55 protein-coding genes, 3 tRNA genes and 2 rRNA genes are annotated in these 46,886 nt (G+C 44.6%); 7 read left to right on the top strand and 53 right to left on the bottom strand.

Annotated features, from left to right (window positions below):
- From K0625_RS22865 to K0625_RS22845, 5 genes are all read right to left on the bottom strand, one after another.
- Positions 1-220, bottom strand: a 16S ribosomal RNA gene (locus K0625_RS22865); the annotation flags it as partial.
- A 671-nt stretch (positions 221-891) separates the two neighbouring features.
- Complete coding sequence (locus K0625_RS22860; protein WP_220111717.1) at positions 892-1,467, bottom strand: TlpA disulfide reductase family protein; 576 nt, start codon at positions 1,465-1,467, stop codon at positions 892-894.
- On the bottom strand, positions 1,464-1,934 hold the full coding sequence (gene nrfF, locus K0625_RS22855) for a heme lyase NrfEFG subunit NrfF (RefSeq protein ID WP_438944519.1): 471 nt from the start codon (positions 1,932-1,934) through the stop codon (positions 1,464-1,466). Before nrfF ends, K0625_RS22860 begins: the two co-directional genes overlap by 4 nt.
- Before the next feature lie 8 nt (positions 1,935-1,942).
- The gene (locus tag K0625_RS22850) at positions 1,943-2,500 is read right to left on the bottom strand and encodes a DsbE family thiol:disulfide interchange protein (RefSeq protein WP_220111715.1); all 558 of its coding nucleotides are present in this window, start codon (positions 2,498-2,500) and stop codon (positions 1,943-1,945) included.
- Positions 2,501-2,517: 17 nt separating this feature from the next.
- Entirely contained in the window at positions 2,518-4,497 is a 1,980-nt protein-coding gene (locus K0625_RS22845; protein ID WP_220111714.1) for a heme lyase CcmF/NrfE family subunit, read from the bottom strand.
- A gap of 407 nt (positions 4,498-4,904) precedes the next feature.
- Between K0625_RS22845 and ccmI the strand changes: the two genes are divergently transcribed.
- The gene (gene ccmI / locus K0625_RS22840) at positions 4,905-6,155 is read left to right on the top strand and encodes a c-type cytochrome biogenesis protein CcmI (protein WP_220111713.1); all 1,251 of its coding nucleotides are present in this window, start codon (positions 4,905-4,907) and stop codon (positions 6,153-6,155) included.
- Between the two features lie 153 nt (positions 6,156-6,308).
- On the opposite strand, the gene K0625_RS22835 is transcribed toward ccmI, so the two are convergent.
- Positions 6,309-6,602, bottom strand: a complete 294-nt coding sequence (locus tag K0625_RS22835) for a c-type cytochrome (protein WP_012327232.1) — start codon at positions 6,600-6,602, stop codon at positions 6,309-6,311.
- A 346-nt stretch (positions 6,603-6,948) separates the two neighbouring features.
- On the opposite strand from K0625_RS22835, the gene ccmA reads away from it, so the two are divergent.
- Genes ccmA through ccmE form a run of 5 tightly spaced genes read left to right on the top strand, consistent with a single transcriptional unit; the run spans position 6,949 to position 9,725 of the window.
- Positions 6,949-7,599 (top strand): cytochrome c biogenesis heme-transporting ATPase CcmA, encoded by a 651-nt coding sequence (gene ccmA, locus K0625_RS22830; RefSeq protein WP_012327233.1) that lies wholly within the window; start codon positions 6,949-6,951, stop codon positions 7,597-7,599.
- A 9-nt stretch (positions 7,600-7,608) separates the two neighbouring features.
- Positions 7,609-8,295, top strand: coding sequence for a heme exporter protein CcmB (ccmB, locus tag K0625_RS22825; protein ID WP_220111712.1), 687 nt, complete (start codon positions 7,609-7,611; stop codon positions 8,293-8,295).
- A gap of 1 nt (position 8,296) precedes the next feature.
- Positions 8,297-9,043, top strand: coding sequence for a heme ABC transporter permease (locus K0625_RS22820; RefSeq protein WP_012327235.1), 747 nt, complete (start codon positions 8,297-8,299; stop codon positions 9,041-9,043).
- Entirely contained in the window at positions 9,043-9,243 is a 201-nt protein-coding gene (gene ccmD, locus K0625_RS22815) for a heme exporter protein CcmD (protein WP_012327236.1), read from the top strand. Before K0625_RS22820 ends, ccmD begins: the two co-directional genes overlap by 1 nt.
- A complete protein-coding gene (gene ccmE / locus K0625_RS22810) occupies positions 9,240-9,725 on the top strand; it encodes a cytochrome c maturation protein CcmE (RefSeq protein WP_220111711.1) in 486 nt (161 codons plus the stop codon). Before ccmD ends, ccmE begins: the two co-directional genes overlap by 4 nt.
- Before the next feature lie 737 nt (positions 9,726-10,462).
- On the opposite strand, the gene rplQ is transcribed toward ccmE, so the two are convergent.
- The 44 genes from rplQ to K0625_RS22590 form a co-directional block, all read right to left on the bottom strand.
- The gene (rplQ, locus tag K0625_RS22805) at positions 10,463-10,861 is read right to left on the bottom strand and encodes a 50S ribosomal protein L17 (RefSeq protein ID WP_012327238.1); all 399 of its coding nucleotides are present in this window, start codon (positions 10,859-10,861) and stop codon (positions 10,463-10,465) included.
- Positions 10,862-10,899: 38 nt separating this feature from the next.
- Positions 10,900-11,889, bottom strand: coding sequence for a DNA-directed RNA polymerase subunit alpha (locus K0625_RS22800; RefSeq protein WP_012327239.1), 990 nt, complete (start codon positions 11,887-11,889; stop codon positions 10,900-10,902).
- Between the two features lie 24 nt (positions 11,890-11,913).
- Complete coding sequence (gene rpsD, locus K0625_RS22795; protein ID WP_012327240.1) at positions 11,914-12,534, bottom strand: 30S ribosomal protein S4; 621 nt, start codon at positions 12,532-12,534, stop codon at positions 11,914-11,916.
- 36 nt (positions 12,535-12,570) lie between these two features.
- Positions 12,571-12,963 carry a 30S ribosomal protein S11 gene (rpsK, locus tag K0625_RS22790; RefSeq protein ID WP_012327241.1) on the bottom strand — a complete coding sequence of 131 codons (393 nt, stop codon included), beginning with the start codon at positions 12,961-12,963 and terminating at the stop codon, positions 12,571-12,573.
- 14 nt (positions 12,964-12,977) lie between these two features.
- The gene (rpsM, locus tag K0625_RS22785) at positions 12,978-13,334 is read right to left on the bottom strand and encodes a 30S ribosomal protein S13 (protein WP_012327242.1); all 357 of its coding nucleotides are present in this window, start codon (positions 13,332-13,334) and stop codon (positions 12,978-12,980) included.
- A 114-nt stretch (positions 13,335-13,448) separates the two neighbouring features.
- Positions 13,449-13,562, bottom strand: coding sequence for a 50S ribosomal protein L36 (gene rpmJ / locus K0625_RS22780; RefSeq protein WP_011758355.1), 114 nt, complete (start codon positions 13,560-13,562; stop codon positions 13,449-13,451).
- A 23-nt stretch (positions 13,563-13,585) separates the two neighbouring features.
- Entirely contained in the window at positions 13,586-14,926 is a 1,341-nt protein-coding gene (gene secY, locus K0625_RS22775; RefSeq protein ID WP_012327243.1) for a preprotein translocase subunit SecY, read from the bottom strand.
- Between the two features lie 7 nt (positions 14,927-14,933).
- Positions 14,934-15,368 carry a 50S ribosomal protein L15 gene (gene rplO, locus K0625_RS22770; protein ID WP_220111710.1) on the bottom strand — a complete coding sequence of 145 codons (435 nt, stop codon included), beginning with the start codon at positions 15,366-15,368 and terminating at the stop codon, positions 14,934-14,936.
- A gap of 2 nt (positions 15,369-15,370) precedes the next feature.
- Positions 15,371-15,553, bottom strand: coding sequence for a 50S ribosomal protein L30 (rpmD, locus tag K0625_RS22765; protein ID WP_012327245.1), 183 nt, complete (start codon positions 15,551-15,553; stop codon positions 15,371-15,373).
- 6 nt (positions 15,554-15,559) lie between these two features.
- The gene (rpsE, locus tag K0625_RS22760) at positions 15,560-16,066 is read right to left on the bottom strand and encodes a 30S ribosomal protein S5 (RefSeq protein ID WP_012327246.1); all 507 of its coding nucleotides are present in this window, start codon (positions 16,064-16,066) and stop codon (positions 15,560-15,562) included.
- Between the two features lie 13 nt (positions 16,067-16,079).
- A complete protein-coding gene (gene rplR, locus K0625_RS22755; RefSeq protein WP_012327247.1) occupies positions 16,080-16,430 on the bottom strand; it encodes a 50S ribosomal protein L18 in 351 nt (116 codons plus the stop codon).
- A 10-nt stretch (positions 16,431-16,440) separates the two neighbouring features.
- Positions 16,441-16,971: a 50S ribosomal protein L6 gene (gene rplF / locus K0625_RS22750; RefSeq protein WP_012327248.1), complete on the bottom strand. Its 531-nt coding sequence runs from the start codon at positions 16,969-16,971 to the stop codon at positions 16,441-16,443.
- A 10-nt stretch (positions 16,972-16,981) separates the two neighbouring features.
- Positions 16,982-17,374, bottom strand: a complete 393-nt coding sequence (rpsH, locus tag K0625_RS22745) for a 30S ribosomal protein S8 (protein ID WP_012327249.1) — start codon at positions 17,372-17,374, stop codon at positions 16,982-16,984.
- A gap of 24 nt (positions 17,375-17,398) precedes the next feature.
- Positions 17,399-17,704: a 30S ribosomal protein S14 gene (gene rpsN, locus K0625_RS22740; protein ID WP_126508265.1), complete on the bottom strand. Its 306-nt coding sequence runs from the start codon at positions 17,702-17,704 to the stop codon at positions 17,399-17,401.
- A gap of 10 nt (positions 17,705-17,714) precedes the next feature.
- A complete protein-coding gene (gene rplE / locus K0625_RS22735) occupies positions 17,715-18,254 on the bottom strand; it encodes a 50S ribosomal protein L5 (RefSeq protein WP_220111709.1) in 540 nt (179 codons plus the stop codon).
- A 12-nt stretch (positions 18,255-18,266) separates the two neighbouring features.
- Entirely contained in the window at positions 18,267-18,581 is a 315-nt protein-coding gene (gene rplX, locus K0625_RS22730; protein WP_220111708.1) for a 50S ribosomal protein L24, read from the bottom strand.
- Positions 18,582-18,592: 11 nt separating this feature from the next.
- Positions 18,593-18,961, bottom strand: a complete 369-nt coding sequence (rplN, locus tag K0625_RS22725; protein ID WP_012327253.1) for a 50S ribosomal protein L14 — start codon at positions 18,959-18,961, stop codon at positions 18,593-18,595.
- Between the two features lie 179 nt (positions 18,962-19,140).
- The gene (rpsQ, locus tag K0625_RS22720) at positions 19,141-19,389 is read right to left on the bottom strand and encodes a 30S ribosomal protein S17 (RefSeq protein ID WP_012327254.1); all 249 of its coding nucleotides are present in this window, start codon (positions 19,387-19,389) and stop codon (positions 19,141-19,143) included.
- Entirely contained in the window at positions 19,389-19,580 is a 192-nt protein-coding gene (gene rpmC / locus K0625_RS22715) for a 50S ribosomal protein L29 (RefSeq protein WP_012144642.1), read from the bottom strand. The genes rpsQ and rpmC overlap by 1 nt, the downstream gene beginning before the upstream one ends.
- Positions 19,580-19,990, bottom strand: coding sequence for a 50S ribosomal protein L16 (rplP, locus tag K0625_RS22710; RefSeq protein WP_012327255.1), 411 nt, complete (start codon positions 19,988-19,990; stop codon positions 19,580-19,582). The genes rpmC and rplP overlap by 1 nt, the downstream gene beginning before the upstream one ends.
- An 11-nt stretch (positions 19,991-20,001) precedes the next feature.
- On the bottom strand, positions 20,002-20,691 hold the full coding sequence (rpsC, locus tag K0625_RS22705; RefSeq protein WP_012327256.1) for a 30S ribosomal protein S3: 690 nt from the start codon (positions 20,689-20,691) through the stop codon (positions 20,002-20,004).
- Between the two features lie 9 nt (positions 20,692-20,700).
- A complete protein-coding gene (gene rplV / locus K0625_RS22700) occupies positions 20,701-21,033 on the bottom strand; it encodes a 50S ribosomal protein L22 (protein ID WP_012144645.1) in 333 nt (110 codons plus the stop codon).
- Positions 21,034-21,048: 15 nt separating this feature from the next.
- Positions 21,049-21,327, bottom strand: a complete 279-nt coding sequence (gene rpsS / locus K0625_RS22695; RefSeq protein WP_006083596.1) for a 30S ribosomal protein S19 — start codon at positions 21,325-21,327, stop codon at positions 21,049-21,051.
- An 11-nt stretch (positions 21,328-21,338) separates the two neighbouring features.
- Positions 21,339-22,166 (bottom strand): 50S ribosomal protein L2, encoded by an 828-nt coding sequence (gene rplB / locus K0625_RS22690; protein ID WP_012327257.1) that lies wholly within the window; start codon positions 22,164-22,166, stop codon positions 21,339-21,341.
- A 16-nt stretch (positions 22,167-22,182) separates the two neighbouring features.
- The gene (gene rplW, locus K0625_RS22685; protein ID WP_012327258.1) at positions 22,183-22,482 is read right to left on the bottom strand and encodes a 50S ribosomal protein L23; all 300 of its coding nucleotides are present in this window, start codon (positions 22,480-22,482) and stop codon (positions 22,183-22,185) included.
- Entirely contained in the window at positions 22,479-23,084 is a 606-nt protein-coding gene (gene rplD, locus K0625_RS22680; protein ID WP_012327259.1) for a 50S ribosomal protein L4, read from the bottom strand. Before rplD ends, rplW begins: the two co-directional genes overlap by 4 nt.
- 16 nt (positions 23,085-23,100) lie before the next feature.
- Positions 23,101-23,739, bottom strand: a complete 639-nt coding sequence (gene rplC / locus K0625_RS22675) for a 50S ribosomal protein L3 (RefSeq protein WP_012327260.1) — start codon at positions 23,737-23,739, stop codon at positions 23,101-23,103.
- A gap of 24 nt (positions 23,740-23,763) precedes the next feature.
- On the bottom strand, positions 23,764-24,075 hold the full coding sequence (rpsJ, locus tag K0625_RS22670; protein WP_005503530.1) for a 30S ribosomal protein S10: 312 nt from the start codon (positions 24,073-24,075) through the stop codon (positions 23,764-23,766).
- A gap of 407 nt (positions 24,076-24,482) precedes the next feature.
- A complete protein-coding gene (tuf, locus tag K0625_RS22665; protein ID WP_220111707.1) occupies positions 24,483-25,667 on the bottom strand; it encodes an elongation factor Tu in 1,185 nt (394 codons plus the stop codon).
- An 84-nt stretch (positions 25,668-25,751) separates the two neighbouring features.
- Positions 25,752-27,848, bottom strand: a complete 2,097-nt coding sequence (gene fusA / locus K0625_RS22660; protein ID WP_220111706.1) for an elongation factor G — start codon at positions 27,846-27,848, stop codon at positions 25,752-25,754.
- A 75-nt stretch (positions 27,849-27,923) separates the two neighbouring features.
- Positions 27,924-28,394 (bottom strand): 30S ribosomal protein S7, encoded by a 471-nt coding sequence (rpsG, locus tag K0625_RS22655; protein ID WP_012327263.1) that lies wholly within the window; start codon positions 28,392-28,394, stop codon positions 27,924-27,926.
- Between the two features lie 80 nt (positions 28,395-28,474).
- Positions 28,475-28,849 carry a 30S ribosomal protein S12 gene (gene rpsL, locus K0625_RS22650; RefSeq protein ID WP_012327264.1) on the bottom strand — a complete coding sequence of 125 codons (375 nt, stop codon included), beginning with the start codon at positions 28,847-28,849 and terminating at the stop codon, positions 28,475-28,477.
- Positions 28,850-29,039: 190 nt separating this feature from the next.
- Positions 29,040-33,257, bottom strand: a complete 4,218-nt coding sequence (gene rpoC / locus K0625_RS22645; protein ID WP_220111705.1) for a DNA-directed RNA polymerase subunit beta' — start codon at positions 33,255-33,257, stop codon at positions 29,040-29,042.
- Between the two features lie 81 nt (positions 33,258-33,338).
- Positions 33,339-37,370, bottom strand: coding sequence for a DNA-directed RNA polymerase subunit beta (rpoB, locus tag K0625_RS22640; protein WP_012327266.1), 4,032 nt, complete (start codon positions 37,368-37,370; stop codon positions 33,339-33,341).
- A 237-nt stretch (positions 37,371-37,607) separates the two neighbouring features.
- A complete protein-coding gene (gene rplL / locus K0625_RS22635; RefSeq protein ID WP_012327267.1) occupies positions 37,608-37,976 on the bottom strand; it encodes a 50S ribosomal protein L7/L12 in 369 nt (122 codons plus the stop codon).
- Between the two features lie 45 nt (positions 37,977-38,021).
- A complete protein-coding gene (gene rplJ, locus K0625_RS22630) occupies positions 38,022-38,522 on the bottom strand; it encodes a 50S ribosomal protein L10 (RefSeq protein WP_012327268.1) in 501 nt (166 codons plus the stop codon).
- A 260-nt stretch (positions 38,523-38,782) separates the two neighbouring features.
- On the bottom strand, positions 38,783-39,484 hold the full coding sequence (gene rplA, locus K0625_RS22625; protein WP_012327269.1) for a 50S ribosomal protein L1: 702 nt from the start codon (positions 39,482-39,484) through the stop codon (positions 38,783-38,785).
- Between the two features lie 4 nt (positions 39,485-39,488).
- Positions 39,489-39,917 carry a 50S ribosomal protein L11 gene (gene rplK, locus K0625_RS22620; RefSeq protein ID WP_220111704.1) on the bottom strand — a complete coding sequence of 143 codons (429 nt, stop codon included), beginning with the start codon at positions 39,915-39,917 and terminating at the stop codon, positions 39,489-39,491.
- Between the two features lie 124 nt (positions 39,918-40,041).
- On the bottom strand, positions 40,042-40,593 hold the full coding sequence (nusG, locus tag K0625_RS22615; protein ID WP_220111703.1) for a transcription termination/antitermination protein NusG: 552 nt from the start codon (positions 40,591-40,593) through the stop codon (positions 40,042-40,044).
- Between the two features lie 9 nt (positions 40,594-40,602).
- A complete protein-coding gene (gene secE / locus K0625_RS22610; RefSeq protein ID WP_012327271.1) occupies positions 40,603-40,974 on the bottom strand; it encodes a preprotein translocase subunit SecE in 372 nt (123 codons plus the stop codon).
- Between the two features lie 260 nt (positions 40,975-41,234).
- Positions 41,235-42,419: an elongation factor Tu gene (gene tuf, locus K0625_RS22605; RefSeq protein ID WP_220111702.1), complete on the bottom strand. Its 1,185-nt coding sequence runs from the start codon at positions 42,417-42,419 to the stop codon at positions 41,235-41,237.
- 191 nt (positions 42,420-42,610) lie between these two features.
- Positions 42,611-42,684 (bottom strand) — tRNA-Gly (locus K0625_RS22600).
- A gap of 34 nt (positions 42,685-42,718) precedes the next feature.
- A tRNA-Tyr gene (locus K0625_RS22595) sits at positions 42,719-42,803 on the bottom strand.
- 7 nt (positions 42,804-42,810) lie between these two features.
- A tRNA-Thr gene (locus K0625_RS22590) sits at positions 42,811-42,886 on the bottom strand.
- 231 nt (positions 42,887-43,117) lie between these two features.
- Here K0625_RS22590 and coaA point away from each other — a divergent pair.
- The gene (gene coaA, locus K0625_RS22585; protein ID WP_065204683.1) at positions 43,118-44,068 is read left to right on the top strand and encodes a type I pantothenate kinase; all 951 of its coding nucleotides are present in this window, start codon (positions 43,118-43,120) and stop codon (positions 44,066-44,068) included.
- Between the two features lie 15 nt (positions 44,069-44,083).
- Here coaA and birA read toward each other — a convergent pair whose 3' ends face one another.
- From birA to rrf, 3 genes are all read right to left on the bottom strand, one after another.
- Positions 44,084-45,046, bottom strand: coding sequence for a bifunctional biotin--[acetyl-CoA-carboxylase] ligase/biotin operon repressor BirA (birA, locus tag K0625_RS22580; RefSeq protein ID WP_220111701.1), 963 nt, complete (start codon positions 45,044-45,046; stop codon positions 44,084-44,086).
- The gene (gene murB / locus K0625_RS22575; protein WP_220111700.1) at positions 45,039-46,070 is read right to left on the bottom strand and encodes a UDP-N-acetylmuramate dehydrogenase; all 1,032 of its coding nucleotides are present in this window, start codon (positions 46,068-46,070) and stop codon (positions 45,039-45,041) included. Before murB ends, birA begins: the two co-directional genes overlap by 8 nt.
- A 732-nt stretch (positions 46,071-46,802) precedes the next feature.
- Positions 46,803-46,886 (bottom strand): 5S ribosomal RNA (gene rrf / locus K0625_RS22570); the annotation flags it as partial.

The following is a 46,886-nucleotide window of genomic DNA, read 5'->3' as shown; positions in this document are numbered from 1 at the left end:
CGAAAGGCCCGAAGGTCCCCTCCTTTCCCCCGTAGGGCGTATGCGGTATTAGCAGTCGTTTCCAACTGTTATCCCCCACGACTAGGCAGATATCTAGGCATTACTCACCCGTCCGCCGCTCGACAGCAAAGTAGCAAGCTACTTTCTGTTTCCGCTCGACTTGCATGTGTTAGGCCTGCCGCCAGCGTTCAATCTGAGCCATGATCAAACTCTTCAATTAAAGTTTTTGTGTTCTCATCCAATTAAGAATGAAGAACGGCTCAATGAATTATACTGTTGCTTTGTTTCCACTTTTGAAAAAGTGAAATCAAAACTAAACATATTGACTCGAACTAAGTTCGAATCTATGAACACTCATTCATTGAGTAATATTTTGATTGCCGACATTCCGAAGAACAGAAGACAATTTCGAATAACTCAACACCTGTGAGTGTCCACACAGATTTCTTGTTTTGAATTGTTAAAGAGCGTTAGCATCAATCTTTCAGATGCTGCCGTTGACGCTAGGTCGTTGGCTTGAGGAGGCGTATTCTACACTCTCCATGGTTGGCGTCAAGCGCTTATTTAAAGAAGTTTTTCAAGCGATGATTCTTTGTTCACCCTCGTGTCAACAACCATCTAGTAAAGCTTCTAAAGCGTTTGTCACCTGAATCAAATCTCCGAGAAGTTTTGATTCTCTAACACTGCTGCAAGTCCCATTCTACTAGCGTTTGCTAAGAGCGATTGGCCTGCTGTGCCGTGTCAGTGGATGCGCATTATAGGGATTACTCGCAACTGTGCAAGGGCTTTTATTGAGAAAAATGAAATAATAGGATTGGATGCGTAGTTATCAAACGATACGTACAAAAAAGGGGCTGAAAGCCCCTTTTATCTATCCATATTCCTGCATCTTTACTGTTTATCAATAAAGCCCTGTATCAGGTCTGCCGCTTGCTTGTCGTCCCAATCAACAAAAGTACGAACAAATGCGATTAGCTCTCCTTTACTATTTAAAATAAACGTCGCTGGAATAGTATCAAGTGGAAATACCTCTCTCAGGTTTTGAGTCTCATCATAGAATGAGTTGAAAGACTCCATTCCTAACTCTTTAAGAAAAGGTTCAACCTTATCCTTTCCTTCAAGATCTATCGAGATAGGTAAAATTTCAAAATCCTGTTTATCGAACTTTTCGGACAAACGTGAAATAGCTGGAAGCTCGCGTACACATGGAGGACACCAAGTTGCCCACATGTTTACCATCAAGACTTTCCCTTTATACTGGCCAAAATCTACAGCTTTACCCTGCTCATCTTTAAATGGGACAGCAGTAATAGGAAAAGGCTGAGGTAAGATGCTAATAAGCCCGACATTAGTCTGACTTTCACCTTCTGCCTGTTTCTGCATACCTGGATATGCAGAAACCGTGCTAATAGAAAAACAACTAGCAACTAATAAAGAGACCTTAAGCAAATCAGCGATTAGCTTCATTTATCATCTCGCTTAAGTAACTTATCTAACTCTTTTTGCTCTTCTACGCTAATCTCTTGCTCGTCGACTTCTGTAATACGTTGTTTGCGTATAAACATAAAACCAATAAACAGACCAAACATTAACAGTGCAACAGGTCCTAACCATAATGCGTATGTCTTGGCTTCCATTCTTGGCTTATAAAGTACAAATTCGCCATAACGACTGGTCATGAACTCAATCACTTCGTCATCATCTTTACCAGCATCCACCATCTGATAAACTTCAAGACGTAGATCTTGAGCTACTGGAGAGTTTGAATCGATTAAGTTCTGATTCTGACATTGTGGACAGCGCAGAGAGTGCGCTAATTCCAATGCCCTCTTCTGGTTATCCATCGACTTAAATTCATAAGTGTCGACAGGAGTTGCGACAGCTCCAGAAATCAAGCTCAGCGATAATAGCAGTGCACTGCATATTTGAACCATATACTTAATCATGAAGCACCATCCAATTTAGCTGCAGCCTGAAGCTCTTTAATCATAGGAAGTAAGGTCTCACTCCACACCCTTTGATCAATCGGCCCCGCATAACGGTAACGAATAATGCCATTATGATCGATTAAGTAACTTTCCGGTGCACCATACACACCAAGATCCAAACCTAAGCGACCATCATGATCAAAGATATTCTTAGTATAAGGGTCACCTTCGCGGTTTAATTCGCGAATTGCCATCCCACGTTCATCACGGTAGTTAATACCATAAATAGGCAGAATACCTTGACGTGCGAAACGCATTAAGTAGGGATGTTCATATTTACATGATGGACACCATGTTGCCCACACATTCAATAGAGCGACTTCACCCTTTAAGCTTTCGTTAGTGATTATCTCATTTCGGTCCTCTAGACGCTCAAGTTGGAAAGCCGGAACCGGCTTCCCCTCAAGTGCAGAGTCTAGCTTTTGAGGATTAAGGAAGAGTCCCTTATAAAGGAACACTCCCATCACCAAAAATAGTACCAAAGGAATAAATAGTACTAGCCTCTTCTTCATACTTGCCCCAATTCAAGTTAAGCCGTAGCTAATTTTGCTTTCTCAGCATCAGACTTCGATGCTTGTGTTACTTTCTTTGCACGGTAGCGTTTATCTGATGCAGCAAAGAATCCGCCTACCATCATAAAGATGCTTCCGAACCATAACCAGCGAACGAACGGCTTGTAGTTCAGGCGCACTGCAAACTCAGTTCTACTGATAGGATCACCCATGGTGACATACAGATCACGGAACAAGCCCCAATCAATCCCCGCCTCAGTCATGTCCATAGTACGAACATTGTATTGGCGTCGATCAGGTCTTAATAAGGTGACTAGGTCACCATCTTTTGTGACTTCAATCTGTCCCTGTTGAGCCGTGTAATTAGGTCCTACAACGTTTTTCGTCTCGATGTAGTTAAAGGTATAACCAGCAAGCTCTTGTTGGATACCAGGTCCCATACGAACACTCTTTTCGATTGAGTAGTTCGATACCATGGTGCCACCAACGACTGATACTGCGATACCTAAGTGAGCGATAATCATACCTAGTTGACTGCGATTGATACGAGCTAGGCTCAATGAGCCATCTTTCGCCTTCATCATGTCATAACCGGCACGCAAGGTTGTTAAAGTTACCCACACAGCGGTAGCTATACCTAACATAACCCAAACGTTGAACTTACCGTCTGCCATAAATGGCGCTGCAATACCGACAAGCGTTGCAATAACAGCAGGAACAAGCAACTTAGCCTTTAAACTACCTGCCTTTGACTTTTTCCAGCGGATGTTAGGGCCTACGCCCATAAAGACAAATAGAACCAGAACAATGGGTACGAACACAGCATTAAAGTATGGAGGTCCTACAGAGATCTTACCCATATTAAGGGCGTCGATAAGTAGCGGATATAGAGTTCCAAGAAGAACGGTACCACAAGCTACAGTCAGTAGAATGTTACACACTAACAGCATGGTTTCGCGAGATTTAAGCTCAAAACGAGCAGGGCTCTTCATCTCACTGGCTCGGAATGCAAACAGGGTCAGTGAACCACCAACTGCCAGCCCCAAAAGTAGAAGAATAAACATACCTCGACTTGGATCCGCTGCGAATGAGTGAACTGAAGTTAACACACCAGAACGAACAATAAAGGTACCAAGCAAACTTAGTGAGAAGGCAAAGATTGACAGTAGTACAGTCCAGTTACGGAAAGCTGCACGCTTCTCTGTAACGATAACTGAATGCAATAGTGCGGTACCAATCAACCAAGGCATAAATGAAGCGTTTTCGACTGGATCCCAGAACCACCAACCACCCCAACCAAGCTCGTAGTATGCCCACCAAGAACCTAGAGAGATACCGCCAGTTAGGAATACCCAAGCAGCAAGTGTCCATGGACGACTCCATCTAGCCCAAGCTGAATCAAGGCGTCCGCCCATCAGTGCAGAGATAGCAAATGCGAAGCTAACAGCAAAACCAACATAGCCTAAATAAAGCATAGGTGGATGGAAGATTAGACCCACATCTTGCAACATAGGGTTAAGATCTCGTCCCTCCATTGGCGTCGGGAATAAGCGCTCAAATGGACTTGAGGTCAAGATCATAAAGAGGGTGAAACCTATTATGATAAAGGCCAATACTGACAATACTCTGGCAGTAAAGACCTCCTCTAATCCCTTACTGAAATAAGCTACCGCCGCAGTCCAACCAGATAGAGAGAATACCCAGAAAAGCAGAGATCCTTCATGTCCGCCCCATACTGCTGCAATCTTAAAGAAGATAGGTAATTGAGAGTTGGAGTGATGGGCAACATACGCGACCGAGAAATCATCGATAGCAAAACTGTAGCCTAAAACGATAACAGATAAGAAAATAAAGAAGAACATGCCATAACTTAATGGCCAGGCATAACGCACTAAGTATTGGTCTTTACGTGCAACACCAATTAAAGGAACGCTAGCCAATAGAAAGGCAAATGCCAAACCTATTATCAGCGACAGGTGTCCTAATTCAGGGATCATGGGGTTTCCTCAGTCCTATTGATGAATTAAATTAACAAATGCTAATTCAAAACATATGAGTTTGCAGCTTACACTACTCAAGGTACAAATTTTGAGTCATTTTAGTATTTGCTATTGTATCTGTCTGCCTCTTTCGAACAAATATGGGTGGCTAGTCTCATTCTTCGTTAACAAAAACCAAGCATATCGTTATAAAAAGCAGTCAATTTTAGGCTCTGACTCTTACTTGAAACTTAAGTTTCAACCAATTTTCAAAAATAGAAACGAACTGTGAACCAGTGCCCAACTATCACTTTTTACGCTAGATAAGTCCCTATATTACTGTTCAATGAATAATCTTTCCGTATAATCCTATCCCTACTCCTGCGGTATATCCGCTTTTTTCTAACTAATGTGAAAAAGAAATAATGACCACTCTTTGGATTTTTATTGCGCTTTTCTTATTAGTCAGCCTAGTGCTGATTTGGTTTCCTCACTTTCGACAGCAAAAGATGCTGCAGACGGAAGAAGCTGGGGTACGTAAACAAACAAACCTCGAACTATTTAACAATCGTCTTGCAACATTAGAGAAAGAACTCGAAGATGAACAGCTAGACCAAGTTGAGTTCGACGCCCTCAAAAAAGAGCTTGAGATCAGCTTACTTCAAGATATGAAGCAAGGCGGTAATGATGAGTCTCTTGTCACTAAGATGAAACCAAAAGGCTTATTATGGCCTGTGGTTATGTCTGTTGCCGTATTAGGTATCTCAGGATACTTTTATACTAATTTAGGCGCCTACGCTAACTTAGACAAAACAGAGCAAGCTAGCCCACATGCTGGCATGACTGCAGATCAAATTATGCAGCAACGTCTACAGATGATGGAAGCGCAAGCTAAAGCTGAGCCTGAGAACAGCCAGTTACTCTTTAGTCTTGGCCATAGTTACATATCTGCCAACCGTTATGACGATGCGATAAATACCTTTGATAAAGCAATGGTATTAGTAGGCACACATGCTGAGCTACTCGGACCCAAAGCGACAGCTATGTACTACAAGGCAAACCAGCAGATGACAGCTGCGGTACAAGCTATTGTTGATCAAGCTCTGTCTCTGGATCCTGAAGACCCATCTACACTACTGTTAGTTGGTATGGATTCATTCTTTACTGCTAATTATCAGAAAGCGATAGATTCATGGCAGATCATTCTCGATAGCGACCGTAAAGATGTCGATCGTAGTGCCATCATTAATGCTATCGACAGCGCCAAGATGAGAATGGGCTCTGAAACTGGTGAGATGCCAAATGACGCAGCCCATGCTGGTGTTCAAAGCACAGCTAAGACTGTTAATGTCGAAGTTTCAGTATCAGATGAACTAGCTCAGCAGGTGGGCAGCTCAGACATGCTATTCATCTTCGCTCGCAACACTGAAGGCCCGAAGGTGCCATTAGCTGCTGTTAAAGTCTCAGCAAAATCACTGCCAACCACAATCACATTAGATGACACCACCTCTATGGGCGGCGATGTGAAGTTAAGTGGAGCTAAGCAGGTTGAGATTATTGCGGTTTTGTCTAAACATGGAACGGTTAAACCACAATCAGGCGATCTTAAAGGTCACCTTGCAATGGTTAATGTGGGTGATACTGCTCAGCTAATTATTGACACACAAGTCAAATAATTGCTGAGATGATTAAATTAAAGGCCTGCATTGCAGGCCTTTTTTATTACCTATACATTCAGGAAAAGTATAGAAAGTATAAAGCTGAAGTTCAGGCATAAAAAAACCGGCTAATTGCCGGCTTTCTTACTCTTAATAAGAGCAGTAACAAGATTACTTTGACATGTAGTCAATAGCATTCTTGTAGTCTTCATCTGTACAGTCAGTACACATGCCACCTGGTGGCATAGCGCCTTTACCAGTTTTGATTGTAGAGACTAGAGTATCCATACCTTGAGCAAGACGAGGGGCCCAAGCCTCAGCATCGTGTGCTTTTGGAGCGCCAGCTACACCCATGCTGTGACATACTTGACATGCCTTATCATAGACAGCCTTACCTTCTTGTGCAGAAACGCTTGCAGACAAAGTCAGTGCTGCTACAGCAGTCATTGCTAACAGTTTTTTCATGTTCGATGTTCCTAATGCAAATTCGTACAAAGCTCAACGCTGCCTTTTTCCTCATCACTTCGAGTAAGGCAGACTATTATTCTAGCTATTCAAGAATACAACAAACTTGCATAAATCGCACCTTTTATGACTTTAATCAAAGCAAGAACGCTAAAAGCACAAAAGAGATGAGATATTCGGTACTATATTAGCAAAAGTTGAAAAAGTTCCACCTCTTTTGTTAAAAGGTTTCATTTTTTGGAAGCATATCAAATTGCTGACACTAAAAGTCAACCATTACTAAACCCATAAAAGGGATTGTGATAATATCATTTGTGTTAACTTTCGGCTTGATATAGAGGATTCAGTGGTAGAACAAAACAGCTCAAAAGCCCTGCTCTCGGCCAATCAATTGACCTGTATTCGTGAAGAACGAATTCTGTTTGATGAACTCAGTTTTGAGATCACAGCCGGTGAAATTGTCCAGATTGAAGGCCCAAATGGTTCAGGTAAGACTAGCCTACTTCGTATTTTAGCAGGTTTATCACGCCCCTATGCTGGTGACGTCCATTATCAAGGTGAGAATATTACTCGGGTAAGAGATGAATTTAACGACGACCTCCTCTATCTAGGCCATCTAGCAGGTGTAAAAAGCGAACTCACTGCCGAAGAGAACCTTAACTTCAATTTAAGGATAAGCGGTTATGATGAGTTCGAGACTGGAGATATCCTAGCCAAGGTTAACTTAGCCGGATTTGAAGAGGCATTAGCAGGCCACCTTTCAGCTGGACAGCACAGACGAACTGCACTAGCAAGGCTCTGGCATACTAACTGTAAAATATGGCTTCTGGATGAACCTTTTACTGCAATTGATAAAAAGGGTGTCGAAGAGTTAGAGCACTTATTTCTTGCCCATTCGAAGCGTGGTGGATGTGTCGTACTAACCACACACCAAGATATGGGCATTATCGGTGACGATATACTTCGTAAAATAAGTCTTGAATATCGATTTGTATAGGGTTGATAAATGAAAAAAGGCATCAGTTTCAGACAGGCATTTTTCACACTTTTAAAGCGTGATCTACAGATTGCTATTCGCCACAAAGGGGACATATTCAACCCTTTACTGTTTTTTATCTTAGTGGTGACATTGTTCCCGCTAGGTATTGGCCCAGAGCCTCAAGTACTCTCAAGAGTCGCGCCAGGGGTTATCTGGGTTGCAGCATTACTCGCTTCCATGTTGTCACTGGAGCGACTGTTCAAGGCTGACTATGCCGATGGCAGCTTAGAGCAGATGTTATTAAGCCCTCAACCACTCCCTTTAATGGTATTGGCAAAGGTCTTGGCTCACTGGCTTTTAACAGGAGTTCCACTTATCTTAGTGGCCCCATTATTAGCAGTGCTTTTACATTTAGACAATAACAGCTACGGAGCACTCATTGCGACCTTAGCGCTTGGCACACCGGTATTGAGCCTACTCGGCGCCATAGGTGTTGCACTTACGGTAGGGCTACATAAGGGCGGTGTATTACTAAGCCTGTTGATCTTACCTTTGTATATTCCAGTGCTCATATTTGCCACCACGGCGATTGATGCAGCTGGTCTTAATTTACCCTATAGCGGTCATCTCGCGATTATTGGTGCGATGCTGGTCGGTTCATTAATATTGGCACCCTTTGCAATCGGTGCTTCATTAAGAGTGAGTACTAACTAAGATGTGGAAATGGCTACATAGTTACGCGGATCCAGAGCGCGCTTATAATCTCTCAGGAAAACTTTTGCCATGGTTCTCCATGCTCGCGATCTCCTTGATTGGTATTGGCTCTGTGTGGGGGCTCGCCTTCGCTCCAGTTGATTATCAACAAGGTGACAGTTATCGAATCATCTTTATCCATGTCCCAGCCGCCTCCATGTCAATGTCAGCCTATATGGCAATGGCAACCTCAGCATTTATCGGCTTAGTATGGCAGATAAAATCAGCCGATTGGGCAGCAGCAGCCATCGCTCCAATAGGTGCCGTCGTCACCTTTATCGCCCTAATCACTGGCGCTACATGGGGTAAGCCTATGTGGGGAACCTGGTGGGTATGGGATGCACGCCTAACATCAGAACTTGTACTACTCTTCTTGTACTTAGGCGTGATTGCTCTCTATGCTTCGTTTGAAGACAAGGTATTGGCAGCACGTGCAGCAGGCATTCTTGCGATAGTCGGTGTAATTAATATCCCTATTATCAAATATTCTGTGGAGTGGTGGAACTCGCTACACCAGCCTGCCACCATTAAGATAACAGAGAAGTCTTCAATGGCAGCAGAGATGCTATACCCGTTACTAATTAATATTCTAGGCTTTGGTCTTATGATAGGCGCTATCACCTTGGTACGCTTCAGAGCAGAAATTCTCGCAAGAAATAGCATGCGCCCTTGGGTTAGGGAACTCGCTATGACCGAAGGAGTCAAATAATGCAGTTCGATTCATTAGCAGATTTTTTCAATATGGGTGGCTACGCCTTTTATGTTTGGCTAGCTTATGGTGTGACATTTTTTTCATTAGGTACTTTAGTTATTTCAAGTTTGCGTCAGAAAAGAAAGGTGTTAACTGAAATTGCGAAGAAGATACAGCGTGAAGATCGTTTAAAAGCAAACCGGAGTAATCAACAGTGAATGCCAGACGTAAAAAGAGACTCGCTCTCGCTACAGCTTTAATTGGTGGCGTTGCCGCTATCGCATCACTTCTACTGTATGCGTTAAATTCAAACTTAAACCTGTTTTACACACCTACAGAGATAGTACAAGGTAAGAAAGACACAGGCGTTAAGCCTGAGGTTGGCCAACGCATCCGTGTTGGTGGCATGGTCACTGTCGGCTCTATGGTTCGTGATCCTAATAGTTTACATGTGGAGTTTGCTGTACACGATGCTGCAGGTGGCGAAGTGATTGTGACTTATGATGATCTGCTACCGGATCTCTTCCGTGAGGGCCAAGGTATTGTCGCTCAAGGCGTGTTAATTGAAGGCGGTAAGCTTGAAGCAACCGAAGTTCTCGCAAAGCATGATGAAAATTACATGCCTCCTGAAGTCGCTGAAGCCATGGGTCAAAGCCATGAAAAGTTAGACTACAACGCAGAGCAAAAAGCGGGTTATTAAGCCCTGCTAACTTAAAAGGCCTCAATTGAGGCCTTTTTTATGCCTAGCTTTTGATACCATCTAGCCTAATCTAGGCCTATCAGAGAGCCTTTAGCAGAGCTAATCAATCTACGCTCTCCTAGTCATACTTTTTATTGTGCCGTTCAGCCTTCTTGCAGCTAATATCCTTATTTATGAGTTATCACCAAAAACACCAATAGGCAAAGCGACAGTTGGGATATGGTATCTAGACTAGGAGGTGAACATACATATTGCTATTTCTACTTAGAAACAGAGAGAGTCTTTGAAGATATCAATTCCTATCAAGCAAAAGAGCCTCAGAAGGCCAACAGCGCTATAAATCCAGTTCTAGGAGCATGTGAGTAAGAATACAATTGAGTTGCTTCACAAGCTGTATGAGTGAGCCTAAACAATCATAGTTTTCTTGGACGCATTGTTAGCCGAAAAATCACAAAAGTATCTAATGCCATTCGTCAATAGTGAAACACCTAGCGCGACATGAGCAAAGCAGCTTCTTTGGATAACATCACAATGGCAATCGTAAAATTAGGCTTAGTGATCTCTAATAACTTCAGAACATAGTTTATAAATACATTTTATGCTCAAAGAGATGATGCGCTGTTCGAAATGGAAATAGGTTGATTGATGGAGCTCATTAAATGAAGGAGGTTTATAGCTGTAATTTTAAGCATAAAAAAGCCGGGCTAATGCCCGGCTTTTTACAATGAAAACCTTAATTACTCAGCAGAGTCATCAGCTTCAACAGCTTCAGCATCTTCTGGGCGACCAACTAGTTCAATATACGCCATAGGCGCTTTATCACCAGTACGTAGACCGCACTTAAGGATACGGGTATATCCACCAGGACGTTCCTGGTAGCGTGGACCCAATTCATTGAATAACTTACCTACGACTTCAGCGTCGCGAGTACGAGCAAAGGCCAAACGGCGATTTGCAACGCTATCACTCTTAGCAAGTGTTATTAGAGGTTCAACTACGCGACGCAGTTCTTTCGCTTTAGCAACAGTAGTCTTGATCACTTCGTGACGGACTAATGAGCTAGCCATGTTACGGAACATAGCTTGGCGATGACTGCTGTTACGGTTCAGTTGACGACCACTCTTACGATGGCGCATGACTAATCCTTATTACCTAATTCTGTACAGATCTGGACTTAAAGGTCGTCTGCTAAACTAGCTGGAGGCCAGTTTTCAAGACGCATACCTAACGACAGTCCGCGAGACGCTAAAACATCCTTAATTTCAGTAAGAGACTTCTTACCTAGGTTAGGAGTCTTAAGCAACTCAACTTCAGTACGTTGTACCAGATCACCGATATAATGAATCGCTTCAGCCTTCAAACAGTTAGCTGAACGTACAGTTAGCTCTAAATCGTCGACAGGACGTAGCAAAATCGGATCGAACTCCGGCTTCTCTTCTTTCAACTCTGGCTCAGTGACATCACGAAGCTCAACAAACGCATCTAGCTGTTCAGCTAAAATTGTTGCAGAACGACGGATAGCTTCCTCAGGATCGATAGTACCGTTTGTGGTCATATCAATAACGAGTTTATCTAAGTCAGTACGCTGTTCAACACGTGCAGCTTCTACATTGTAGGCTATACGAGCTACTGGCGAGAATGAAGAATCCACCAACAAGCGACCGATAGGGCGTTCGTCGTCTTCAGTTTGTGCACGGGCTGATGCCGGTACATAACCACGACCACGCTCTACGCGGATACGCATGCTGACATCATTATTACCTGTCAAATGACAGATAACATGGTCAGGATTCATGATGGTAACATCACCATCATGCGTGATATCTGCTGCAGTAACAGGGCCTGCGCCTGACTTACTTAACGTAAGCATAGCTTCGTCTTTTCCTTCGACCACAACTGCTAAACCTTTAAGGTTTAGTAGGATCTCAAGAACATCCTCTTGAACGCCTTCCTTGCTACTGTATTCATGCAGTACACCATCGATCTCTACTTCGGTTACCGCGCAGCCTGGCATTGACGACAATAGGATACGACGCAACGCGTTACCTAAAGTGTGACCGAAACCACGTTCTAGCGGCTCAAGTGTAACTTTGGCACGTGTTGGATTAACCTGCTCGATATCAACGAGACGCGGTCTAAGAAATTCTGTAACAGAACCCTGCATTGTGTCCTCTCTTTTGTATTAACTTTACTTAGAGTAAAGTTCGACGATGAGCTGTTCGTTAATTTCCGCAGATAAATCACTACGCTCTGGTAGACGCTTGAAAGCACCTTCCATCTTAGTGTTATCAACTTCAACCCATGTTGGCTTTTCGCGTTGAGAAGAAACTTCCAAAGCAGCAATAATACGTGCTTGCTTCTTAGACTTCTCACGAATGCTAATTACATCATTCGCAGACACTTTGAATGATGGAATGTTAACAACGCTGCCGTTTACCATAATAGACTTATGGCTTACTAACTGACGTGCTTCTGCACGTGTAGCACCGAAGCCCATACGGTATACAACGTTATCAAGACGGGTTTCTAAAAGAGTAAGTAGGTTCTCACCAGTGTTACCTTTAGTACGTGCAGCGTCTTTGTAGTAGTTACGGAATTGCTTTTCTAGCACACCGTAAGTACGACGAACTTTTTGCTTCTCGCGTAGCTGAACACCATACTCAGACAGACGGGTCTTACGAGCGCCGTGTTGTCCAGGTGCAGTTTCAAGCTTACACTTCGAATCGATTGCTCTCACGCCGCTTTTTAGGAAAAGGTCTGTACCTTCTCTGCGGCTGAGCTTGAGCTTTGGACCCAAGTATCTTGCCATGTTCTTTCTCCAACTATCCTATTTAAAAACGACGAGTTATACGCGACGCTTCTTAGGAGGACGACAACCATTATGAGGGATAGGCGTCACATCGGTAATGTTAGTTATCTTATAACCAACCGAGTTTAGTGCACGAATCGCAGATTCGCGTCCTGGACCTGGACCCTTTACAAAAACTTCAAGGTTTTTAACACCGTAATCCTGAGCAGCAACACCTGCACGCTCAGCAGCAACCTGTGCAGCAAAAGGAGTAGATTTACGTGAACCACGGAAACCTGAACCACCAGAAGTTGCCCAAGATAGTGCATTACCTTGACGATCAGTAATGGTAATAATTGTGTTGTTGAAAGAAGCATGGATATGAGCCATGCCATCAGCAACCTGTTTACGTACACGCTTACGCGGAGAACGTGACGGACTTTTAGCCATATTGGATTACCCCGTTACTTTCTAATTGGTTTACGTGGACCTTTACGCGTACGCGCATTGGTCTTTGTACGTTGCCCACGAAGAGGCAGGCTACGACGGTGACGTATTCCACGGTAACAACCAAGGTCCATAAGACGTTTGATGTTCATGGAAACTTCACGACGCAAATCACCTTCTACAGTGTATTCGGCAACTGCTTCGCGTAGTGTATCAATTTGAGCTTCGCTCAATTCCTTGATCTTAGCGTCTTCAGCAACAGAAGTAGCCGCGCAGATTGCTCTAGCACGAGTACGGCCGATGCCGAAAATACCAGTCAATGCAATGACGGTATGCTTATGATCAGGAATGTTAATGCCAGCGATACGGGCCACTATGCACTCCTAAATAGTTAATGGTTATCTGTGAAAAGCCCGGTAGGATACTCGACAGATAACGGTTTTGCAAATAAAATTTTGTTCAGCCCGAACAGGGCTGAACAAATGTTGTTAGCCTTGACGCTGTTTGTGTTTAGGTTCAACACAAATCACGCGTACAACGCCACTACGTTTGATGATCTTGCAATTACGGCAGATCTTCTTCACGGAAGCTCGAACTTTCATTTCATCACTCCGAGAAAACTTTCTTAGCGACCAAAGCGATCTAAATTCGCTTTGTTAACTAAGTTAGCTTTCTTCATTACAGATTCATATTGATGAGACATCATATGGGTCTGAACTTGAGCCATGAAGTCCATGATTACGACTACCATAATAAGTAGTGAAGTACCGCCAAAATAGAACTGCACTTTCCACGTAATTAACATGAACTCCGGAATTAAACAGATAAAGGTAATGTACAATGCGCCTGCTAATGTCAAGCGTGTCATCACTTTATCAATGTAACGCGAAGTCTGTTCTCCAGGACGGATCCCGGGAATAAACGCACCACTCTTCTTCAAGTTGTCTGCTGTCTCACGTGGGTTAAACACCAACGCAGTATAGAAGAAACAGAAGAAGATGATTGCTGACGCATACAATAATGAGTAGAGCGGCTGTCCTGGTGACACAGCAAGTGAAAAATCACTTAACCATGATAAGGACTCATTTTGACCAAACCACTGAGCCAGTGTGCCTGGGAACAAAATGATGCTCGACGCAAAAATTGGTGGTATTACACCCGCCATATTTATCTTCAGAGGTAGATGTGTACTCTGCGCTGCAAACACCTTACGGCCCTGCTGACGCTTAGCATAGTTAACGACGATTCGACGTTGACCACGTTCCACAAATACAACGAAATAAGTTACAGCAAATACAATAACAGCAATCAACAACAATACGAGTACGTTCAAGTCACCTTGACGCGCCTGCTCAGCCGTTTGGCCGATAGCAGATGGTAGGCCAGCAACAATACCTGCGAAAATTAATATCGAGATACCATTTCCTATGCCTCGTTCGGTGATCTGCTCACCTAGCCACATAAGGAACATAGTTCCTGTCACTAGACTCACAACAGCAACAAAGTAAAAACCAAATCCAAGATTTACTACTAAACCTGGAACTAAGTTTGGTAAACCTGTTGCGATACCGACTGCCTGGAATGTACCCAGGACCAATGTGCCATATCGTGTATATTGACTGATCTTTTTACGACCAGATTCGCCTTCCTTTTTCAGTTCGGCTAATGCTGGATGTACCACAGTCAATAGTTGCATGATAATCGACGCCGAAATATACGGCATGATACCTAATGCAAAGATAGAAGCACGTTCAAGGGCACCACCAGAGAACATGTTAAACATGCCTAGGATGGTCCCCTTCTGCTGATTGAACAGCTCTGCTAATACAGCAGCGTCAATACCAGGAATTGGTACAAACGAACCGGCTCTAAAGACGATAATTGCACCAATCACGAACAGGAGGCGAGTCTTCAGTTCAGAAAATCCACCTTTCGCGCTTTTTAAATCAAGTCCTGGTTTTGCCATCGACGTATTATTCCTCGATCTTTCCGCCGGCAGCTTCAATAGCTGCACGTGCACCTTTGGTTACCTTCAGACCTTTTACGGTCACTGGGCGCTCAATGGTACCTGAAAGAACGATTTTAGCAAACTGTATGTTGCGAGTAACAAGATTCGCATCTTTCAGTGTACTCAAATCGACAACATCACCGTTAACTTTAGCTAGTTCACTAATACGAACTTCGGCTGAAACCATCGCTTTACGCGAGGTAAAACCAAACTTAGGCAAACGAATCTTAAGTGGCATTTGACCACCTTCGAAACCGATGCGAACACCGCCGCCTGAACGAGACTTCTGACCTTTGTGACCGCGGCCACAAGTTTTACCAGTGCCTGAACCGATACCGCGACCTACACGCTTAGCAGCTGACTTAGCGCCTGCTGCTGGAGATAGAGTATTTAAACGCATTATTAATCCTCCACCTTAACCATGTAGTAAACCTTGTTAATCATACCGCGAACAGAAGGAGTATCTTCAACTTCGACAGTGTGATTAATACGGCGTAGACCTAGACCTAATAGAGACGCACGGTGCTTTGGTAAGCGGCCGATAGAACTTTTAGTCTGAGTTACTTTAATTGTTTTAGTAGCCATGGTGCATTAACCTCGAATTTCATCAACATTCAGGCCACGCTTAGCTGCGATTTGTGATGGTGACTTCATGTGCACCAACGCATCGACAGTTGCGCGAACGATGTTGATCGGGTTAGTAGAACCGTATGCTTTCGACAGAACGTTATGAACGCCTGCTACTTCCAATACGGCACGCATTGCGCCACCGGCAATAATACCGGTACCGTCTGATGCTGGCTGCATGTATACACGCGAACCAGTGTGACGGCCCTTTACAGGGTGGTGCAGAGTACCATTGTTCAATTCAACAGAAACGATGTTACGGCGAGCCTTTTCCATCGCTTTCTGAATTGCTGCAGGTACTTCACGCGCTTTACCATAGCCAAAGCCAACTTTACCGTTACCATCACCGACTACAGTTAGTGCAGTGAAGCTAAAGATACGTCCGCCTTTAACTACTTTAGAAACACGATTTACTGCAACTAATTTCTCTTGCAGATCGTCTTTTTGCTGTTGAGCTTCAAATTTAGCCATTTTTCATCATTCCTTAGAACTTGAGGCCAGCTTCACGAGCGGCGTCTGCTAGAGCAGCAACACGGCCGTGATACTTGAAACCGGAACGATCGAATGCAACTACAGTTACGCCTTTTTCGATAGCACGCTCAGCAACGGTTTTACCCACTACTTTAGCTGCATCAACGTTACCTGTGTACTTTAGCTGCTCTGTTACCGCTTTCTCAGCAGTAGAAGCTGACGCCAAAACCTGTGAATCAGGGCTAATTACCTGAGCATAGGTGTGACGTGGTGTACGATGTACAACCAGACGGTTAACGCCCAGCTCTTGGATCTTCTTACGACCGCGTAGTGCGCGACGCAAGCGAGATGTTTTCTTATCCATATCGCGTTACCTACTTCTTCTTAGCCTCTTTACGACGTACTTGTTCGTCAGCGTAGCGAACACCTTTACCTTTGTAAGGCTCTGGTGGACGGTAGCCGCGAATCTCAGCTGCTACTTGACCTACAAGCTGCTTATCAGTACCAGTAAGTACGATTTCAGTTTGAGAAGGACAAACAGCTGATACGCCGTCTGGGAGTTCGTGTACTAGTGGGTGAGAGAAACCTAGAGTTAAATCAACGCCGTTACCAGCGATTTTCGCACGGTAACCAACACCAATTAACTGAAGTTTCTTTTCAAAACCTTCTGTAACACCAACAACCATGTTATTGATTAAAGCTCGAGCTGTACCTGCTTGAGCGTTAGTTTTAACGCCTTCAACAGAACTACACTTGATTTCGTTATCTTCAACAACAACGATAACATCAGTGTTAATAACTCGAGTCAAACTACCTTTAGTACCTTTTACGGTGATAGTTTGTTCGTTTAAAGTCACTTCTACGCCTGCAGGGATAGCGACTGGTGCTTTTGCGACACGAGACATTGCTAGCTCCTTATGCTACGTAGCAGATAACTTCCCCACCCATGCCATTTTGGCGGGCAGTACGATCAGTCATCAAACCTTTAGAAGTGGACACAATAGCGACACCCAGTCCGCCCATAACCTTTGGTAGTTCGTCTTTACCTTTGTAAATACGAAGACCAGGACGGCTAACGCGCTGGATAGTCTCAACGACTGGCTGACCTTGGAAATACTTTAAAGTGATTTCAAGAACAGGCTTGGCTTCATCTGCTACGGCGTAGTCAGTGATATAACCTTCTTCTTTAAGCGTTTTCGCGATGGCGATTTTTAGCTTAGCAGAAGGCATAGTTACTGAAACGTGTTTAGCAGCTTGGCCATTACGAATACGGGTTAACATATCCGCTATAGGATCTTGCATGCTCATATAAGCTTACTCCGTGACAAGTGGTTACCAGCTGGCCTTACGTAGACCAGGAACTTCACCGCGCATAGTAGCTTCACGTAACTTGATACGGCTAAGGCCGAACTTACGTAAGTAACCATGTGGGCGACCAGTTTGACTACAACGATTGCGCTGACGCGAACTGCTGGAATCACGTGGTAGACCTTGCAACTTAAGAACTGCATCCCAACGGTCATCATCAGATGTAGTTGGATTGTTAATGATAGCCTTAAGAGCTAGACGCTTTTCAGCGAACTTAGCCACGAGCTTGGCACGTTTTACTTCACGTGCTTTCATTGAACTTTTTGCCATTACGCTACCCTTATTTCTTGAATGGGAAGTTAAAGGCTTCAAGCAGAGCTCGGCCTTCTTCGTCATTCTTCGCAGAAGTAGTGATTACAATATCCATACCGCGGATCTTATCGATTTTATCGTATTGGATCTCTGGAAAGATGATTTGCTCACGTACACCCATTGCGTAGTTACCACGGCCATCGAACGACTTAGCGCTCATGCCACGGAAATCACGAATACGCGGGATTGCGATATCAACTAAACGCTCTAAGAATTCCCACATACGCTCACCGCGCAGTGTAACCTTACAGCCTATCGGGTAGCCTTCACGGATTTTAAAACCAGCCACTGACTTACGAGCTACAGTCACTACTGGCTTTTGACCTGCGATAGCAGTCATGTCACGAAGCGCATGCTCCATAACTTTCTTATCTGCTACTGCTTCGCCAACACCCATGTTAAGGGTGATTTTCTCAATCCGAGGGACTTGCATGACACTGGTAAAACCAAACTTCTTTTGAAGTTCAGGGCTAACAGTCTCTTGATATTTATCATGCAGTTTCGCCATCGTTTACTCCAATTACTTAACGAGTTCACTGTTCGACTTAAAGAAACGGACTTTTTTGCCGTCTTCAAATCGGAAACCAACGCGATCAGCTTTGCCAGTGGCAGAGTTGAAAATCGCTACGTTTGATGCTTGTATCGGTGCTTCTTGCTCAACAATACCGCCAGCTACGCCCAATTGTGGGTTTGGCTTCTGGTGTTTCTTAACAAGGTTAACGCCTTCAACAATTAATTTACCAGTAGGAAGAACCTGAGAAACTTTTGCACGTTTCCCTTTATCTTTACCTGCTAGTACTACTACTTCGTCTTCGCGACGGATTTTAGCTGCCATTTGAAGCTCCTTTACAGTACTTCAGGGGCCAGAGAAACAATTTTCATAAATTGTTCTGTACGCAATTCACGCGTCACTGGGCCAAAGATACGAGTACCAATCGGTGCATTGTTTGCGTTAAGCAAAACAGCTGCGTTCCGATCGAAGCGAATGACAGAACCGTCTGGACGACGAACGCCTTTCTTAGTACGAACTACAACCGCGCTATAAACATCACCTTTCTTCGCTTTACCGCGAGGAATAGCTTCTTTAACAGAAACCTTGATGATATCGCCGATACCGGCATAACGACGGTGAGATCCACCTAAGACCTTAATACACTGAACTCTACGAGCGCCACTGTTGCAGGCAACATCTAGAGTCGATTGCATTTGGATCATTGTAAATGCTCCGCTAACGTTACTTCACATCCCCACATTGGGGCTACTATTTGTCCAACTTTTGACGAATCTTTTGTCAAAATTGGCGCGCAAGTATAACACCCGATTTTAGGAATAGATAGTATTAAAATAAAAACGGCTCCATTGGAAGGAGCCGTTTCGGTAAAAGCTTAATAAAATTAAGCTTTAGTCACTACTTCAACCAGAGTCCAAGACTTAGTCTTAGACAGCGGACGGCATTCGCGAATAGTCACGACATCGCCAGCATTACACTGATTTTGTTCGTCATGTGCATGGATCTTAGTAGTACGCTTAAGGAACTTCCCGTATAAAGGATGCTTAACCTTACGCTCAATAGCTACAGTGATAGACTTGTCCATCTTGTTGCTAAGTACTCGACCCTGCAAAGTACGGATAGTATCAGACATTATGCACCCGCCTTAGAAGTAATAATGGTCTTAACGCGCGCAATGTTGCGACGCACGATTTTAAGCTGATGAGTCTGAGTCAACTGACCAGTGGCGTGTTGCATACGCAGATTAAACTGCTCACGCAGCAGACCAAGCAGTTCAGCGTTCAATTCTTCAACGCTCTTTTCTGTTAGTTCGCTCGCTTTCATTACATCACCGTCTTAGTTACAAAGGTAGTCTTAAGAGGTAGTTTGGCAGCAGCAAGAGCGAAAGCTTCACGAGCTAACTCCTCTGATACACCATCCATCTCATAAAGAACCTTACCTGGTTGAATCTGGCAAACCCAGTATTCAACGTTACCCTTACCTTTACCCATACGCACTTCAAGAGGCTTAGAGGTAATTGGCTTGTCAGGGAAAACGCGGATCCAGATTTGACCTTGACGTTTAATGTGACGTGTCATCGCACGACGTGCAGCTTCGATCTGACGCGCAGTCAAACGACCACGACCAACAGCCTTCAGACCGAAATCACCGAAGCTAACTTCAGTGCCGTTCGCAAGACCACGGTTGCGGCCTTTGAACATTTTACGAAACTTCATTCGTTTTGGTTGCAGCATTGCCAGCTCTCCTATTTACCGCGAGGCTTACGCTTCGGCTGCTGTTTCGGCTCTTCGTGTGCAGGTAGCACGCCGTCTAGAACTTCACCTTTGAAGACCCAAACTTTGACGCCTATCACACCGTATTGAGTGTGACTTTCTGCAGTCGAATAGTCGATATCAGCACGCAGTGTATGCAAAGGTACACGACCTTCACGATACCACTCAGAACGCGCAATCTCAGCACCGCCTAGACGGCCGCTAACTTCAACTTTGATACCTTTAGCACCAAGACGCATTGCATTTTGTACTGCGCGCTTCATAGCACGACGGAACATAACACGACGCTCTAGCTGCGAAGCGATGCCTTCGGCAACAAGCTTTGCATCTAGCTCAGGCTTACGGATCTCAGCGATGTTGATTTGAGCTGGAATACCAGTCAGCTTAGCAACTGCGTTGCGTAGCTTTTCAACGTCTTCACCTTTCTTACCAATCACAACACCTGGACGGGCAGTGTGAATAGTAACGCGAACACTCTTTGCTGGACGCTCGATAACAATCTTAGAGACTGAAGCTTGCTTAAGGTTCTTTTCAAGAAACTTACGCACTTCCCAGTCACTAGTTAAGTTATTGGCATAGTCTGACTTGTCAGCGTACCAGGTCGAGATCCAAGGCTTAGTGATACCCAGACGGATACCATTAGGATGTACTTTCTGTCCCATTGCTAACTCCTAGCGATCTGATACAACCACAGTAATGTGGCTGGTACGCTTGATTATGCGATCAGCACGGCCTTTGGCACGTGGCATGATACGCTTCATAGTTGGACCTTCATCGATCATAATGGCTCCAACTCTTAGCTCGTCAATGTCAGCACCTTCGTTGTGCTCAGCATTAGCGATTGCAGAGTCCAGTACTTTCTTAACAAGTACTGCAGCTTTTTTAGGGCTGAAAGTTAGTATTTCGAGAGCCTTAGCAACAGGCAGTCCACGGATTTGATCTGCAACCAAACGACACTTTTGAGGCGACGTACGGGCAAAACGATGTTTAGCTAAAACTTCCATCTTATTCCTCCCGTATTAACGCTTCTTCGCTTTCTTATCTGCAGCATGGCCGCGATAAGTGCGAGTTGGTGAAAATTCACCAAGCTTGTGGCCGATCATTTCGTCAGTTACGAACACAGGTACGTGCTGACGACCATTATGGACAGCGATGGTCAACCCAATCATATTAGGGATGATCATAGAGCGACGAGACCAAGTCTTAATAGGCTTCTTGTCTCCCGCTTCCATCGCTTTCTCTACCTTCTTCAGCAAGTGCAGGTCAATGAATGGACCTTTCTTGAGAGAACGTGGCATGGCGAATCCTCTTACTTTTTATTGCGACGACGTACGATGTACTTGTCGGTGCGTTTGTTACTACGAGTCTTATAACCCTTAGTTGGAACACCCCATGGAGAAACAGGATGACGGCCACCAGAAGTACGGCCTTCACCACCACCATGTGGATGGTCGATTGGGTTCATTGCAACACCACGAACTGTTGGGCGTACGCCTCTCCAGCGTTTAGCACCTGCTTTACCTAACTGGCGTAGCATGTGTTCGGCGTTACCAACTTCACCCATTGTCGCGCGGCAATCAACCGGTACTTTACGCATTTCGCCAGAGCGAAGACGTAGAGTAGCGTATTCGCCATCACGAGCAACAACTTGTACATAAGTACCTGCTGAACGAGCGATCTGAGCACCTTTACCAGGCTTCATTTCAACTGCGTGTACAACACTACCTACTGGGATGTTGCGTAATGGCAAAGCGTTACCCACTTTGATTTCAGCATCGATACCAGACTGGATCTTATCACCAGCTTGCATGCCTTTAGCAGCAAGGATATAACGACGCTCACCATCAGCATACAAAACAAGTGCGATGTTAGCTGTGCGGTTTGGATCATATTCCAAACGCTCAACCTTTGCAGGGATACCGTCTTTGATACGTTTAAAATCAATGATACGGTAATGCTGCTTGTGTCCACCACCTACGTGACGAACTGTGATACGGCCAGTATTATTACGGCCACCACTTTTTGACTTCTTAGCCAACAGGCCAGCAAAAGGTTTACCCTTATGCAGGTCAGTATTCACCACTTTAACTACGTGACGACGACCGGCAGAAGTTGGCTTACACTTAATAATTGCCATGATAATTCTCCTTTGCTTACTCAGCGCCGACGAAATCGATTTCAGCACCGGCAGCTAGAGTAACGTAGGCCTTTTTCCAATCTACACGACGACCCATACGGGCACCGGTACGCTTGGTCTTACCTTTGTTAACTAGAGTGCGAACTGAATCAACTTCAACTTCGAACAATTGAGCTACTGCAGCCTTAATTTCAGCTTTAGTTGCGTCGATAGCTACACGGAAAACTACCGTGTTGTCATTTTCTGCACAAACAGTACTCTTTTCAGAGATATGTGGTGCAAGAATAACTTTTAGCAAACGTTCTTGGCTTATCATCCCAGCATCTCCTCGATTTGCTTAACAGCATCGGCAGTTACTAGTACTTTATTGAACGCGATTAGACTTACTGGATCGATACCAGCTACGTCACGTACGTCAACTTTGTACAAGTTGCGAGCAGCCAAGAACAAGTTCTCGTCAATTTCTGGAGTAACAATCAACACGTCTTCCAGGTTCATTTCAGCCAGTTTAGCTTTAAGCTCTTTAGTTTTAGGAGCTTCAACACCAAACGACTCAACCACGATTAGACGGTCTTGACGTACCAACTCAGAGAAAATGCTTTTCAGCGCTCCGCGGTACATCTTCTTGTTTACTTTTTGGCTGTGATCTTGAGCTTTAGCAGCGAATGTTACGCCACCGCCACGCCAGATTGGGCCTTTAACAGTACCAGCACGTGCGCGGCCAGTACCTTTTTGGCGCCATGGCTTTTTGCCAGAACCAACAACTTCTGCGCGAGTCTTTTGAGCACGAGTGCCCTGACGCGCGTTTGCAGCGTATGCTACAACTACCTGATGAACCAGTGCTTCATTAAAGTCACGGCCGAAGGTAGTTTCGGAAACTTCAAGAGCACTTTGTGCGTCTTTCAATACCAATTCCATTACTATCTCCTCAGACCTAAGCTTTAACGGCAGGCTTGATGATCAGGTTGCCATTTGTGGCTCCCGGAACAGCACCCTTAACCAATAGCAAGTTACGCTCTGCATCTACACGAACAACGTCTAGATTTTGAGTGGTAACACGCTCTGCACCCATGTGGCCTGACATTTTCTTACCTTTAAAAACGCGACCAGGTGTTTGGTTTTGACCGATAGAACCGTTGGATCTATGTGCCAGTGAGTTACCGTGTGTCATATCTTGTGCATGGAAGTTCCAACGCTTAATACCGCCTTGGAAACCTTTACCTTTAGATTGACCTGTAACATCAACTTTCGCTACGTCAGCGAAGATATCAACATTTAGCTCAGCACCAACTTCAATGCCTTCGCCTTCATCATCTGCCAAACGAACTTCCCACAAACCACGACCGGCTTCAACGCCCGCCTTAGCAAAGTGACCAGCTTCTGGCTTAGTGATGCGATTAGCTTTTTTAGTACCAGTAGTTACTTGAAGTGCACGGTAACCGTCAGTCTCTAAGGTTCTCACCTGAGTTACGCGATTAGCTGCGATTTCAATTACTGTTACTGGGATAGAAGCACCATCTTCAGTGAAGATGCGTGTCATACCCACTTTACGACCGATAAGACCGATAGCCATCTCTCAAACCTCTTCTAAGCTCAATTAACCCAAGCTAATTTGAACGTCAACACCAGCAGCAAGATCAAGACGCATAAGTGCATCTACAGTCTTCTCAGTTGGCTCAACGATATCAACAAGACGCTTATGAGTACGAAGTTCGTACTGATCACGCGCATCTTTATTAACGTGTGGAGAAGTCAAAATGGTATAACGTTCTTTACGCGTTGGTAGTGGAATTGGACCACGAACCTGTGCGCCTGTACGCTTAGCAGTTTCAACGATTTCCGCAGTAGACTGATCGATCAAACGATGATCAAATCCTTTTAAGCGGATACGGATTCTTTGGTTCTGCATTGACCAGAGCTCCTAAAATGGACACATAAAAAATCACCCTCTAGCTTCTTCTATTTAGAAAAGCAGAGCGAGATGATTTAACCGTTCGACTCACAATCGGAGTCGCTGTATTTTTTAACGTCAAACCTTAAAGGTAGACAAAGTATTTCGCCTAATGGTTAAGGCGAGGGGCTATTATACTGATTTCTATTACCAGATCAACCCCGTTGTTTGAATTAACAACAAGTGTCATTAACTCACTATTTAGCTGGCGGCATTATACGAGTATTTACTGAATATACCAGCTTGTTTTTATTTATTTTTACGCATTAGTCTTCTCTACACATAAATAGTTCAGACATATAATTTAGGCATAAAAAAAGGAAGCCGAAGCTTCCTTTTTGGATGTTTAGTAAAGAGTATCGCGATTAAGCGATGATCTTAGCTACAACACCAGCACCAACTGTACGACCACCTTCACGGATTGCGAAGCGTAAACCTTCGTCCATCGCGATTGGGCAGATTAGCGTTACAGTCATCTGTACGTTATCACCAGGCATTACCATCTCTACGCCTTCTGGCAATTCGATAGTACCGGTTACGTCAGTTGTACGGAAGTAGAACTGTGGACGGTAGCCTTTGAAGAATGGAGTGTGACGTCCACCTTCTTCTTTAGACAGAACGTAGATTTCTGACTGGAAAGTTGTGTGTGGAGTGATTGAACCTGGCTGTGCAAGTACTTGACCACGCTCAACGTCTTCACGCTTAGTACCACGTAGAAGAACACCACAGTTCTCACCAGCACGACCTTCGTCAAGAAGCTTACGGAACATCTCAACACCAGTACAAGTAGTCTTAGTAGTATCTTTGATACCTACGATTTCTACTTCTTCACCAACTTTGATGATACCACGCTCAACACGACCAGTTACAACAGTACCACGGCCTGAGATTGAGAAAACATCTTCGATTGGAAGAATGAATGCACCATCAATTGCACGCTCTGGCTCTGGAATGTAAGTATCTAGTGCTTCTGCAAGCTCAAGAATCTTAGATTCCCACTCTGCTTCGCCTTCAAGAGCTTTAAGTGCAGAACCTTGGATAACTGGTAGGTCATCACCTGGGAATTCATACTCAGAAAGAAGTTCACGAACTTCCATCTCTACTAGCTCTAGAAGCTCTTCGTCATCAACCATGTCACACTTGTTCATGAATACGATGATGAAAGGTACACCAACCTGACGAGAAAGCAGGATGTGCTCACGAGTCTGTGGCATTGGACCATCTGTAGAAGCAACTACTAGGATCGCGCCGTCCATTTGAGCAGCACCAGTGATCATGTTTTTAACATAATCGGCGTGACCAGGACAATCTACGTGTGCGTAGTGACGTGATGGAGTGTCATATTCGATGTGAGAAGTATTAATTGTAATACCGCGCTCACGCTCTTCTGGAGCGTTATCGATCTGTGCGAAGTCACGAGCTTCACCACCGTAAGTCTTAGTCAATACAGCTGAGATAGCTGCTGTAAGAGTAGTTTTACCATGGTCAACGTGACCAATTGTGCCTACGTTTACGTGCGGTTTACTACGTTCAAATTTTTCTTTAGCCACGATATATTCCTTTCTTTTCAGAAATGCTCGGCTTATAACCGAGCAATAGCAATTAATTTATTTACAGTCATGAAGTCCGGGCTATTAGCCTCGTGCTTCCATAACCGCTTTTGCAATGTTCTGCGGTGCGTCAGAGTACTTCAAAAACTCCATTGAGTAAGAAGCACGTCCCTGAGTTGCACTGCGCAAATCAGTTGCATATCCAAACATTTCAGATAGAGGTACTGTAGCGTGAACAAGTTTGACGCCGGCAATGCCGTCATCCATACCTTCGATCAAACCACGACGACGGTTCAAGTCTCCGACCACATCACCCATATAATCTTCAGGTGTTGTGACTTCAACTTTCATGCAAGGTTCTAATAGTACAGGGTCAGCTTCTAAAGCGCCCTTCTTAAAGCCCATTGAACCTGCAACCTTGAAGGCCATCTCGTTCGAGTCCACATCATGATATGAACCATCAAACAAAGTGACTTTCACATCCAAAAGAGGGAAGCCAGCGATAACGCCACTCTTCATCTGCTCTTGAATACCTTTATCAACTGCTGGGATGTATTCTTTTGGAACAGCACCACCAACAATCTCGTTGGCAAATTCGTACCCAAAGCCCTCTTCTTGAGGCTCTAGTTTCAACCAAACATGACCGAATTGACCCCGACCACCTGATTGACGAACAAACTTACCTTCGACTTCTACACTTGAGCGAATAGTTTCACGATAAGCAACTTGTGGTTTACCTACGTTACATTCGACACTAAATTCACGACGCATACGGTCGACAATAATATCAAGGTGTAACTCACCCATGCCCGAAATCAGTGTTTGACCAGATTCTGGATCTGTTTCAACACGGAAAGAGGGATCTTCAGCTGCAAGTTTTTGCAACGCGATACCCATCTTCTGCTCATCGGCTTGAGATCTTGGTTCAACGGCTATCGTAATAACAGGCTCAGGGAAATCCATACGCTCTAAGATGACTTTACGACTCATGTCACAAAGCGTATCACCTGTAGTTACGTCCTTAAGACCAATAGCTGCCGCGATGTCACCAGCGCGAACCTCTTTAATCTCTTGGCGGTCATTAGCATGCATCTGCACCATACGACCTATGCGTTCCCGCTTTTCTTTAACTGAATTGTAAACAGCAGCACCAGTCTCCAATACACCCGAATAAACGCGCATAAAGGTTAACGTCCCGACAAATGGGTCTGTTGCAATTTTAAATGCCAACGCAGCAAAAGGAGCTTCATCGTCCGCTGGACACAAAACTTCTTCCTCTTTCTCATTGACGCCACGGATTGCGTGGACCTCAATAGGAGATGGCAAGTAATCAACAACAGCATCGAGTACCGCTTGCACACCTTTGTTCTTAAATGCAGAACCACAAGTAGCAAGGACGATCTCGTTAGCTAGAGTACGTTGACGCAATGCAAGCTTAATCTCTTCTTCTGATAGTTCACCTTCTTCAAGGTATTTATCCATCAGCTCTTCAGAGGCTTCTGCAGCTGCTTCAACGAGATATTCACGCATTTCAGCCGCTTTATCAGCAAGCTCAGCAGGAATATCTTCATAGACGAATGTCGCCCCTTGATCAGCTTCAGACCAGTTAATGGCCTTCATCTTGATAAGGTCGATAACGCCCTTGAAATTCTCTTCTGCACCAATATTCATTTGAATAGGTACACAAGTTGCTCCCAGACGGTTTCGGATCTGCGAAATCACACTGTCAAAATCAGCACCAGCACGATCCATCTTATTGACGAATACGATGCGAGGAACATGATACTTATCAGCCTGACGCCAAACAGTCTCAGATTGTGGTTCAACACCGGACGAACCACAGAAAACAACTACAGCACCATCGAGTACGCGCAGTGAACGTTCAACTTCAATCGTGAAGTCAACGTGACCTGGAGTATCAATGATGTTGATACGGTGCTCAGAATATTGAGCCTCCATACCACGCCAGAAAGTGGTTGTCGCAGCTGAGGTGATAGTAATACCACGCTCCTGCTCCTGTTCCATCCAATCCATGGTGGCAGCACCATCATGAACTTCACCGATCTTATGAGACATACCGGTATAGAACAGAACACGTTCTGTCGTTGTGGTTTTTCCTGCGTCAACATGAGCACAGATACCGATATTTCGGTAGCGCTCAATCGGAGTTGTACGAGCCACGTTTAAACCCTCTTAACTAAGGCAAATGCCTTAGAGATGTAGAATATGGAGCTAGCTATTGCTAGCTCCATCAGATTACCAGCGGTAATGAGCAAACGCTTTGTTTGCTTCTGCCATACGATGCACGTCTTCGCGCTTCTTAACAGCAGTACCTTTGTTTTCTGAAGCGTCTAGCAATTCACCGGCTAGACGTAGAGCCATAGATTTTTCACCACGCTTACGTGCAGCTTCAACCAACCAACGCATACCCAACGCGTTACGACGAACTGGGCGTACTTCACATGGTACCTGGTAAGTAGAACCACCAACACGACGAGATTTAACCTCGACTGATGGACGAACGTTTTCCAGGGCTGCTTCAAGGATCACTAGATGATCTTCGCTTTTCTTTTCAGCGACAGTATCAAGTGCCTTGTAAATAATCTTTTCTGCAGTCGACTTTTTGCCGTCCTGCATAATGACGTTGATGAACTTAGCCAACAACTCACTATTAAACTTTGGATCTGGTAGGATTTTACGTTGTCCTACAACGCGACGTCTTGGCATAACAATTTCTCCGTATGCTTCAGGGACCCCAAAACTGGAATCTCAATATTATCTAGCTTGGCCTTACTTAACGGAAAACGTTAAGACTTAGGACGCTTAGCACCGTACTTTGAACGACCTTGACGACGTTCGCTTACGCCAGCACAATCTAAAGCGCCACGTACAGTGTGGTAACGCACACCAGGTAAGTCTTTAACACGACCACCACGGATTAGGATTACACTGTGTTCCTGCAGGTTGTGGCCTTCACCGCCGATGTACGAAGTTACTTCGAAACCGTTAGTTAGACGCACACGAGCTACTTTACGTAGTGCAGAGTTAGGTTTTTTTGGTGTGGTTGTGTATACGCGAGTACAAACACCACGTTTTTGTGGACACGCATTCAACGCAGGCACATTAGTCTTGTCGACTTTTGGCGCGCGAGGCTTACGTACCAACTGGTTTACAGTTGCCATGTATAGCTCCGAATCAGTTGATAAACTCAACAGTAAGGTGTGAAAAATCTATATCCCACAGGTGTGGGACGCGAAATTTTAGAAGTGTATGGGGTTTCTGTCAAGAAATAGACAACTTTTAACCGATAATAAGTAAAAAAAAGGCGCCTGAGGCGCCTTTTTTACATTTTATTTACGTTTCAACACGAAATTAATCAGAGCTGCCTGCAAGATTCAGAAGATCTGCCAAGTTCTGCTCTGCTTCGCTCGCGCTAATAACTGGTGCAACTTCGGTATCTGTACCTGTTGCTGTTTCAGCATTACGCTTCTGGTGGTATGAGTAACCCGTACCAGCAGGGATCAAACGACCCACGCTCACGTTCTCTTTAAGACCGCGTAGCTTATCACTCTTACCGCCAACTGCCGCTTCTGTCAGTACGCGTGTGGTTTCCTGGAACGATGCTGCTGAGATAAATGACTCAGTAGCTAGAGACGCCTTGGTAATACCAAGAAGCTCACGCTCGAAGGTTGCTGGCTGCTTACCTTGTGCTTCAAGTTCGCGGTTAGCGATCTTCACACGTGATACTTCAGCTTGCTCACCTGCTAGGAACTCACTGTCACCTGCGTTGGTGATCTCACACTTACGCAGCATTTGACGAATGATAACTTCGATGTGCTTATCGTTAATCTTTACGCCCTGTAGACGGTATACGTCTTGAACTTCATTAACGATGTAGTTAGCAACTTTATGAATACCACGTAGACGTAGAATATCATGTGCAGCTTCAGCACCATCTGCAATAACCTCACCACGTTCGACTTTTTCACCTTCGAACACGTTTAGGTTACGCCACTTAGGGATCATCTCTTCATAGTGATCACCACCATCTGCGGGTGTGATAACTAGACGACGCTTACCCTTAGTCTCTTTACCGAACGAGATTGTACCTGAGTGCTCAGCAAGAATTGCAGGCTCTTTAGGCTTACGCGCTTCAAACAGGTCGGCTACGCGAGGTAGACCACCGGTAATATCACGAGTCTTAGACGATTCTTGTGGAATACGCGCTAGCGCGTCACCAACGTTAATTGGTGCGTTATCGTCTTGAGCAACAATCGCGTTACCAGGTAAGAAGTATTGCGCAGGAACTTCAGTTCCAGGGATCATCAGATCGTTGCCGTCGGCACCGATTAGACAGATCGCAGGACGCATCTCTTTACCCGCACTTGGACGTTGACCCACTTCCATTACCACGATAGAAGATAGACCAGTTAGCTCATCTGTTTGACGTGTCATAGTGACACCTTCAATCATATCAACGAACTTGATACTACCTGCTACTTCAGAAACGATTGGGTGAGTATGCGGATCCCAGTTAGCGATAATTTCGCCAGCTGCAACAGCATCGTCTTCCAACTTCTCAAGTACAGTACCGTAAGGAACCTTATAACGCTCTTTCTCACGACCAAGCTCATCGATAATCGCTAGCTCAGAAGAACGAGAAACGATAACCAACTTGCCTACGCTGTTTGTTACGTACTTAGCATTGTGCAGCTTAAGAGTACCAAGGTTCTTAACTTGAACATTGTTCTCAGCTGACGCTCGAGATGCAGCACCACCAATGTGGAAGGTACGCATCGTAAGCTGTGTTCCTGGCTCACCAATTGACTGAGCAGCAACAACACCAATCGCTTCACCTTGGTTGATGATATGGCCACGAGCCAAATCACGACCGTAACAGGCAGCACACACACCGAAGTCTGTGTCACAGCTAATTACTGAGCGAACGATCATCTCATCGATAGAGTTCTCTTCGACGATGTCACACCATGCTTCGTCAAGCAGTGTATTACGTGGTACAAGTACTTCTTCAGTACCTGGCTTGAATACATCTTGAGCAACAACACGACCCAGAACGCGCTCACGTAACGGCTCAACAACATCACCACCTTCAATAAGTGGTTTCATTGTCAGACCTTCGAACGTGCCACAATCTTCTTCGATGACAACTAGATCTTGTGCAACGTCTACTAGACGACGAGTTAGGTAACCAGAGTTAGCCGTCTTAAGTGCCGTATCCGCTAGACCCTTACGAGCACCGTGAGTAGAGATAAAGTATTGAGATACGTTTAGACCTTCACGGAAGTTAGCTGTGATCGGAGTCTCGATGATTGAGCCATCTGGCTTAGCCATCAGACCACGCATACCCGCCAACTGACGGATCTGTGCAGCACTACCACGAGCGCCCGAGTCAGCCATCATATAGATGCTGTTAAACGACTCTTGCTCTTCCTCTTCACCATCACGGTTAATCACTGTCTCTGAAGACAGGTTAGCCATCATCGCTTTAGAAACTTTCTCGTTCGCACTTGCCCAGATATCGATGACCTTGTTGTAACGCTCACCAGCAGTTACAAGACCTGACTGGAACTGCTCTTGAATTTCAAGAACTTCCGCTTCAGCGTCAGCAACTAGCGTGTACTTCTCATCTGGAATAACCATATCGTTAATACCTACAGAGGCACCCGATACAGTTGCATAGTGGAAACCGGCATACATCAATTGGTCAGCAAAGATAACCGTATCTTTAAGACCTAGTTGACGATAACAAGTGTTCAATAGCTTAGATATCTGCTTCTTACCCATGTTCTGGTTAACCAGATCATAAGATAGACCTTTCGGTAAGATGCGAGAAAGCAGTGCACGACCAACCGTAGTATCAACGATACGACGTGATTCAGTGCGCTCACCATTCTCACCAATTTGAGTCTCTGTTACACGTACTTTAATGCGAGCATGGATAGCAGCAACTTTAGTACGGTAAGCCTTTTCGACTTCGTCGATAGACTCAAACGCCATACCTTCACCTTTACCGTTTACACATTCACGGCTGGTGTAGTACAGACCCAATACAACGTCCTGTGACGGTGTGATAACCGGCTCACCGTTTGCTGGTGATAGGATGTTGTTGGTAGACATCATAAGCGAACGTGCTTCTAGCTGAGCTTCCAGCGTTAGCGGCACGTGAACAGCCATTTGGTCACCATCGAAGTCGGCGTTGTATGCCGCACAAACCAAAGGATGAAGCTGAATCGCTTTACCTTCAATCAATACTGGCTCAAAAGCCTGGATACCTAGTCTGTGCAGTGTTGGTGCACGGTTAAGCATCACAGGGTGTTCACGAATCACATCGTCTAGAACATCCCAAACTTCAGGAACTTCACGCTCTACCATCTTCTTAGCAGCTTTGATCGTAGTCGCAAGACCACGGCCTTCTAGCTTGCCATAGATGAAAGGCTTAAATAGCTCAAGTGCCATCTTCTTAGGAAGACCACACTGATGTAAGCGAAGTGTTGGACCTACGGTAATTACCGAACGACCAGAGTAATCCACACGCTTACCTAGTAGGTTCTGACGGAAACGACCTTGCTTACCTTTGATCATATCGGCCAAAGATTTAAGCGGACGCTTGTTAGAACCCGTAATAGCACGACCACGACGACCGTTATCTAGCAGGGCATCAACAGACTCTTGCAACATACGCTTTTCGTTACGTACGATGATGTCTGGAGCAGCTAGGTCTAACAGACGCTTTAGACGATTGTTACGGTTGATCACACGACGGTAAAGGTCGTTCAGATCAGAGGTAGCAAAACGTCCGCCGTCTAGTGGTACTAGAGGACGTAGATCTGGTGGCAGAACTGGTAGCACTTTAAGGATCATCCACTCAGGCTTGTTACCTGATTGGAAGAATGCCTCAATAAGCTTAAGACGCTTAGTGATCTTCTTACGACGAGTCTCAGAGTTAATTGATGGCAACTCTTCGCGCATCATATCAATCTCTTTTTCAAGATCGATAGCACGTAGCAATTCTAGAACTGCTTCTGCACCCATCTTAGCTTCGAACTCATCACCGTACTCTTCCAATGCATCCAGATAGTTTTCTTCTGTTAGCATTTGGCCACGTTCAAGACTGGTCATGCCAGGCTCGATTACAACGAAAGATTCGAAGTAAAGTACACGTTCAATATCACGAAGTGTCATGTCTAGCATCAAACCGATACGAGACGGAAGCGACTTCAAGAACCAAATGTGTGCAACTGGGCTAGCAAGATCGATGTGACCCATACGCTCACGACGTACTTTAGTCTGTGTAACTTCAACGCCACACTTTTCACAGATCACACCACGGTGCTTAAGACGTTTATACTTACCGCATAAACATTCGTAATCTTTTACTGGACCAAAAATACGCGCACAGAATAAGCCTTCACGCTCAGGCTTAAAGGTACGGTAGTTAATGGTTTCTGGCTTCTTAACTTCACCAAATGACCAAGAGCGGATTAGATCTGGCGACGCTAGTCCGATCTTGATGCCGTTAAACTCTTCGGTCTTGCTTTGCTGTTTCAGAAACTTTAATAAGTCTTTCACGTTTCTCTCCTGAAGGAGTTAAACCGGGTGCCCTGCTACTGCAAGGCACCAATTTATTGCCAAACTAGTGTGTCACTAGTTTTAGTCTTGATCCAACTCGATATTAATACCGAGTGAACGGATCTCCTTCAACAATACGTTGAAAGACTCTGGCATGCCTGGTTGCATCTGGTGGTTACCGTCGACAATATTCTTATACATATTGGTACGACCGTTAACATCATCAGACTTAACAGTTAGCATCTCTTGAAGCGTATAAGCGGCACCGTATGCTTCTAGTGCCCAAACTTCCATCTCACCGAAACGCTGACCACCAAACTGAGCTTTACCACCCAATGGCTGCTGAGTAACAAGACTGTAAGAACCCGTAGAACGAGCATGCATCTTATCATCAACCAAGTGGTTAAGTTTTAGCATATACATGTAACCAACAGTTACCTGACGCTCAAACTCATCACCGGTACGACCATCAAACAATTTGCGCTGACCAGTAGTAGGAAGACCAGCTAATGCTAGCATCTCCTTGATCTCTTTCTCTTTCGCGCCATCGAATGCTGGAGTCGCAGTCGGAATACCACCTTTAAGGTTCTTAGCAAGACGAACCACTTCATCATCGGTAAATGAATCGATATCGACGCGCTGCTGCACCTCTTCACCTAACTCATAAACTTCTTTGATGTAGCCACGAAGCTCAGCAAGTTCACGCTGCTCTTCAAGCATTGCAGCGATCTTATCACCGATACCTTTAGCTGCAGCGCCAAGATGCACCTCAAGAACCTGACCGATGTTCATACGCGATGGTACACCAAGTGGGTTCAGTACGATGTCGATTGGGTTACCATTCTCATCGTAAGGCATATCTTCAACAGGGTTAATCTTAGAGATAACACCCTTGTTACCATGACGACCCGCCATCTTATCACCAGGCTGGATAGTACGCTTAACTGCAAGGTAAACCTTAACAATCTTAAGTACGCCAGGTGCTAAGTCATCACCTTGAGTGATCTTGCGACGCTTAACTTCAAACTTCTTATCGAAGTCGGCTTTAAGCTCGTCATGCTGCTCAGCAAGCTGCTCTAGTTCAGTCTGCTTACCTTCGTCATCAATGCTTTGTGAAAGCAGTTGTGAACGTGGAATAGCATCCAATTGAGCTTCGTTGAAGCCTGCACTCAGTAGAAGGTTACGTGCACGTCCATAAACACCCTCTTCGAGGATCTGGAACTCTTCAGTCAAGTCTTTCTTAGCTTGACGAACATGCATCTCTTCAATTTCAACAGCACGCTTATCTTTCTCAACGCCGTCACGGGTAAATACCTGAACGTCGATGATAGTACCTTTAACAGAGTTAGGTACGCGTAGAGAGCTGTCTTTAACATCAGAGGCCTTCTCACCGAAGATAGCACGGAGAAGCTTCTCTTCTGGAGTCAGCTGAGTTTCACCCTTAGGTGTCACCTTACCAACCAGAATGTCGCCACCCTTAACTTCAGCACCGATATAAACGATACCTGATTCATCTAGCTTAGAAAGCGCAGACTCACCAACGTTTGGAATATCAGCTGTGATCTCTTCACTACCCAACTTAGTATCACGAGCGATACAAGACAGCTCCTGAATGTGGATAGTGGTGAAACGATCTTCTTGAGCAACACGCTCAGAGATAAGGATCGAATCCTCAAAGTTGTAACCGTTCCAAGGCATGAACGCGATACGCATGTTCTGACCAAGAGCCAAATCACCTAAATCGGTAGATGGACCATCAGCAAGAACGTCACCAGTCACAACTGGATCACCCATCGCACAACAAGGACGTTGGTTAATACAAGTGTTCTGGTTAGAACGCGTGTACTTAGTCAAGTTGTAGATATCGATACCAGCTTCGCCTGGACGTAGCTCAGACTCATTAACCTTAACAACGATACGGCTTGCATCAACATAGTCGATGTAACCGCCACGCTTAGCAACGACAACAACACCAGAGTCAACAGCAAGAGTACGCTCAATACCTGTACCTACTAGTGGCTTGTCAGCCTTTAGTGTTGGTACGGCTTGACGTTGCATGTTCGCACCCATCAATGCACGGTTAGCATCATCGTGTTCTAGGAACGGAATAAGTGACGCTGCAACTGAAATGATCTGCTGTGGCGATACATCCATATATTGGATATCTGCAGCACCCATAAATGTTGAATCACCTTTATGACGACAAGCGATAAGCTCATCCATCATGCGGCCATTCTCGTCTAAGTCGACGATAGCCTGTGCAATAACGTAACGGCCCTCTTCGATTGCTGATAGGTAATCGACCTGATCAGTAACCACACCATCAATAACCTTACGGTAAGGTGTTTCAAGGAAACCATAAGAGTTAGTACGCGCAAAACTTGCTAACGAGTTAATTAGACCAATGTTTGGACCTTCAGGGGTCTCAATTGGACATAAACGACCGTAGTGAGTTGGGTGTACATCTCGAACTTCAAAACCTGCACGTTCACGGGTCAAACCACCTGGACCAAGAGCCGAAATACGGCGCTTATGTGTCACTTCTGAAAGTGGGTTGTTCTGATCCATAAACTGAGACAGCTGAGAAGAACCGAAGAACTCTTTAACTGCTGCAGAGATTGGCTTAGCGTTGATAAGATCTTGTGGCATTAGCTCATTAAGATCACCAAGGCTTAAACGCTCACGTACGGCACGTTCTACACGAACTAGACCGACACGGAACTGGTTTTCAGCCATTTCGCCAACACTACGGATACGACGGTTACCCAAGTGATCGATATCATCAACTTCATCATTACCATTACGGATAGTGATGATGTTCTTCATTACAGCAACGATATCTTCTTTAGATAGAATGCCTGTACCTTCGTCATCATCGATACCGAGACGACGGTTGAACTTCATACGACCTACTTTAGATAGATCATAACGCTCTTCACTGAAGAACAAGTTCTGGAATAACGCTTCTGCTGCATCTTTGGTTGGTGGCTCGCCAGGACGCATCATACGGTAGATCTCTACAAGCGCTTCAAGGCGGTTAGTTGTAGAATCAATACGCAGTGTATCTGACATATAAGCACCATTATCAAGCTCGTTGATATACAGTGTGCTTATCTCTTTGATACCAGCCAAAGAAAGCTTAGCAAGATCTTCAAGTGTCATCTCTGCGTTAGCAGAAACCAATACTTCGCCAGTATCAGGATCAATATAGTCTTGACCTGAAATCTTACCAACGATGTAATCTACTGGCACTTCAAGCTCAGTGGTATTGCTCTTCTCAAGTTGACGAATATGACGTGCAGTAATACGACGTCCTTTCTCAACGATGATAGTACCTTCAACATCTTTAATGTCGTAGCTTGCAGTTTCACCACGTAGGCGCTCTGCAACAAGGTCCATCACTAATGAATCTTTCTTGATCTTAAAGTTAACGCGATCGAAGAATAGATCCAAAATATCCTGAGTAGAGTAGTCTAGTGCACGTAGAATGATAGAAGCCGCAAGTTTACGACGACGGTCAATACGTACAAATAGTGCATCTTTAGGATCGAATTCGAAATCTAACCAAGAACCACGGTAAGGAATAATACGTGCGTTATAAAGCACCTTACCTGAAGAGTGGGTCTTGCCGCGGTCATGATCAAAGAATACACCTGGTGAACGGTGTAGCTGAGAAACAATAACACGCTCAGTACCATTGATAACAAAGGTACCGTTTTCAGTCATTAATGGGATATCACCCATGTAGACTTCTTGCTCTTTAATGTCTTTGACTGTGCCAGGTGCTGCTTCACGGTCATACAGAACCATACGCAATTTAACGCGTAGTGGTGCAGAGTAAGTTACGCCGCGGATTTGACACTCTTTCACATCAAAAACAGGTTCGCCTAGCTTATAGCTAACGTACTGTAATTCTGAGTTACCAGAAAAACTTTTGATGGGAAAAACGCTACGGAAAGCGGCTTCAAAACCACGCTCACCTGTAGGATCTTGATCGGTGAACTTTTTAAATGAGTCCAACTGTATAGACAAAAGATAAGGAATATCCAAAACCTGTGGACGTTTACCAAAATCTTTGCGAATACGCTTCTTTTCAGAATAGGAGTAAACCATGGGTTTCCTCTGATTGCGAGATGTGACCAAGACTGAACCAACCTAAATGTTGAGACAGCACGTTTGCCCATCACCGTTGATGGCAAGAACCTAACCAGTAATCTCTGCTAGGAACTGCAAAATCTGGCGATAAACGGTGAATAAAAAATCGCCTGCGCATACAGCGCAAAAAAGGCCGACGGTTAAAAAACCGCCAGCCCTCGCCTGATTGCTCAGGCTAGTAAGTTAAAATTTAACTTACTTGATTTCTACTTCAGCACCAGCTGCTTCTAGCTCAGCTTTAAGAGCTTCAGCTTCAGCTTTCTCTAGGCCTTCTTTAACTGCTACTGGAGCAGATTCAGCCATAGCTTTAGCTTCTTTCAGGCCAAGACCTGTAGCGCCACGAAGTGCTTTAATTACTGCAACTTTGTTTGCACCAAATGAAGTCATCATAACGTCAAATTCAGTTTGCTCAGCAGCAGCAGCACCGCCTTCAGCACCGCCAGCAACAACAGCAGCTGCAGCAGATACGCCGAACTTCTCTTCCATTGCTTCGATTAGTTCAACAACTTCCATTACAGACATTTCTGCAAAGGCTTCTAAGATTTGGTCTTTAGTGATAGACATAACAAAAAATTCCTAATGTTCTGAATTTAGGCAGCAAGTTTAAACTTAAGCTGCTTCTTCTTTTTGATCGCGAAGTGCGGCCAGTAGACGTACAAATTTGCCAGCAGATGCTTCTTTCATAGTCATCATCAACTGAGCTAATGCTTCGTCGTACGTTGGCAATTTCGCTAAACGATCAATATCGGCTGCAGGGATTACTTCCCCTTCAAAGGCTGCTGCTTTAATTTCAAACTTCTCTTGTGCAGTTGCGAAATCTTTAAGAAGACGCGCTGCAGCACCTGGGTGCTCATTAGAGAATGCAATTAAAGTAGGACCAGTAAACGTATCGCTTAAGCACTCAAAATCAGTACCAGCTACAGCGCGTTTAACTAGAGTGTTACGAACAACTTTAACGTAAACTCCGGCTTCACGAGCTGCTCTACGCAGTCCGGTCATTTCACCTACAGTTACACCGCGTGAATCGGCTACAACTGCAGATAAAGCACCTTTGGCAGCTTCGTTGACTTCAGCAACAATCGCTTTTTTGTCTTCGAGTCCTAATGCCATTGGCTTTACTCCTGGATTCTATCTAGGGAATTCCCTAGCAATTACCATGCTAAACACCTAAATGTTTAGCGACTTACGGTGCTTATCCAGTAGAAAAAAATCTTTCTGGGGTCCGACACCGTCTACGTAGGAGATTAAGTTAACCTTTAGGCTAACACCTACGGTCTTGGACGGAAGCCTACTTTCATCACTCAATGACGAAATAGGCCCCAACCCACAAAGTGCGCGCATTATAATTTAATACGCCCGCTTTGTAAAATTTATAGCGCTTTAGCCAGAGTAGCCTGGTCAACCGCAACACCTGCACCCATAGTGGTAGAGATGCTTACTTTCTTAAGGAAAACACCTTTAGCTGAAGCTGGCTTAGCCTTCACAAGAGCACCGATTAGGGCTTCTAGGTTTTCTTTAAGTTGAACAGTTTCAAAATCCACTTTACCGATAGTAGTGTGGATAATACCGTTCTTGTCTGTACGGTAACGAACCTGACCAGCTTTAGCGTTCTTAACAGCTTCAGCAACGTTAGGTGTTACAGTGCCAGTCTTAGGGTTAGGCATTAGACCACGTGGGCCTAAGATCTGACCAAGTTGACCAACAACGCGCATTGCATCTGGAGATGCGATAACTACGTCGAAGTTCATCTCACCAGCTTTAACTTGTGCAGCAAGCTCGTCCATACCAACTAGCTCAGCGCCAGCAGCAGTTGCCGCTTCAGCGTTAGCACCTTGGGTGAATACAGCAACACGAACTTCACGACCAGTACCGTGTGGTAGTACAGTAGCACCACGAACGTTTTGGTCAGATTTACGTGGGTCAACACCAAGATTAACAGCAACGTCAACACTTTCTACGAACTTAGCAGTAGCTAGTTCTTTTAGAAGTGCAACAGCTTCATTGATATCGTAGTTTTTAGTTACTTCTACTTTTTCGCGGATCAAACGAGCGCGTTTAGTTAGCTTTGCCATTATATTAGTCCTCTACTACCAAACCCATTGAGCGCGCAGTACCTTCAATTGAGCGAGTCATCGCTTCAATATCAGCACCAGTCATATCAGCCGCTTTAGTTTCAGCAATTTCCTGAACAGCGCTACGCTTGATAGTTCCCACTTTCTCAGTGTTAGGACGGCCAGAACCAGACTTCAGACCAGCTGCCTTAAGCAGTAGGAAAGATGCAGGTGGCGTCTTAGTTTCGAAAGTGAAAGAGCGATCACTATATACAGTGATAACTACTGGAATCGGCATACCTTTGTCGAACTTTTCAGTACGAGCGTTGAATGCTTTACAGAATTCCATGATGTTAACACCCTTCTGACCCAATGCAGGGCCGACTGGTGGCGACGGGTTTGCAGCACCGGCTGCTACTTGTAGCTTGATGTAACCATCAACTTTCTTAGCCATGAGTATTTCCTCAGTATGGGTACAAACGCTATTGACGAAATGTCAGTTAGCTCCCCGAAAATAATGGGTGCAGATTCTATAACAAATCTGCACCCAGTCCAAATGTTTTTTGTACTTAATTTAATCAGCTTTTTTCGATCTGACCGAAGTCTAGTTCAACCGGAGTAGAACGACCGAAGATCATGACAGAAACCTTGACGCGGTTCTTCTCATAATCAACCTCTTCAACGGTACCGTTGAAGTCAGCAAAAGGACCATCAGTAACGCGTACGACTTCGCCTGGCTCAAAGATAACGCGATGCGTTGGAGTCTCAGTAGTCTCTTGTAGGCGTTGAAGAATAGCGTTTGCTTCTCTATCAGAGATAGGTGCAGGACGATCTGATGTGCCACCGATGAAGCCCATTACACGTGGAATGCTCTTCACTAAATGCCAGCTTTCATCATTCATTTCCATCTGTACTAATACATAACCTGGAAAGAATTTACGTTCACTTTTACGTCGCTGACCGGCACGCATCTCTACAACTTCTTCTGTAGGGACGAGTATTTCGCCGAAATACTGCTCCATGCTGTGCATCTGAATATATTCATGCAGAGTCTTAGTTACACGGCCCTCATAACCAGAAAATGCCTGGACTACGTACCATCTTTTTTTAGCTTCAGTTGCTTCAGTCATTCGAAATGCCTATACGCCTGTAATAAAATTAACAATTCTCAGTAATACTGCGTCCATTCCCCAAAGGATTAACGCTAGTACACCGGTCGCTGCTAATACAATAAATGTTGTATTTAGCGCTTCTTGACGCGTAGGCCAAACAACCTTACGTACTTCTATTTGTGCTTCACGAGCAAAAGTTAGCGCCTGCTTGCCCTTTTCAGTTTGTAATGCAATGAATCCAGCAATAACAAAAGCTACCACCACACTGATTGCACGAACCAAAACACTGGCTTCGCTATACATCTGGTTGCCCACAATAGCAGCAGCCAATAAAATAACGACTAGGGCCCACTTTACGATATCCAGAGAGTTACCCTGGCTTTCAGTATTTGTTGTCATCGATTAGTTCCGTTACTCACTACGACCTGAGCTTGCGTTTAGCTGATGGTTATAAGGAAACTCATCAAGCCACTATAATTCCGAGCCTACACTCTCAATTGCTAAATGTAAGCTCAGAGGGTCAAAAATCGGCCATAGATTGTATTCTTATTCTAGCTACGAAGCAAGAATACAAGCGTTGTCTTGGTCAGAATATCCGTAAAAAAACAAAAAAGGAAGCCGAAGCTTCCTTTTTGGATGTTTACTAAAGAGTATCGCGATTAAGCGATGATCTTAGCTACAACACCAGCACCAACTGTACGACCACCTTCACGGATTGCGAAGCGTAAACCTTCGTCCATCGCGATTGGGCAGATTAGCGTTACAGTCATCTGTACGTTATCACCAGGCATTACCATCTCTACGCCTTCTGGCAATTCGATAGTACCGGTTACGTCAGTTGTACGGAAGTAGAACTGTGGACGGTAGCCTTTGAAGAATGGAGTGTGACGTCCACCTTCTTCTTTAGACAGAACGTAGATTTCTGACTGGAAAGTTGTGTGTGGAGTGATTGAACCTGGCTGTGCAAGTACTTGACCACGTTCAACGTCTTCACGCTTAGTACCACGTAGAAGAACACCACAGTTCTCACCAGCACGACCTTCGTCAAGCAGCTTACGGAACATCTCAACACCAGTACAAGTAGTCTTAGTAGTATCTTTGATACCAACGATTTCTACTTCTTCACCAACTTTGATGATACCGCGCTCTACACGACCAGTTACAACTGTACCACGGCCTGAGATTGAGAAAACATCTTCTATTGGAAGAATGAATGCACCATCAATAGCACGCTCTGGCTCTGGAATGTAAGTATCTAGTGCTTCTGCAAGCTCAATGATCTTAGCTTCCCACTCTGGCTCGCCTTCAAGAGCTTTAAGTGCTGAACCTTGGATAACTGGTAGGTCATCACCTGGGAACTCATACTCAGAAAGAAGTTCACGAACTTCCATCTCTACTAGCTCTAAAAGCTCTTCATCATCAACCATGTCACACTTGTTCATGAATACGATGATGAAAGGTACACCAACCTGACGAGAAAGCAGGATGTGCTCACGAGTCTGTGGCATTGGACCATCTGTAGAAGCAACTACTAGGATAGCGCCGTCCATTTGAGCAGCACCAGTGATCATGTTTTTAACATAATCGGCGTGACCAGGACAATCTACGTGTGCGTAGTGGCGAGTAGGAGTGTCATATTCGATGTGAGAGGTATTAATTGTAATACCGCGCTCACGCTCTTCTGGAGCGTTATCGATCTGTGCGAAGTCACGAGCTTCACCACCGTAAGTCTTAGTCAATACAGCTGAGATAGCTGCTGTAAGCGTAGTTTTACCATGGTCAACGTGACCGATAGTACCAACGTTTACATGTGGTTTATTACGTTCAAATTTTTCTTTAGCCATGGTATTGCCCCAATCAGAGATCTTGGTGATTAAACCGCGTACAACAAAAAATCCGATGCATTTAAAGGCATCGAATCGATTAATTTTTTTGCGTAACTAGGAATTTTAACAGGTTGGCGCTGAAAGGGTAGTTTTTAATAACCTAACCCCTTTTCAGGGGGCACCCTTTATTGAGTGCATTCAGCGAATATTGGAGCGGATGGCGGGAATCGAACCCGCGTTATCAGCTTGGAAGGCTGGAGTAATACCATTATACGACATCCGCGCAACCTACTAAGGTTACCTAACTACTTAGAATATGGTGGAGGGAGAAGGATTCGAACCTTCGAAGGCTGAGCCGTCAGATTTACAGTCTGATCCCTTTGGCCACTCGGGAACCCCTCCAGAGAAATGGTGCCGGCACCAAGAGTCGAACTCGGGACCTACTGATTACAAGTCAGTTGCTCTACCAACTGAGCTATGCCGGCGTGTCATTTCGGTAGCGGATATTATGGAAATGTCGGCATAAGTGCAATAGCTAAATTGAAAAAAAATGAAAATAATCGTTTTTTAATGTTTTTTCGGTTACAAAATCAGCTTTGCGTTTATTATTCCACCACGAAAACGTCAGCAGCAGAAACATCGAGTTCAAACTCGTGTTTATTATTGTTCATGATTATCCGTTAGTGTACTGTGCCTCCTCACAGGAGAGAAAACTAATGAAATCCGAAAATCAAATTCACACTGCACTCTATCTTGCGTTTCAACGATCGCAGTGGGCCGAATTAAGAGAATCGGTACCTCTTACATTAAATGAGCCTGAGCTTGCTAATCTTAGAGGTATAAACGAAAAACTATCGCTTACTGAAGTCACCGATATCTACCTTCCTCTTAGCCGTTTGCTTAATCTTATTGTCGGTGCTAAACAAAAACGTGGTCTCGTACTTAATGAGTTTCTAGGAAGAAAGCCTCCTAAGCGCCCCTATATCATCAGCATTGCTGGTAGTGTTGCTGTAGGTAAAAGTACCACCGCACGTATTCTACAAGCTTTATTGAGTCAATGGCCTGAACACCCTAGAGTTGATCTTGTGACAACTGATGGTTTTTTATACCCATTGGCCGAACTCAAACGTCGGGGGTTACTACAACGTAAAGGCTTTCCTGAAAGCTATGATATGAAGCTATTAGTAGAATTCATCTCCAACATAAAAGCTGGAGCGCCTTATGTTGAAGCACCTCTCTACTCTCATGTTAGCTATGACAGAATCACAGATGATCATCAGGCAATTGAAAGCCCGGATATTTTGATCATTGAAGGATTAAACGTTCTCCAAACAAGCCAAGATGCAGCAGTGGGGACACAGCAACCTTTCGTGTCTGATTTCGTCGACTTTTCGATCTATGTTGATGCCCAGGAGCAACTGCTGAAGAAGTGGTATATAGATAGGTTTTTACAGTTCCGCGGTGGTGCGTTTAGTGATGAAAACTCCTACTTCCACCACTACTCTAAGCTAAATGATAACGAAGCCAAAATCACTGCAGCAAATATTTGGGATAGCATCAACGGCCCCAACTTAAAGCTCAATATTGAGCCCACTCGAGACCGTGCTCACTTGATCTTGCAAAAAGGCGATGACCACTTGATGAGTCAGGTGCTACTTCGTAAATAAGGTTAACAGAAGTGCCTATTGGGCACTTCTTAAGCTTATCTCTCCACCAACAAAAGACTCTACTCCCTTATCTGTTTTCAATAAAATGGACCCTGTTTTGTCGATACCTTGGCAAACTCCATCAATACGTTGCTCACCCATTAAGAGTTTTACATGCTTACCATCGAAGATATCAGCCTCTTTCCAGCGAGTTAAAAATGCCGATAACCCCTCTTTTTCAAATAAAGTAAGATCTTCATGGAGCTGGCGCTGCAATGAGATTGTTAACTCGGTTTTACTCGGCACGACTCTACTTTGAGAAAGATCGCTCCATGGTTGATCAATCTTATCTCCTTGGGCACGAGACATAGACATATTAATCCCGATCCCAATAACCAGATGACACTCTGTATCTGCCTGACCATTCATCTCAACTAACACACCGGCTAATTTTTTATTATCAAGATAGATATCATTCGGCCACTTTACACCTAAACCATCGATCCCGAAATTATTGAGCACTTTAACCAAAGAACAGGCAACCACTAGACTTAATCCTGTAGCTTGAGCCATCCCTTGAGACAAATTCCAGTACATAGAACAATATAGATGGCATCCGTAGGGAGAGATCCAAGTTCTTCCACGCCGACCTCGTCCAGCCGATTGATACTCAGCAACGCAGATATCACCGGAAGATAGCTCCTCACAATGCTTAAGCAAAAAAGCATTCGTGCTGGGGATCTCATCGTAATAAAAACAACGTTGTGTAACGGTCTCCTTTAATAGAGCTTCATCTATCAAAGAGAGTGAATTAGCTAATTTATATCCCTTTCCTTTGACGCTAAACACCTCGACGCCATACTCTTCTAACGCACTAATGTGGTTAGCGATGGCAGTTCGAGACACTCCCAGCTTAGCGGCTAAAGCTTCACCTGAAACAAACTGCTCAGAATCGAGTACAGATAAAATCTCACGCTTACGCTGCCATTGATCAATCATTAGTTAACTCCCTCTCACCTTGTGCGCCAATTACTCTGGGTTCAGCTTCTAGAATGACAGAAAAGAGGGTATAAATCTTCTCAATAATGTACCTTGCCAAACACATAACATCATCACCTGTTGCCCCGCCCTTATTAACTAAAACAAGAGCTTGCTGTTCATGTACCGAAGCTTTACCGATAGCAAAACCTTTTAGGCCTGCGTTATCGATCAACCAACCCGCCGCTAATTTTGTGCCACCATCGACAGGATAGCCAACAATAGTCGGATATTGCCTTTGCAGTGTTAAATACTGTTCAGTGCTAACGATGGGATTTTTAAAAAAGCTTCCCGCGTTTCCCAACATCTTTGGATCAGGAAGCTTTGACATGCGAGTTTCACAGATACAGTTATATACCTGCAATGGTGTAACACTTTCAATATCAAACCGAGCTAAAGGACCATAGTCTAATCTAGGCTGCCAACGCTTACTCAGCTTAAAGCCCACGGAGGTAATAACAGCTAAGCCCTTTAACTCTCTCTTGAAGATAGAGTCTCGATAACCAAAATCACACTCTGCTGCGTTAAATCGTTTCAACTTCCCATCGGTAAGGTCAAGATATTCAACCCAGTCACAAACATCGACAAACTCAACGCCATAGGCGCCTATGTTTTGTATAGGTGCAGCGCCTACAGTCCCAGGGATCAAAGCCAGATTTTCTAAGCCAGAAATACCGAGCTTAAGGCAATACTCAACCAACTCATGCCAATTTTCACCAGCCTCGACAGTGAGAAGGTAACAATCGCTATCCTCACTAACCTCAACACCTCTCGTTAAAATACGTACAACCGTACCGAGATAATCTTCGATTAATAAAATGTTACTCCCACCACCAAGCACAAAAAATGGCTTACCAGCCTGATGAAGTCCAAGGCAAGTTTCAACCAAGCTCTCTTTGGAATCAGCATTAATAATTGAGACGCAAGCATGCTCAATAGCAAAGGTATTGTAAGCCTTCAAAGAGTGGAGTTGTTCAGCAGACATAGAGAGATAGCTTCAGATCTAAAAATGCTATTGTAACGTATTTCGCTAACAGAGAATATCAGTAGGACAGTTCATGCTCTCAACAAAAGCCTTTCCAACCTCCAGAGACTCATCACGAGTGAAGAACATAAACCTATAGACACCGATCGCCAAAGATGATGGAAGTGTTGATTTGGCAAGAGCATCATATCAACCTGCATGCGAGGTAGGCGTTGCAAGTACGTGCTTGAGTGGGTATGCCAATAAAAAGTGATTTCTTACCCATACCAAAGGCGCCTTCCAATGGCCCAGCTGCGAGCCAGCTCTCCGCGTTCAATAGGCACGAAGCTGCGCTTCGCCAACAACGCCTATTTCACCCTACTCCACATGGAAATGTGGCATGCTTCGCATGCGCTATCTATTTCCCCATGTTCGAGTGGTCACTCTTTCGTTATTAGGCGCCTGGCAATGGCCTACTCTCGGAGTTCGCGCAGCGAACACATGGGGGCGGAGAAGTAGTGCTTTGAATGCGTAGCATTAAGCTACTTTGTAGCGAGAAGCGATGTAATCGTTGAACTGTAGGCCCCGCTCAGCGGCGGGTCGACGTCGAGAGTAGGCATTGCACGTACGTGCTTAAGTGGAAAAGCCACCTGCCTACATTGAAATTGACTATGGAAAGCAACGTTGAAAACTTATAAAACCCCAAACGCAAAAAAGCCACCTTAATAAGGTGGCTTCTTCACTTAAATAGGCGCCTGGAAATGACCTACTCTCACATGGGGAGACCCCACACTACCATCGGCGCGATTGCGTTTCACTTCTGAGTTCGAGATGGGA

The sequence above is a fragment of the Shewanella nanhaiensis genome (assembly GCF_019457885.1).
In the GTDB taxonomy this organism is placed as follows: domain Bacteria; phylum Pseudomonadota; class Gammaproteobacteria; order Enterobacterales; family Shewanellaceae; genus Shewanella; species Shewanella nanhaiensis.
Note: the sequence above shows the minus strand (reverse complement) of the source record. Positions and strands in the feature narration are given on the sequence as shown.

What these genes read in the sequence shown, in the direction of transcription:
- rplD (WP_012327259.1), bottom strand. Translation starts at nt 23,084, where the DNA reads ATGGAATTGGTATTGAAAGACGCACAAAGTGCTCTTGAAGTTTCCGAA.
- nrfF (WP_438944519.1), bottom strand. Translation starts at nt 1,934, where the DNA reads ATGGTTCAAATATGCAGTGCACTGCTATTATCGCTGAGCTTGATTTCT.
- rplX (WP_220111708.1), bottom strand. Translation starts at nt 18,581, where the DNA reads ATGGCAGCTAAAATCCGTCGCGAAGACGAAGTAGTAGTACTAGCAGGT.
- rplF (WP_012327248.1), bottom strand. Translation starts at nt 16,971, where the DNA reads ATGTCTCGTGTCGCAAAAGCACCAGTCGCTATCCCTGCAGGCGTAGAA.
- K0625_RS22820 (WP_012327235.1), top strand. Translation starts at nt 8,297, where the DNA reads ATGTGGAAATGGCTACATAGTTACGCGGATCCAGAGCGCGCTTATAAT.
- rplJ (WP_012327268.1), bottom strand. Translation starts at nt 38,522, where the DNA reads ATGGCATTAGGACTCGAAGACAAAAAAGCGATTGTTGCTGAAGTCAAC.
- rplK (WP_220111704.1), bottom strand. Translation starts at nt 39,917, where the DNA reads ATGGCTAAGAAAGTTGATGGTTACATCAAGCTACAAGTAGCAGCCGGT.
- rplA (WP_012327269.1), bottom strand. Translation starts at nt 39,484, where the DNA reads ATGGCAAAGCTAACTAAACGCGCTCGTTTGATCCGCGAAAAAGTAGAA.
- rplO (WP_220111710.1), bottom strand. Translation starts at nt 15,368, where the DNA reads ATGCGTTTAAATACTCTATCTCCAGCAGCAGGCGCTAAGTCAGCTGCT.
- secE (WP_012327271.1), bottom strand. Translation starts at nt 40,974, where the DNA reads ATGACAACAAATACTGAAAGCCAGGGTAACTCTCTGGATATCGTAAAG.
- rplB (WP_012327257.1), bottom strand. Translation starts at nt 22,166, where the DNA reads ATGGCAATTATTAAGTGTAAGCCAACTTCTGCCGGTCGTCGTCACGTA.
- rpsC (WP_012327256.1), bottom strand. Translation starts at nt 20,691, where the DNA reads ATGGGACAGAAAGTACATCCTAATGGTATCCGTCTGGGTATCACTAAG.
- rplV (WP_012144645.1), bottom strand. Translation starts at nt 21,033, where the DNA reads ATGGAAGTTTTAGCTAAACATCGTTTTGCCCGTACGTCGCCTCAAAAG.
- rpmJ (WP_011758355.1), bottom strand. Translation starts at nt 13,562, where the DNA reads ATGAAAGTTCGAGCTTCCGTGAAGAAGATCTGCCGTAATTGCAAGATC.
- rpsD (WP_012327240.1), bottom strand. Translation starts at nt 12,534, where the DNA reads ATGGCAAGATACTTGGGTCCAAAGCTCAAGCTCAGCCGCAGAGAAGGT.
- rpsK (WP_012327241.1), bottom strand. Translation starts at nt 12,963, where the DNA reads ATGGCTAAAAGTCCGTCACGTTCTCCGCGTAAGCGTGTACGTAAACAG.
- rpmD (WP_012327245.1), bottom strand. Translation starts at nt 15,553, where the DNA reads ATGGCTACTAAAACAATTAAAGTAACTCAGACTAAAAGTTCTATCGGC.
- K0625_RS22845 (WP_220111714.1), bottom strand. Translation starts at nt 4,497, where the DNA reads ATGATCCCTGAATTAGGACACCTGTCGCTGATAATAGGTTTGGCATTT.
- rplL (WP_012327267.1), bottom strand. Translation starts at nt 37,976, where the DNA reads ATGTCTATCACTAAAGACCAAATCTTAGAAGCCTTTGCAGAAATGTCT.
- rplE (WP_220111709.1), bottom strand. Translation starts at nt 18,254, where the DNA reads ATGGCGAAACTGCATGATAAATATCAAGAGACTGTTAGCCCTGAACTT.
- rpoB (WP_012327266.1), bottom strand. Translation starts at nt 37,370, where the DNA reads ATGGTTTACTCCTATTCTGAAAAGAAGCGTATTCGCAAAGATTTTGGT.
- rpsG (WP_012327263.1), bottom strand. Translation starts at nt 28,394, where the DNA reads ATGCCAAGACGTCGCGTTGTAGGACAACGTAAAATCCTACCAGATCCA.
- rpsQ (WP_012327254.1), bottom strand. Translation starts at nt 19,389, where the DNA reads ATGTCTGATACTATCCGTACTTTGCAGGGTCGAGTACTTAGCAACAAG.
- rpsE (WP_012327246.1), bottom strand. Translation starts at nt 16,066, where the DNA reads ATGGCTAAATTTGAAGCTCAACAGCAAAAAGACGATCTGCAAGAGAAA.
- secY (WP_012327243.1), bottom strand. Translation starts at nt 14,926, where the DNA reads ATGGCAAAACCAGGACTTGATTTAAAAAGCGCGAAAGGTGGATTTTCT.
- rpsH (WP_012327249.1), bottom strand. Translation starts at nt 17,374, where the DNA reads ATGAGCATGCAAGATCCTATAGCGGATATGTTAACCCGTATTCGTAAT.
- rplP (WP_012327255.1), bottom strand. Translation starts at nt 19,990, where the DNA reads ATGCTGCAACCAAAACGAATGAAGTTTCGTAAAATGTTCAAAGGCCGC.
- nusG (WP_220111703.1), bottom strand. Translation starts at nt 40,593, where the DNA reads ATGACTGAAGCAACTGAAGCTAAAAAAAGATGGTACGTAGTCCAGGCA.
- rplQ (WP_012327238.1), bottom strand. Translation starts at nt 10,861, where the DNA reads ATGCGCCATCGTAAGAGTGGTCGTCAACTGAACCGTAACAGCAGTCAT.
- ccmD (WP_012327236.1), top strand. Translation starts at nt 9,043, where the DNA reads ATGCAGTTCGATTCATTAGCAGATTTTTTCAATATGGGTGGCTACGCC.
- K0625_RS22860 (WP_220111717.1), bottom strand. Translation starts at nt 1,467, where the DNA reads ATGAAGCTAATCGCTGATTTGCTTAAGGTCTCTTTATTAGTTGCTAGT.
- rpsS (WP_006083596.1), bottom strand. Translation starts at nt 21,327, where the DNA reads ATGCCACGTTCTCTCAAGAAAGGTCCATTCATTGACCTGCACTTGCTG.
- rplN (WP_012327253.1), bottom strand. Translation starts at nt 18,961, where the DNA reads ATGATCCAAATGCAATCGACTCTAGATGTTGCCTGCAACAGTGGCGCT.
- rpmC (WP_012144642.1), bottom strand. Translation starts at nt 19,580, where the DNA reads ATGAAAGCGAGCGAACTAACAGAAAAGAGCGTTGAAGAATTGAACGCT.
- coaA (WP_065204683.1), top strand. Translation starts at nt 43,118, where the DNA reads ATGAAATCCGAAAATCAAATTCACACTGCACTCTATCTTGCGTTTCAA.
- ccmI (WP_220111713.1), top strand. Translation starts at nt 4,905, where the DNA reads ATGACCACTCTTTGGATTTTTATTGCGCTTTTCTTATTAGTCAGCCTA.
- rplC (WP_012327260.1), bottom strand. Translation starts at nt 23,739, where the DNA reads ATGGCTATCGGTCTTATCGGTCGTAAAGTGGGTATGACACGCATCTTC.
- murB (WP_220111700.1), bottom strand. Translation starts at nt 46,070, where the DNA reads ATGTCTGCTGAACAACTCCACTCTTTGAAGGCTTACAATACCTTTGCT.
- birA (WP_220111701.1), bottom strand. Translation starts at nt 45,046, where the DNA reads ATGATTGATCAATGGCAGCGTAAGCGTGAGATTTTATCTGTACTCGAT.
- K0625_RS22850 (WP_220111715.1), bottom strand. Translation starts at nt 2,500, where the DNA reads ATGAAGAAGAGGCTAGTACTATTTATTCCTTTGGTACTATTTTTGGTG.
- K0625_RS22835 (WP_012327232.1), bottom strand. Translation starts at nt 6,602, where the DNA reads ATGAAAAAACTGTTAGCAATGACTGCTGTAGCAGCACTGACTTTGTCT.
- rpsN (WP_126508265.1), bottom strand. Translation starts at nt 17,704, where the DNA reads ATGGCAAAAAGTTCAATGAAAGCACGTGAAGTAAAACGTGCCAAGCTC.
- rpsJ (WP_005503530.1), bottom strand. Translation starts at nt 24,075, where the DNA reads ATGCAGAACCAAAGAATCCGTATCCGCTTAAAAGGATTTGATCATCGT.
- ccmB (WP_220111712.1), top strand. Translation starts at nt 7,609, where the DNA reads ATGAAAAAAGGCATCAGTTTCAGACAGGCATTTTTCACACTTTTAAAG.
- rpsL (WP_012327264.1), bottom strand. Translation starts at nt 28,849, where the DNA reads ATGGCAACTGTAAACCAGTTGGTACGTAAGCCTCGCGCGCCAAAAGTC.
- tuf (WP_220111702.1), bottom strand. Translation starts at nt 42,419, where the DNA reads ATGGCTAAAGAAAAATTTGAACGTAATAAACCACATGTAAACGTTGGT.
- rplR (WP_012327247.1), bottom strand. Translation starts at nt 16,430, where the DNA reads ATGGATAAGAAAACATCTCGCTTGCGTCGCGCACTACGCGGTCGTAAG.
- K0625_RS22800 (WP_012327239.1), bottom strand. Translation starts at nt 11,889, where the DNA reads ATGCAGGGTTCTGTTACAGAATTTCTTAGACCGCGTCTCGTTGATATC.
- rplW (WP_012327258.1), bottom strand. Translation starts at nt 22,482, where the DNA reads ATGATAAGCCAAGAACGTTTGCTAAAAGTTATTCTTGCACCACATATC.